This window comes from Burkholderia sp. E168m15, from assembly GCF_016586105.1.
Classification (GTDB): Bacteria; Pseudomonadota; Gammaproteobacteria; order Burkholderiales; family Burkholderiaceae; genus Burkholderia; species Burkholderia orbicola.
The window spans coordinates 57672-108160 of sequence record NZ_BCPO01000023.1; the positions used below are offsets into that span (position 1 = coordinate 57672).

Annotated in this window: 44 protein-coding genes and 1 pseudogene (1 of these 45 only partly in view); 25 read left to right on the plus strand and 20 right to left on the minus strand. The window is 67.9% G+C overall.

Annotated features, from left to right (window positions below; all coding sequences use genetic code 11):
* From glyA to JMF86_RS03685, 3 genes are all read left to right on the plus strand, one after another.
* A protein-coding gene (gene glyA / locus JMF86_RS03675; protein ID WP_011544684.1) for a serine hydroxymethyltransferase crosses the window boundary here: on the plus strand, positions 1-635 show its 3' portion. Its footprint begins 613 nt before the window's first position; the window shows 635 of its 1248 coding nt (coding positions 614-1248); the start codon falls outside the window, past its left edge; its stop codon occupies positions 633-635.
* A 6-nt stretch (positions 636-641) separates the two neighbouring features.
* Positions 642-1121: a transcriptional regulator NrdR gene (nrdR, locus tag JMF86_RS03680; RefSeq protein ID WP_011694173.1), complete on the plus strand. Its 480-nt coding sequence runs from the start codon at positions 642-644 to the stop codon at positions 1119-1121.
* A gap of 181 nt (positions 1122-1302) precedes the next feature.
* Positions 1303-1590 carry a prepilin-type N-terminal cleavage/methylation domain-containing protein gene (locus JMF86_RS03685; protein WP_231691672.1) on the plus strand — a complete coding sequence of 96 codons (288 nt, stop codon included), beginning with the start codon at positions 1303-1305 and terminating at the stop codon, positions 1588-1590.
* 54 nt (positions 1591-1644) lie between these two features.
* Here JMF86_RS03685 and JMF86_RS03690 read toward each other — a convergent pair whose 3' ends face one another.
* From JMF86_RS03690 to JMF86_RS03700, 3 genes are all read right to left on the minus strand, one after another.
* Positions 1645-2088 (minus strand): DUF3318 domain-containing protein, encoded by a 444-nt coding sequence (locus JMF86_RS03690; RefSeq protein ID WP_027813026.1) that lies wholly within the window; start codon positions 2086-2088, stop codon positions 1645-1647.
* A gap of 43 nt (positions 2089-2131) precedes the next feature.
* On the minus strand, positions 2132-2521 hold the full coding sequence (locus tag JMF86_RS03695) for a phage holin family protein (RefSeq protein WP_043887579.1): 390 nt from the start codon (positions 2519-2521) through the stop codon (positions 2132-2134).
* Between the two features lie 118 nt (positions 2522-2639).
* Positions 2640-2942, minus strand: coding sequence for a YqjD family protein (locus JMF86_RS03700; protein ID WP_006494044.1), 303 nt, complete (start codon positions 2940-2942; stop codon positions 2640-2642).
* A gap of 318 nt (positions 2943-3260) precedes the next feature.
* Here JMF86_RS03700 and JMF86_RS03705 point away from each other — a divergent pair, with 318 nt between their 5' ends.
* The gene (locus tag JMF86_RS03705; RefSeq protein WP_006476788.1) at positions 3261-3899 is read left to right on the plus strand and encodes a peroxiredoxin; all 639 of its coding nucleotides are present in this window, start codon (positions 3261-3263) and stop codon (positions 3897-3899) included.
* 120 nt (positions 3900-4019) lie between these two features.
* Here JMF86_RS03705 and JMF86_RS03710 read toward each other — a convergent pair whose 3' ends face one another.
* Positions 4020-5207, minus strand: a complete 1188-nt coding sequence (locus JMF86_RS03710; RefSeq protein WP_011544689.1) for an acyl-CoA dehydrogenase — start codon at positions 5205-5207, stop codon at positions 4020-4022.
* 274 nt (positions 5208-5481) lie between these two features.
* On the opposite strand from JMF86_RS03710, the gene JMF86_RS03715 reads away from it, so the two are divergent.
* Together JMF86_RS03715 and JMF86_RS03720 are read left to right on the plus strand one after the other, a co-directional pair.
* Positions 5482-6273 (plus strand): IclR family transcriptional regulator, encoded by a 792-nt coding sequence (locus tag JMF86_RS03715; RefSeq protein WP_175683930.1) that lies wholly within the window; start codon positions 5482-5484, stop codon positions 6271-6273.
* 152 nt (positions 6274-6425) lie between these two features.
* Positions 6426-6836, plus strand: a complete 411-nt coding sequence (locus tag JMF86_RS03720; RefSeq protein WP_011694174.1) for a GFA family protein — start codon at positions 6426-6428, stop codon at positions 6834-6836.
* Positions 6837-7016: 180 nt separating this feature from the next.
* Here JMF86_RS03720 and JMF86_RS03725 read toward each other — a convergent pair whose 3' ends face one another.
* Positions 7017-7820 (minus strand): EAL domain-containing protein, encoded by an 804-nt coding sequence (locus JMF86_RS03725; protein WP_006484944.1) that lies wholly within the window; start codon positions 7818-7820, stop codon positions 7017-7019.
* 357 nt (positions 7821-8177) lie between these two features.
* Here JMF86_RS03725 and JMF86_RS03730 point away from each other — a divergent pair, with 357 nt between their 5' ends.
* Genes JMF86_RS03730 through fahA form a run of 5 tightly spaced genes read left to right on the plus strand, consistent with a single transcriptional unit; the run spans position 8178 to position 14105 of the window.
* On the plus strand, positions 8178-9839 hold the full coding sequence (locus JMF86_RS03730; RefSeq protein ID WP_175808991.1) for an FAD-dependent oxidoreductase: 1662 nt from the start codon (positions 8178-8180) through the stop codon (positions 9837-9839).
* Between the two features lie 28 nt (positions 9840-9867).
* Positions 9868-10098 (plus strand): DUF2783 domain-containing protein, encoded by a 231-nt coding sequence (locus tag JMF86_RS03735; protein WP_034206533.1) that lies wholly within the window; start codon positions 9868-9870, stop codon positions 10096-10098.
* Complete coding sequence (locus tag JMF86_RS03740; RefSeq protein ID WP_175808992.1) at positions 10095-11453, plus strand: MFS transporter; 1359 nt, start codon at positions 10095-10097, stop codon at positions 11451-11453. The genes JMF86_RS03735 and JMF86_RS03740 overlap by 4 nt, the downstream gene beginning before the upstream one ends.
* A gap of 16 nt (positions 11454-11469) precedes the next feature.
* Positions 11470-12804 (plus strand): homogentisate 1,2-dioxygenase, encoded by a 1335-nt coding sequence (gene hmgA / locus JMF86_RS03745; protein WP_006476781.1) that lies wholly within the window; start codon positions 11470-11472, stop codon positions 12802-12804.
* Positions 12801-14105, plus strand: a complete 1305-nt coding sequence (gene fahA / locus JMF86_RS03750; RefSeq protein ID WP_201316748.1) for a fumarylacetoacetase — start codon at positions 12801-12803, stop codon at positions 14103-14105. Before hmgA ends, fahA begins: the two co-directional genes overlap by 4 nt.
* Positions 14106-14289: 184 nt before the next feature.
* On the opposite strand, the gene JMF86_RS03755 is transcribed toward fahA, so the two are convergent.
* The 5 genes from JMF86_RS03755 to JMF86_RS03775 all read right to left on the minus strand — a co-directional run bounded on the left by JMF86_RS03755 (position 14290) and on the right by JMF86_RS03775 (position 19863).
* A complete protein-coding gene (locus JMF86_RS03755; RefSeq protein WP_201316749.1) occupies positions 14290-15438 on the minus strand; it encodes an MFS transporter in 1149 nt (382 codons plus the stop codon).
* A gap of 104 nt (positions 15439-15542) precedes the next feature.
* Positions 15543-16712, minus strand: a complete 1170-nt coding sequence (locus JMF86_RS03760) for an MFS transporter (RefSeq protein WP_027807439.1) — start codon at positions 16710-16712, stop codon at positions 15543-15545.
* Between the two features lie 222 nt (positions 16713-16934).
* Positions 16935-17678 carry a 5,6-dimethylbenzimidazole synthase gene (gene bluB / locus JMF86_RS03765; RefSeq protein ID WP_201316750.1) on the minus strand — a complete coding sequence of 248 codons (744 nt, stop codon included), beginning with the start codon at positions 17676-17678 and terminating at the stop codon, positions 16935-16937.
* Between the two features lie 172 nt (positions 17679-17850).
* Entirely contained in the window at positions 17851-18849 is a 999-nt protein-coding gene (locus JMF86_RS03770; protein WP_201316751.1) for a 2-hydroxyacid dehydrogenase, read from the minus strand.
* A gap of 30 nt (positions 18850-18879) precedes the next feature.
* On the minus strand, positions 18880-19863 hold the full coding sequence (locus tag JMF86_RS03775; protein ID WP_201316752.1) for a LysR family transcriptional regulator: 984 nt from the start codon (positions 19861-19863) through the stop codon (positions 18880-18882).
* 775 nt (positions 19864-20638) lie between these two features.
* Here JMF86_RS03775 and JMF86_RS03780 point away from each other — a divergent pair.
* Positions 20639-21850: an alanine--glyoxylate aminotransferase family protein gene (locus JMF86_RS03780; protein ID WP_006476772.1), complete on the plus strand. Its 1212-nt coding sequence runs from the start codon at positions 20639-20641 to the stop codon at positions 21848-21850.
* Positions 21851-21877: 27 nt separating this feature from the next.
* Here the strand turns inward: JMF86_RS03780 and JMF86_RS03785 are convergent, their stop codons facing one another.
* Positions 21878-22813, minus strand: coding sequence for a helix-turn-helix domain-containing protein (locus tag JMF86_RS03785; RefSeq protein WP_011544701.1), 936 nt, complete (start codon positions 22811-22813; stop codon positions 21878-21880).
* A 134-nt stretch (positions 22814-22947) separates the two neighbouring features.
* On the opposite strand from JMF86_RS03785, the gene JMF86_RS03790 reads away from it, so the two are divergent.
* Positions 22948-23838, plus strand: coding sequence for a DMT family transporter (locus JMF86_RS03790; protein ID WP_011544702.1), 891 nt, complete (start codon positions 22948-22950; stop codon positions 23836-23838).
* Between the two features lie 116 nt (positions 23839-23954).
* On the opposite strand, the gene JMF86_RS03795 is transcribed toward JMF86_RS03790, so the two are convergent.
* Positions 23955-25169, minus strand: coding sequence for an MFS transporter (locus JMF86_RS03795; RefSeq protein WP_011544703.1), 1215 nt, complete (start codon positions 25167-25169; stop codon positions 23955-23957).
* 335 nt (positions 25170-25504) lie between these two features.
* Between JMF86_RS03795 and xdhA the strand changes: the two genes are divergently transcribed.
* The 4 genes from xdhA (at position 25505) to JMF86_RS03815 (ending at position 30744) form a co-directional block, all read left to right on the plus strand.
* The gene (gene xdhA / locus JMF86_RS03800; RefSeq protein ID WP_125380802.1) at positions 25505-27091 is read left to right on the plus strand and encodes a xanthine dehydrogenase small subunit; all 1587 of its coding nucleotides are present in this window, start codon (positions 25505-25507) and stop codon (positions 27089-27091) included.
* 18 nt (positions 27092-27109) lie between these two features.
* Positions 27110-29473: a xanthine dehydrogenase molybdopterin binding subunit gene (xdhB, locus tag JMF86_RS03805; protein ID WP_201316753.1), complete on the plus strand. Its 2364-nt coding sequence runs from the start codon at positions 27110-27112 to the stop codon at positions 29471-29473.
* A gap of 87 nt (positions 29474-29560) precedes the next feature.
* Complete coding sequence (xdhC, locus tag JMF86_RS03810; protein WP_125380801.1) at positions 29561-30229, plus strand: xanthine dehydrogenase accessory protein XdhC; 669 nt, start codon at positions 29561-29563, stop codon at positions 30227-30229.
* A 113-nt stretch (positions 30230-30342) separates the two neighbouring features.
* Positions 30343-30744, plus strand: a complete 402-nt coding sequence (locus JMF86_RS03815) for a nuclear transport factor 2 family protein (protein ID WP_125380800.1) — start codon at positions 30343-30345, stop codon at positions 30742-30744.
* A gap of 61 nt (positions 30745-30805) precedes the next feature.
* Here the strand turns inward: JMF86_RS03815 and JMF86_RS03820 are convergent, their stop codons facing one another.
* The 3 genes from JMF86_RS03820 to JMF86_RS03830 all read right to left on the minus strand — a co-directional run bounded on the left by JMF86_RS03820 (position 30806) and on the right by JMF86_RS03830 (position 34007).
* Positions 30806-31750, minus strand: a complete 945-nt coding sequence (locus tag JMF86_RS03820; RefSeq protein WP_027807430.1) for a LysR family transcriptional regulator — start codon at positions 31748-31750, stop codon at positions 30806-30808.
* A gap of 81 nt (positions 31751-31831) precedes the next feature.
* Entirely contained in the window at positions 31832-32470 is a 639-nt protein-coding gene (locus JMF86_RS03825; protein ID WP_034174235.1) for a DsbA family protein, read from the minus strand.
* Positions 32471-32564: 94 nt separating this feature from the next.
* The gene (locus JMF86_RS03830) at positions 32565-34007 is read right to left on the minus strand and encodes a TAXI family TRAP transporter solute-binding subunit (protein ID WP_125380799.1); all 1443 of its coding nucleotides are present in this window, start codon (positions 34005-34007) and stop codon (positions 32565-32567) included.
* 433 nt (positions 34008-34440) lie between these two features.
* Between JMF86_RS03830 and JMF86_RS03835 the strand changes: the two genes are divergently transcribed.
* The 5 genes from JMF86_RS03835 to JMF86_RS03855 all read left to right on the plus strand — a co-directional run bounded on the left by JMF86_RS03835 (position 34441) and on the right by JMF86_RS03855 (position 40772).
* Positions 34441-34806 carry a BON domain-containing protein gene (locus JMF86_RS03835; RefSeq protein ID WP_175808994.1) on the plus strand — a complete coding sequence of 122 codons (366 nt, stop codon included), beginning with the start codon at positions 34441-34443 and terminating at the stop codon, positions 34804-34806.
* Positions 34807-34944: 138 nt separating this feature from the next.
* A complete protein-coding gene (locus JMF86_RS03840; RefSeq protein WP_027812200.1) occupies positions 34945-37035 on the plus strand; it encodes a D-(-)-3-hydroxybutyrate oligomer hydrolase in 2091 nt (696 codons plus the stop codon).
* 616 nt (positions 37036-37651) lie between these two features.
* Positions 37652-39487, plus strand: a complete 1836-nt coding sequence (locus JMF86_RS03845) for a S10 family peptidase (RefSeq protein ID WP_201316754.1) — start codon at positions 37652-37654, stop codon at positions 39485-39487.
* A gap of 257 nt (positions 39488-39744) precedes the next feature.
* Positions 39745-40335 (plus strand): nucleotidyltransferase domain-containing protein, encoded by a 591-nt coding sequence (locus JMF86_RS03850; protein ID WP_006476758.1) that lies wholly within the window; start codon positions 39745-39747, stop codon positions 40333-40335.
* Complete coding sequence (locus JMF86_RS03855; protein ID WP_012328012.1) at positions 40335-40772, plus strand: hypothetical protein; 438 nt, start codon at positions 40335-40337, stop codon at positions 40770-40772. The genes JMF86_RS03850 and JMF86_RS03855 overlap by 1 nt, the downstream gene beginning before the upstream one ends.
* Positions 40773-40860: 88 nt before the next feature.
* Here JMF86_RS03855 and JMF86_RS03860 read toward each other — a convergent pair whose 3' ends face one another.
* From JMF86_RS03860 to JMF86_RS03880, 5 genes are all read right to left on the minus strand, one after another.
* Complete coding sequence (locus tag JMF86_RS03860) at positions 40861-41649, minus strand: sulfite exporter TauE/SafE family protein (RefSeq protein WP_012328013.1); 789 nt, start codon at positions 41647-41649, stop codon at positions 40861-40863.
* Between the two features lie 325 nt (positions 41650-41974).
* Positions 41975-43414 carry a DHA2 family efflux MFS transporter permease subunit gene (locus tag JMF86_RS03865; protein ID WP_201316755.1) on the minus strand — a complete coding sequence of 480 codons (1440 nt, stop codon included), beginning with the start codon at positions 43412-43414 and terminating at the stop codon, positions 41975-41977.
* Positions 43415-43529: 115 nt separating this feature from the next.
* Complete coding sequence (locus JMF86_RS03870) at positions 43530-44261, minus strand: DsbA family oxidoreductase (protein ID WP_006476754.1); 732 nt, start codon at positions 44259-44261, stop codon at positions 43530-43532.
* A 181-nt stretch (positions 44262-44442) separates the two neighbouring features.
* Positions 44443-45237 carry a transcriptional regulator gene (locus JMF86_RS03875; RefSeq protein ID WP_201316756.1) on the minus strand — a complete coding sequence of 265 codons (795 nt, stop codon included), beginning with the start codon at positions 45235-45237 and terminating at the stop codon, positions 44443-44445.
* The gene (locus tag JMF86_RS03880; RefSeq protein ID WP_201316757.1) at positions 45234-46196 is read right to left on the minus strand and encodes an ornithine cyclodeaminase family protein; all 963 of its coding nucleotides are present in this window, start codon (positions 46194-46196) and stop codon (positions 45234-45236) included. Before JMF86_RS03880 ends, JMF86_RS03875 begins: the two co-directional genes overlap by 4 nt.
* Positions 46197-46574: 378 nt before the next feature.
* Here JMF86_RS03880 and JMF86_RS03885 point away from each other — a divergent pair, with 378 nt between their 5' ends.
* The 3 genes and pseudogenes from JMF86_RS03885 to JMF86_RS03895 form a co-directional block, all read left to right on the plus strand.
* Positions 46575-47354, plus strand: a complete 780-nt coding sequence (locus JMF86_RS03885; protein ID WP_006476751.1) for an ABC transporter substrate-binding protein — start codon at positions 46575-46577, stop codon at positions 47352-47354.
* 66 nt (positions 47355-47420) lie between these two features.
* The gene (locus JMF86_RS03890) at positions 47421-48665 is read left to right on the plus strand and encodes an FAD-binding oxidoreductase (RefSeq protein WP_201316758.1); all 1245 of its coding nucleotides are present in this window, start codon (positions 47421-47423) and stop codon (positions 48663-48665) included.
* A gap of 511 nt (positions 48666-49176) precedes the next feature.
* Positions 49177-50489: pseudogene (locus tag JMF86_RS03895) on the plus strand (hypothetical protein); the annotation flags it as partial.

Below are 50489 nucleotides of genomic sequence, written 5' to 3' on the forward strand. Positions count from 1 at the left end.
ACGCTGGCCTGATCGCGGCGGGCGTGTACCCGAACCCGGTGCCGCACGCGGATTTCGTGACGACGACGACGCACAAGAGCCTGCGCGGCCCGCGCGGCGGCGTGATCCTGATGAAGGCCGAGTACGAGAAGCCGATCAACTCGGCGATCTTCCCGGGCATCCAGGGCGGCCCGCTGATGCACGTGATCGCGGCGAAGGCGGTGGCGTTCAAGGAAGCGCTGTCGCCGGAGTTCAAGGAATATCAGCAGAAGGTGGTCGAGAACGCACGCGTGCTGGCCGAAACGCTGGTCAAGCGCGGGCTGCGGATCGTGTCGGGCCGCACCGAAAGCCACGTGATGCTGGTCGACCTGCGCGCGAAGAACATCACGGGCAAGGCAGCGGAAGCGGCACTCGGCGCGGCGCACATCACGGTGAACAAGAACGCGATCCCGAACGATCCGGAAAAGCCGTTCGTGACGAGCGGCGTGCGCCTGGGTTCGCCGGCGATGACGACGCGTGGCTTCGGGCCGGCGGAAGCCGAGCAGGTGGGTAACCTGATCGCCGACGTGCTGGAGAACCCGGAGGACGCAGCGACGATCGAGCGCGTGCGTGCGCAGGTCGCCGAGCTGACCAAGCGTTTCCCGGTCTATCGCTGATCGCCGATGCGCTGCCCGTTCTGCCGGCATGACGACACGCAGGTCGTCGACTCGCGCGTGTCCGAAGATGGCGCCGCGATTCGCCGGCGCCGTCGCTGCTCGGCTTGCGACAAGCGCTTCACGACGTACGAGCGGGTCGAACTGAACCTGCCGGCCGTCGTGAAGAAGGACGGCAGCCGCACGGAATTCGACCGTCGCAAGATCGTCGCCAGCATGCAACTCGCGCTGCGCAAACGGCCGGTTGCGGCCGACGCGATCGACGCGGCGGTCGCCCGCATCGAGTATCAACTGCTCGCGACTGGCGAGCGTGAAGTGCGTAGCGAGAAGCTGGGCGAACTCGTGATGAACGAGTTGCGCGGCCTCGATACGATCGCCTATGTCCGCTTCGCATCGGTGTATCGCCGGTTCGAGGACGTTTCCGAATTTGCCGACGTGATCGAAGAGTTCCGTCGCGCCTCTCCCGCCAAGACCCCCCGTAAGCGCTGACGCGCTGCGTCCGTTTATCGTCTGCTCCATGGGTTCGATTCGCGCCGATTGTGTCGGTCGCGATCGCATGTCGCCTCGGCCGTTCGGCAAATGGCGCACGTTTGCACGCGCCGCTACAGTCGTCGCATCACCGTGGCGGAGGGCGATTGCGATGGAACGGGGCGCTCGACCCTTGAAGAATATGGTGCAACGATCGTGCGGATTCACGCTCGTCGAGTTGATGGTCGCCATGTCGCTCGCGGTGGTCGACATGGCGCCGCCCCCGGCGTTGTCGGACGCGCTCGCGTACGCGCCGCCGGATGGCGACGGTTCACCCGTGAGCTATGAACTGGCGGCGACGCCGCTCGACACCGGGCCGATGCACGACGATGCATGCGGCACGTTCACGCTGCGTTCGGACGGGACGAAAGGCAATACAGGAAGCGATGGCGTCGACGAACCGGGCGCTGTCTGCTGGGGTGTGCGCTGAGTGCGCAAGGAAGGCGCGCAGTGGCGCAGGGCCGTGCGCGCGGGATGCCGACGATCAGTCGTTCTGTGCGTCGAGCCCGCGTTCGTCGCGGGACTGTTTCCAGATCCGGTAGACCTCCCATGCGGCGAAGCCGAGCGTGCCCCACTTCAACGCGGGGCCCGCGCTCGCACGCAGCAGCGAGCGAACGGGTTTCGCCAGCACGAGCGACGCGAGCGAACTCAGCATCGGATACTGGTTGACGAGCTGGCCGAGGCTTGCGTTCAGGTTCTTGGCCGACTGGCCGAACCTGCTGGTCGACAGCCCGGGGATGAACACCTTGAGCCAGCTGAAGCGCGTGACGGCGTGGCGCATTTCGGCGGCAGCCTCCGCAAATTCGAGCCGCTCGACTTCGGATCGCAGGATCAGCAATTCCTTGCGGAGCGCGCGGTGCTGCGACGCACTCCAGTTCGATCGCGACGAATGGGAGCGGGAGGGATTGCCCGTGATGTTCTGGCTCATGGCGCGTCGACGAAGTAGGTGGGAGGGATGAGCGCGAAGGCGTTCACGGCTTGCCGCGGAACAGGTCGCGGTCTTTCTCGAGCTCGGCGAGCGTCGCCTCGAACACGGTCGGCGCGTCGCGCAGGCCCGAGCGCGCCTTCAGCGCGCATACGATGCCGCCAATGGCATACAGCGCGGTGATCGCGGCGAGCGCCTGCCAGCGGTAGGTATCCCAGAACGCGATCGCGATCAGCACGGTCAGGCTGATGAGCGCCATCGTCGCGAGCATCATCGCGGCGAGTCCGAGGAACAGCACGCCCATCAGGCGCTCCTTCTCCTCGGCGAGCTCGATGCCCACCAGTTCGAGGCGCGTCTGCAGAAGGCCGATGGCGGAGCCGACGAGGCGGCGCAACGGTCCTTGACCGGACGGCTGCGAGGGGGTGTCTGTCGTCATGGATGAGGTGCTTGCGCGTGCAGTAAGCAGCTAGGACAAAGCCGGCCGGCGCGGGCCGGCCGGCTTCGACGCCCGCAGGCCGCAACCCGGCCCGCGGGACGAAACGGCGCAGAGCGCGTTACTTGCGGTTGATCAGCAGGCCGATCAGCACGCCGACGCCGGCGGCCACGCCGATCGACGTCCACGGATGCTCGTGCACGTAGTCGTCGGTCGCGCGTGCAGCCTTCTTGCCTTTCTCGACCACCACGACCTGGACGTCGGCTGCCTTTTCCTTGGCCTGCTTCAGGCGCGACATGGCTTTCTCGCGCAGCTCGGCCGCACGGTCGCCCGTGCTGCTCGCCGCTTGCTTGAGCAGGTCTTCGGCGTCCGAGAGAACGGTTTTGATATCCGACATCAGTTTCTCCTTGTTGATTTCCGACATTGCAACTCCCTTCGTGCTGTCATGCTGCAGGTTCACATCGTAGCGAAACCCCTGCCTGCTGGCGAGCCGGGAAGACACACGGCGGCAGCGCAAGACTGCATGGTAAACGACTTGTAATCATGAACAGAGCGGCAAACGGGTTGAAAAGTTTCCCCCGCGAGCTTCCGTTCTGCCATGACGCCGGGTAAAAATGACAAAAAAGTATGAATATCAAACGGAATAATCGTTCGCACGGCCCATTGCTTCCCGTAAGCTGATGGACTGCCCCGCGCTGTCCAGCGCGCGGTTTCAACCAGCATCGTTCGAGGAGGGAACATCATGAGTCTGCGTCTTGGCGACATCGCACCGGATTTCGAGCAGGAATCGAGCCTGGGCACCATCAAGTTTCACGAGTGGCTCGGCAACAGCTGGGGCGTCCTGTTCTCCCATCCGGCCGACTACACGCCGGTGTGCACGACCGAACTCGGGCTGACCTCGAAACTGAAGGGCGAATTCGAGAAACGCAACGTGAAGGTGATCGCGCTGTCGGTCGACGGCGTCGAATCGCACAAGGGCTGGATCAACGACATCAACGAAACGCAGTCGACGGTCGTGGGCTTTCCGATCATCGCCGACGCGGACCGCAAGGTGTCGCAGCTGTACGACATGATTCACCCGAACGCGAACGAAACGCTGACGGTGCGTTCGCTGTTCGTGATCGACCCGAACAAGAAGGTGCGGCTCACGATCACCTATCCGGCCAGCACGGGGCGCAACTTCGACGAAGTGCTGCGCGTGATCGACTCGCTGCAACTGACCGATAATTACAAGGTCGCGACGCCCGGCAACTGGAAGGACGGCGACGACGTCGTGATCGTGCCGTCGCTGCAGGATCCGGAAGAGCTGAAGAAACGCTTCCCGAAGGGCTTCAACGCGGTGCGTCCGTATCTGCGGCTGACGCCGCAGCCGAACAAGTAAGCATCGGCGGCCAGGAGCCGCGGCTCCGATGAAAAAAAGCCCGCTCGGCAGTCATGCCGAGCGGGCTTTTGCTTGGGCGGCGTGCGCGGCATCGCTGCCGCGTGCGTCATGGCCGGATCATCAGAAGAATGCCTGGATGCCCGTCTGCGCGCGGCCGAGGATCAGCGCGTGGATGTCGTGCGTGCCTTCGTACGTGTTGACCACTTCGAGGTTCACGAGGTGGCGCGCGACGCCGAATTCGTCGGAGATGCCGTTGCCGCCGAGCATGTCGCGCGCGAGGCGGGCGATGTCGAGCGCCTTGCCGCACGAATTGCGCTTCATGATCGACGTGATCTCGACGGCGGCCGTGCCTTCGTCCTTCATCCGGCCGAGGCGCAGCACGCCTTGCAGGCCGAGCGTGATTTCGGTCTGCATGTCGGCGAGCTTCTTCTGGATCAACTGGTTCGCGGCGAGCGGCCGGCCGAACTGCTGGCGGTCGAGCACGTACTGACGCGCGGTGTGCCAGCAGGACTCGGCGGCGCCGAGCGCGCCCCACGCGATCCCGTAGCGTGCCGAGTTCAGGCAGGTGAACGGGCCGCGCAGGCCGCTCACGTTCGGCATCAGGTTCTCTTCGGGCACGAACACCTCGTCGAGGACGATTTCGCCGGTGATCGATGCGCGCAGCCCGACCTTGCCGTGGATCGCCGGCGCCGACAGGCCTTTCCAGCCCTTCTCGAGGATGAAGCCGCGGATCGCGTCCTTGCCGTTCTCTTCCAGCTTGGCCCATACGACGAATACGTCGGCGATCGGCGAGTTGGTGATCCACATCTTCGCGCCGGACAGCGCGTAGCCGCCCGGCACCTTCTTCGCGCGCGTGACCATGCTGCCCGGATCGGAGCCGTGGTTCGGCTCGGTCAGGCCGAAGCAGCCGATCCATTCGCCGGTCGCGAGCTTCGGCAGGTATTTCTGCTTCTGCGCGTCGGAGCCGAATTCGAAGATCGGCACCATCACGAGCGACGACTGCACGGACATCATCGAACGGTAGCCGGAGTCGACGCGCTCGACTTCGCGCGCGATCAGCCCGTAGCTCACGTAGTTGAGGCCGGGGCCGCCGTATTCCTCGGGAATCGTCGGGCCGAGCAGGCCGACCTCGCCCATCTCGCGAAAGATGACCGCGTCGGTGCGTTCGTGGCGGAACGCTTCGGTGACGCGCGGCGCGAGCTTGTCCTGGGCATACGCCTGCGCGGCATCGCGGACCATTCGCTCTTCTTCGGTCAGTTGCTGGTCGAGCAGCAGCGGATCGTCCCAATGAAAAGTTGCAGCACTCATCGTCTCATCTCCTGTCGGCCCGAGTTGGCGCTTCAGCGCTTAGTCGGGCCCCATGCTTCGCGGTCGGCCCGAGTTGGCGCTTCAGCGCTTACTCCGGCCCCATGCGTTACGGTCAGTGGGAGCGGGCGCTTCGGCGCCGGCCCCGAGTCCGTGCTTTTCAGTCGGACAGAGGCCGCGCTGCAGCGCTTGCTCCGGGCTGATGCCTGAAGTTCGCTTGACTTGCGTTCCGCTGTGCGGAACAATGTTTTGCAAATCGACCTCAGTGTAGCACCGGATGACACTTTCAACCATCGACGACACCACGATCGACGAGCGCAAGTTCGTCGTCGCGCTCGCGCGCGGGCTCGACCTGCTGCGCGCTTTCCGGCCCGGCGAGACGATGCTGGGCAATCGCGATTTCGCGGAACGCACGGGGCTGCCGAAGGCAACGGTGAACCGGCTCGCCTATACGTTGACCGTGCTCGGCTATCTGCGCTACGACGAGACGCTCGGAAAGTATGCGCTGGACGCCGGCGTGCTGTCGCTCGGCTACGCGCTGCTGTCGGGCTCGGGCACGATCGATCTCGCGCGGCCGCACATGCAGGCGCTCGCGCGCGAGATCGGCGCGGCCGTGTCGCTCGGCTGCCGCGACGGGCTCGACATGATCTATCTGGAGACGATCCGCAGCGAGACCGCGCTGACGCTCGGGCTCGCGCCCGGTTCGCGGCTGTCGATGCTGACGAGCTCGATGGGGCGCGCGTACCTGGCCGTGCAGCCGGAGGACGTGCGCCGCGCGCTCTATGCCGAACTGCACCGCGCGGCCGGCGGCGCGGCCGACGCCGATGCGCTCGTCGCCGCCGCGCAGCAGGCGGTGGCCGAATTCTCGGCGGGCGGTTGCTGCTATTCGTTCCGCGCGTGGCACGCGGACGTGAACGCGGCGGCCGTGCCGTTTCGCGAGCCGCGCGAGGGGCGCTGGCTGATCCTGAGCTGCAGCGGCCCGGCGTCGTCGATGGACGAGGCCGTGTTTCGCACGCAGGTCGGGCCGCAACTGAAGGCGCTCGCGCAGCGGCTCGGGCAGACGGTCTGAGAGCGACGAGCGCGCGGGTGCTGTGGTCGTGCGGCAACCAGCTCGTGCGCAACAGGTGGGGAAGCAGAGGCGGCGCGGCACCGTTGCGTATTGCGTGACGGGCGAACCGCGCTCATCATCGTTCGCCTGCTTCCCCGACGACGAGGTCTGCGATGGCGCACCCCGAACCGATGGAAGGCGGATGCGCGTGCGGCGCGATCCGCTACCGTATCGCCGGCGTTCCGACCGACGCCGGTTTCTGCCACTGCCGGCTCTGCCAGCGCACGACCGGCGCGGCGGTCGTCGCATCGGCATCGGTGCCGATCGACGCATTCGAATATCTGCGGGGCGAACCGACCGTCTACGCGTCGAGCGCCTGGGGCGAACGGCGCTTCTGCGGCCGTTGCGGCGCGCAGCTCGAATACCGGCGCTCTGACGCGCCGCAGACGGTCGAGATCAATTACGCGACGCTCGACGAACCGTCGAGGCTGCGTCCGGCGTGGCACGTCTGGTACGGCGATCGTTTCCCGGGCATCGAGATCGACGACGATCTACCGAAGTACGACGACGGTGGCAGGGAATAGGCGGCCCGTCGCGGGCAATGCGCCGGCGCCGGGCGGGTGCGCAAGCGCATTCGACCTTTCTGCATGAACGAACGAGGAACCGGCCGGCGTCGAGCGACGCTGAAACCTGATTCCCGAAGTAACCCGACACCGGATGCCGCCCCCGGCGCGGCACGCTCCCCGCGTGGCTGCTCCCTCCGCTCAGGCCGTCACGACCTTCGCGAACACCGGCCCCTGCATGAACCGCACGTCGTGCTGGCGCAGCAGCTCGCACTGCGTCTCGTCGACCACGCCGTCGAAGATCAGCGGAATCCGCACGCGCTGCGCGTAGGCGACGAGCGCCTTGACCATCCCGTCGCGCAACGCGATGCCCGCATCCATCTTGATGTAGTCGGGGCGCGCCATGTCCGATTCGACCGCGAGGATGCGGCCCGGGTCGGGCAGCTTGTCGGCGACCTTGAAGCCGTGATGCTGATAGCTGCGCGTCAGGTAGCCGAGGAACGTCTTGTGGGCGACCGCGACCGCCGGCAGTTCGATCACGATCCGCTCGGGCGGCAGCCCGAAGCGCTGCAGTACCGACGAGAAATGCTTGCCGTGGTCGTACTTCACGCTCTTGAGCAGCCGCTCGTGCACGCGCAGGAACAGCAGCCCGTGACGCTGCGCCCCGAAGAAATTGATCGCGTGCAGCGCGCGCGACAGGCGGTCGATCGCGACCAGCGTCTGGTCGTCGACGGCCGCGTCGACCGGGTCGTGCTGCGCGCCGGTGACGAGCGTGACGGCCTGGAAGCCGAGCTCGTCGCCGTAGCGCTCGATCGCGTCGGCGAACGACGTCGATTGCGGCGCGCCGGGCATCGTCACGTCGTAGATCGGCTCGTACGCGCTGGCGAGCGTGCGCTCGGGCAGATTCGCGCACGCGGTGCCGCCTTCGGCAAGCGCGAGGTGTTCCCGCAGATACGGCAGTTGCCCGGCACGGCTGACCAGCTCGGGGATGGTAGGCGGAATCATCGGCGTGAGAAGGAAAAATGGCGGCCGAAAGGGCCGCCTCGTTGACTTGATATTAGCAGCGCGCGCCGCGCTCGGCTCGGCGTTTCATTCATATGGTTATCCCGTCCCCGAGCGAACGACTAGGGTTTACGTTGATTTCACTATTCGTAATTGGTTTTACTATTCGTAAATCCAAGGAGGGGTCGCCGATCAAGAAAAGCGGCATGCGGGCGCCGCGAAACGGCGCCGTTCACGAATCAACAGGAAGCAAGGAGCGAGACGTGGCGGTTGTTGACAGGACAAGCGGGCAGGCGCGCCGCGAGGAGACGGATGGAGCGACGGGCGCGGCGGTGCGCGCACGGCGGGGTTGACGCGCGGATGGCGACCATGAGCATCGATTACCAGACGCTGAAGTTCGAGTACCGCGCCCGCGCGCACGACGCGGCCGTCCACCCGGTGATCGTCGTCGGCGCGGGCCCGGTGGGCCTGGCCGCCGCGATCGACCTCGCGCAGCAGGGCGTGCCGGTCGTGCTGCTCGACGACGACGACACGCTGTCGACCGGCTCGCGCGCGATCTGCTTCGCCAAGCGCACGCTCGAGATCTTCGACCGGCTCGGCTGCGGCGAGCGCTTCGTCGACAAGGGCGTGAGCTGGCACGTCGGCAAGGTGTTCCTGCAGGACGAGCAGCTTTACGCATTCGACCTGCTGCCCGAGGAGGGGCATGCGCGCCCCGCGTTCATCAACCTGCAGCAGTACTACGTCGAAGGCTATCTGGCCGACCGCGCGTTCGAGCTGCCGAACATCGACATCCGCTGGAAGCACAAGGTGACGGGCGTCGACCAGTCGGCCGAACACGCGGTGCTGACGATCGAGACGCCGGACGGCGTCGCGACGCTGCGCGCGCAATACGTGATCGCGGCCGACGGCTCGCGCAGCCCGATGCGCACGGCGATGGGCCTGGAAAGCCGTGGCCGCACGTTCAAGGACCGCTTCCTGATCGCCGACGTGAAGATGAAGGCGGAGTTTCCGACCGAGCGCTGGTTCTGGTTCGACCCGCCGTTTCACCGCAACCAGTCGGTGCTGCTGCACCGCCAGCCGGACAACGTGTGGCGCATCGACTTCCAGCTCGGCTGGGATGCCGATCCGGTCGCCGAGAAGCAGCCGGAGCGTGTGATCCCGCGTGTGCGCGCGCTGCTCGGCGCGGACGTCGAGTTCGAGCTCGAGTGGGTGAGCGTCTATACGTTCCGCTGCCAGCGGATGGACACGTTCCGCCACGGCCGCGTGCTGTTCGCGGGCGATTCCGCGCACGGCGTGTCGCCGTTCGGCGCGCGCGGTGCGAACAGCGGCGTGCAGGACGCGGACAACCTCGCGTGGAAGCTGAAGCTGGTGCTCGACGGCCGTGCGCACGACCGCCTGCTCGACACTTATGCGAGCGAGCGCGAGTTCGCAGCCGACGAGAACATCCGCAACTCGACGCGCTCGACCGATTTCATCACGCCGAAAAGCGCGGTGTCGCGCGTGTTCCGCGACGCGACGCTGAAGCTCGCGCGCGACTGCGAGTTCGCACGCAAGCTGGTGAACAGCGGGCGCCTGTCGGTGCCGGCCGTGCTGGCCGATTCGCCGCTCAACACGCCGGACCGCGGCGGCGACACGTTTGCGTGCGCGATGCGGCCGGGCGCGGCGGCGGCCGATGCACCGGTGCGCGCGCAAGGCGCGTCGGGCTGGCTGCTGCAGCATCTGCGCGGCGGCTTCACCGGTGTGCTGTTCGGATTGCCGGGCGACGCGGCCGCGCTCGCGCAGGCCGTCGACGGCCTCGCGCCGGCGGTGCGGCCGGTGCTCGTCGTGCCGGCCGGGCACGCGCAGCCGGCGGCCGGTGTCGACGTGGTGGAGGACGTCGACGGGCTCGCCGCGCAGCGCTACGACGCGCAGCCCGGCACGTTCTACCTGTTGCGTCCCGACCAGCACGTCTGCGCCCGCACGCGCACGCTCGACCGTCAGGCGATTGCCGACGCACTGGCGCGCGCGAGCTGCGCACGCTGAATACGATAAAGACACCGGAGACACCGTCATGCCCCCACTCGATACCCGCCCGCGCCTGGCCGACCCCGATGCGTTCTACGAAGCGCTGATCGACATGCATCGCGACCTGTCGGACGCCGACAGCCAGCTCGTCAACGCGAAGCTGATCCTGTTGCTCGCGAACCAGGTCGGTGACGCCGACGTGCTGCGCGAAGCGATGGCGCTCGCGCGCCAGGGCGTGACGCCGCCCGTGCATCCGGCCGCCGAGGTGGCGCAATGAGCGCGGCGGCCGATACGCGCGTGCTCGAAGTCGAGCGCGTGATCGACGAGACCCATCGCCCGGGTTTTCACTGGATGCTGCTCGCGCTGTGCGGGCTGTGCCTCGTGATCGACGGTTTCGATGCGCAGGCGATGGGCTACGTCGCGCCGAGCGTGATCGCCGAATGGGGTGTGCCGAAGCAGGCGCTCGGGCCCGTGTTCAGCGCGAGCCTGTTCGGCATGTTGCTCGGCGCGCTCGGGCTGTCGGTGCTGGCCGACCGGATCGGGCGGCGCCCGGTGCTGATCGGCTCGACGCTGTTCTTCGCGGTGACGATGCTCGCGACGCCGTTCGCGGGCTCGATTCCCGTGCTGATGGCGCTGCGCTTCGTCACGGGGCTCGGCCTCGGCTGCATCATGCCGAACGCGATGGCGCTGGTCGGCGAGTTCAGCCCGGCCGCGCATCGCGTGAAGCGGATGATGATCGTGTCGTGCGGCTTCACGCTCGGCGCGGCGCTCGGCGGCTTCATCAGCGCGGCGCTGATTCCGGCGCTCGGCTGGCGTTCGGTGTTCTTCGTCGGCGGTGCGGTGCCGCTCGTGCTGACGATCGCGATGGTCGCGCGGCTGCCCGAATCGCTGCAGTTCCTGGTGCTGAAAGGGCGCGTCGCGCAGGCGCGTGACTGGCTCGCGCGGTTCGCGCCGCAGGCCGGCATCGATGCGAACACGCGGCTCGTCGTGCGCGAGCGCGCGGCGAGCGGCGCGCCGGTGGCCGAACTGTTCCGCCATGGCCGCCTGCCGGTCACGCTGCTGCTGTGGGCGATCAGTTTCATGAACCTGATCGATCTGTACTTCCTGTCGAACTGGCTGCCGACCGTGATGCGCGAGGCCGGCTATTCGCCGGGCACGGCGGTGATCGTCGGCACGGTGCTGCAGACGGGCGGCGTGATCGGCACGCTGTCGCTCGGCTGGTTCATCGAACGTTACGGCTTCGTGCGCGTGCTGTTCGCCTGCTTTGCGTGCGCGGCCGTGTCGGTGGGGCTGATCGGCTCGGTCGCGCATGCGCTGCCGTGGCTGCTGGTCGTCGTGTTCGCGGGCGGGTTCTGCGTGGTCGGCGGGCAGCCGGCCGTGAACGCGCTCGCGGGCCAGTATTACCCGACGTCGCTGCGCTCGACGGGCATCGGCTGGAGCCTCGGCATCGGCCGGATCGGCTCGGTGCTCGGGCCGCTCGTCGGCGGACAACTGATTGCGCTCAACTGGTCCAACGGCGCGCTGTTCCACGCGGCCGCGGTGCCCGTGCTGTGCTCGGCGCTGTTCGTGCTCGGCCTTGCGGGCGTCACGCGGCGCAGCGCTGCGCAGGCGCCGAACGCCGCCCTGAATTGATGGAGAAAGGAAAACGATGACGCTTGACCTGTCGAAACCGGCAACCGCCGGCTACCTGAGCGGCTTCGCGAACGAATTCGCGACCGAGGCGCTGCCCGGTGCGCTGCCGCACGGCCGCAACTCGCCGCAGCGCGCGCCGTACGGGCTGTACGCGGAGCAGCTGTCGGGCACGGCGTTCACCGCGCCGCGCGGCCACAACCGCCGCTCGTGGCTGTACCGGATTCGCCCGGCCGCCGTGCACCGGCCGTTCGAGCCGTATGCGGGCGCGCAGCGGCTCGTGTCGGAATTCGGCGATTCGGCCGACGTGCCGCCGACGCCGCCGAACCAGCTGCGCTGGGACCCGCTGCCGATGCCGGTCGAGCCGACCGATTTCGTCGACGGCCTTGTGACGATGGCCGGCAACGGGTCGGCCGCCGCGATGAACGGCTGCGCGATTCATCTGTATGCGGCGAACCGCTCGATGCAGGACCGCTTTTTCTACAGCGCGGACGGCGAGCTGCTGATCGTGCCGCAGCAGGGGCGGCTGTTTATCGCGACGGAATTCGGCCGGCTCGATGTCGAGCCGTTCGAGATCGCGGTGATCCCGCGCGGCGTGCGTTTCACCGTCGCGCTGCCGGACGGCGACGCGCGCGGCTATATCTGCGAGAACTTCGGTGCGCTGCTGCGCCTGCCGGATCTCGGCCCGATAGGCTCGAACGGGCTCGCGAACCCGCGCGATTTCCTGACGCCGCAGGCCGCGTACGAGGATCGCGAAGGCGCGTTCGAGCTGATCGCGAAGCTGAACGGCCGGCTCTGGCGCGCGGACATCGGCCATTCGCCGCTCGACGTCGTCGCGTGGCACGGCAACTACGCACCGTATAAGTACGATCTGCGGCTGTTCAACACGATCGGCTCGATCAGCTTCGACCATCCCGATCCGTCGATTTTCCTCGTGCTGCAGGCGCAGAGCGACACGCCGGGCGTCGACACGATCGACTTCGTGATCTTCCCGCCGCGCTGGCTCGCGGCCGAGGATACGTTCCGCCCGCCGTGGTTCCACCGCAACGTCGCGAGCGAGTTCATGGGGCTCGTGCACGGCGCGTACGACGCGAAGGCCGAAGGCTTCGTGCCGGGCGGCGCGAGCCTGCACAACTGCATGTCGGGCCACGGGCCCGATGCGGACACGTTCGAGAAGGCGTCCGCGAGCGACACGACGAAGCCGCACAAGGTCGACGCGACGATGGCGTTCATGTTCGAAACCCGCACGCTGATCCGGCCGACGCGCTACGCGCTCGACACCGCGCAGCTGCAGGCCGACTACTTCGAATGCTGGCAAGGCATCAAGAAACACTTCAATCCGGAGCAAAAGTGAGCGATATCCAAGACTGGCGCGCGACGCTCGATCCGGCTCGCAAGAGCTGGATCGACACGGCGAACGATCCCGCGTGCGATTTCCCGATCCAGAACCTGCCGTTCGGGATCTTCAGCGATGCGAAGCAGGGCGTGCGCCGTGCCGGCGTCGCACTGGGCGACCAGATCGTCGATCTCGCCGCGCTCGCGCGTGCGCGCCTCGTGACGCTGCCGGCCGGCGCCGACGTGTTCGCCGCACCGACGCTCAACGCGTTCGTCGCGCTCGGTCGCGACGCGTGGCGCAGTGTGCGCGTGCAGCTGTCGGCGCTGTTCTCGCGCGATAACGCGACGCTGCGTGACGACGCGGCGCTGCGCGCGCAGGTGCTCGTCGCGCAGCGCGACGCGATGCTGCATCTGCCGGTCGAGATTCCCGGCTACACCGATTTCTATTCGTCGAAGGAGCACGCGACCAACGTCGGCTCGATGTTCCGTGATCCGAAGAATGCACTGCTGCCGAACTGGTCGGAGATGCCGATCGGCTACAACGGCCGCGCGTCGTCAGTGGTCGTGAGCGGCACGCCGGTGCGGCGCCCGAACGGGCAACTGAAGCTGCCTGACCAGGAACGTCCGGTGTTCGGCGCGTGCCGCAAGCTCGACATCGAACTGGAGACGGGCTTCATCGTCGGCAAGGGCAACGCGCTCGGTGAGCCGATCGCGTGCGAGGACGCGGAAGCGCATATCTTCGGGATGGTGCTGCTGAACGACTGGAGCGCGCGCGACATCCAGCAGTGGGAATACGTGCCGCTCGGGCCGTTCAACTCGAAGGGTTTCGCGACGACGATCTCGCCGTGGATCGTCACGCTCGACGCGCTCGAACCGTTCCGCGTCGCGCAGCCGGAGCAGTCGCCGCAGCCGCTCGCGTATCTGCGACATGCGGGCAAGCATGCGTTCGATATCGCGCTGGAAGTGACGCTGCGCGCCGAGGGTGCGGTCGAGGCCACGTCGATCTGCCGCACCAACTTCAAGCACATGTACTGGACGATGGCGCAGCAGCTCGCGCATCACACGGTGGCCGGCTGCAACACGCGCGTGGGCGACCTGATGGGTTCGGGCACGATCAGCGGGCCGACCAAGGATTCGTTCGGCAGCCTGCTCGAACTGACGTGGAACGGCAAGGAGCCGGTCGCGCTGAACGGCGGCGGCAGCCGCACGTTCATCGAGGACGGCGACGAGCTGACGCTCGCGGGCTGGTGCCAGGGCGAGGGGTATCGCGTCGGCTTCGGTACGTGTGCGGGCAAGATTTTGCCGGCGCGCAGCGTGTGACGGATCGCAGCGCGAAATGTGACGTATAGGTCCCGCGTAGTCCGGAAGGACGGGACGGCCCCGCATTGCGCGGGCCGCTGTCGTTACCGCGGGAAGGGCGCGAGCGGGCCGATACGTACGGGGACGTGATGCTGCGCGCCAACGCCAACGCCAACGCCAACGCCAACCCGTATCAGACCGCGCGTTACACCGCGGCGCGGCGTTCCCACAGCGCGGCCGCGACGAACGCGGCGACACAGGCGACCAGCACGCCGATGAGCGCGTTGCTGCCCAGTTGCTCCATTAACGCGCCCGCAACCAGCGGCCCGCCAAAGCTCGCAGCGCTCCACGACGCCGACACGAGCGAACTCGCGGTGACGAGCGCCGCGCCGCGGAACCGTTCGCCGCACGCGACGAGCGACAACGTATAGATGCTGCCGGCCGCCGCGCCGAGCACGAACAGCAGCGGCCAGCACAGCCACGGATTCGCGATCACGAACGGCAGCAGCGGCAGGCCGGCCAGCACGATCCAGCCGGCGCCGAGGTGCACGCGTTCGCGGCCGAGCTTGTCCGCGAGCCAGCCGATCGGGAACTGCATCGCGGTGTCGCCGAACAGCATGATGGACGCGAGCAGCACGGCGGTCGCGCTCGCGACGCCGTGATCCATCGCGTAGAGCGGCAGCAGCGACAGCGCGAGCGTGTCGAACAGCGCGAAGAAGCCGGTGCCGATGATCAGCGCCGGCATGCGCGGCAGGACCGCGAGCCAGCTGTCGTGCGCTGCGTGATGCGCGTCGTCGCCGGCGAGCGGCGCACGGCGGATCGTCGCGAGCGTCGGCAGCGCGAGCAGGAACAGCGCGCCGCACAGCGCGAAGCGGATGCTGGTCGCGCCGGCGATCTGGCTGACGAGCACGGGGCCGGCCATCTGGAACAGCGTGAAATTGGTCGCGTAGATCGCGACGACGCGACCGCGTGTCGAATCGTCGGCGAGCTGGTTGACCCATGCTTCGCCGATCGTGAACAGCAGCATCAGCGCGGCGCCGCACAGCACGCGAAGCACGCCCCACAGGATCAGGTTCGACGTGAACTGCATCAGCGCGGTGGCCGCCGCGAGCAGCACGACCGACACGACGATCGCGCGGCGCGCGCCGATGTGCCGTGCGAGCGCGGTGACGAACGGGACGATCGCGAGGCCGCCGAGCGCCTGCGCGGCGGTCAGCATGCCGACGACGTTGGTGCCGTGCCCGGCTTCGGTCAGTGCGAGCGCGGTGAGCGGCAGCGTGGCGCCGGTCCCGAGGCCGACGACCGCGACGCTCAGGATCAGCGCGAGGAAATCGCGATTGAGAATGGCTTTCATCGGCCGCGATGCTACACCGCGACTGTTGAAAGGTCCATGAAGGTCGTCACGTTTGAATGGAGTTGCGTACGCAACGATTGCGGCAGGGTTGCAGCAGGGTCGCGTCAGACGTACTCGGTCGGCACGACCACCGGGCGGCGTTCGAGCGACGCCGACCACAGCGTGAGCGCGAGCGCGGCGATCGCCATCGCGACGCCGACCCACGGCAGGCTCACGAGCGACACGCCCGAGCCGATCGCCATCCCGCCGAGCCACGCGCCGGTTGCATTGCCGAGGTTGAACGCGCCCTGGTTCAGCGTCGACGCGAGGTTCGGCGCGTCGCTCGCGCGATCGACGATCATGATCTGCAGCGGTGGCACGATCGCGAACGCGAGGATGCCCCACACGAAGATCGTCGCGAGCGCGGCGAACGGCAGATGCATCGTGCCCGCGAACAGCGCGAGGACGATACCGATGAGCGCGAGCGTCGCGATCAGCGACGGCATCCGGCGCCAGTCGGCGAGCTTGCCGCCGAGCGTGCCGCCGACGGTCAGGCCGAGGCCGAACAGCAGCAGCACGTAGGTGACCTGGCGCGGCGAGAAGCCCGTCACGTCCTCGAGGATCGGCGTGATGTACGTGAACACGCTGAACAGGCTCGCGGATGCGAGCACGCTGATGCCGAGCACCATCAGCACCTGCGGGTGCTTCAGCACGCTGAATTCGCGCGTGATGCTGGTGTCGGGCATCGCGAGGTTCTTCGGCAGGCACACCGCGAGCGCGGCGGCCGCGGCGATGCCGATGCCGGTGACGGCCCAGAACGTCGCGCGCCAGCCGAACGCCTGGCCGAGCGCGGTGCCGAGCGGCACGCCGAGCACGTTCGCGAGCGTGAGGCCGGTGAACATCAGCGCGATCGCCTGTGCGCGGCGGTTCGGTGCGACGAGGTTGCTCGCGACCACCGAGCCGATCCCGAAGAACGCACCGTGGCAGAACGCGGTGACGACGCGCGCGGCCATCAGCACCGCGTAGCCGGGCGCGATCGCGCAGAACAGGTTGCCGGCGATGAACAGCCCGATCAGGCTCATCAGCGCACGCTTGCGCGGCATCTTCGCGGTGACGATCGCGAGGATCGGCGCGCCGATCGTCACGCCGAGCGCGTAGCCCGACACGAGCATCCCGGCGGCCGGGATCGACACGCCGAGGTCGCGCGCGACATTGGGCAGCAGCCCCATGATCACGAATTCGGTGGTACCGATTCCAAATGCGGCGACGGCAAGGGCGAAAAGAGGCAGGGGCATCGCGGTAGGCTCGGGAAAGGATGCCGCTCGAGCCAGGCGCGGGAGGCGCGGGGCGGGCGGTCGGTGAGGCGAACGTCAGCCGCGATTCTACTTCAGTGAAAACCCCTATGCTTGGGGCCCAAACGGGTGTTGCCGGCGTGCGACGGGGTGGTGAGCGGCAAGCTCACAGTGTGGGATTCGCGGGAGCTCCAGGGCCGGGATGATGGCGGCTGCCGGAGGGGATCACGCGATGCGTTTGGACGACCCGTCGCGCATCGCGTCCGGCGTGTGCTTCGTTTCGCTGGCCACCTCCGCTGGCGCCGCAGCCGATCCGGCCCCACCGATCGCCGCCGGATCGTCCCAGCCGTTCTCGAACAGGCAGGCTTCGATCGGCATCCGCGCAGCCCAGCGCTCTGCTTCGAGCATCGGCTTCGCATAGAACGCATCGACGTGGCCGACGCACAGCACGGCGATCGGCTTCGCGCCGTCGGGCATCCGCAGCAGCGTGCGCAGCGCATCGACGTCGAACAGCGACACCCAGCCCATCCCGAGCCCTTCCGCGCGGGCGGCCAGCCACATGTTCTGGATCGCGCACGCGGCGGAGGCCAGATCCATCTCCGGCAGCGTGCGGCGGCCGAACACGTGGCGTTCGCGGCCGTCGGCGAGCGCGACGACCAGCAACTCGCCGCATTCGCGCACGCCTTCGACCTTCAGCCGCATGAATTCGTCCTGGCGCTCGCCGAGCGCGTCGGCGGTCGCGCGGCGTTCGGCCTCGACCAGCGCGTGGATCGAGGTGCGCAGGGCAGGATCGGTGATGCGGATGAAGCGCCACGGCTGCATGAAACCGACGCTCGGCGCGTGGTGCGCCGCGCGCAGTAGCCGCGCGAGCACGGCCGGATCGACGGGCGCCGGCGTGAAGTGGCGCATGTCGCGCCGTTCGAAGATGGCACGGTAGACGGCGGCGATGTCTGAATCGTCGAAACGCATGAGCGGCAAAGGCAGGGAAGGACGTCGGCGCAACGATAGCAGACGGCACGCGCGAAACGTTACTTCAGCCGAAACAATGCGCTGAATTATTGACGAGGGCGAGTGCGGTGCGCGGCAGCGCGCACGAGCAAACGATTGCGGATGCGCTGCACGCCATTAAACGTGCGGTTTCTCAGCGGTTTGCGATCACGATGTTCGCGGGCGTGCCCGCATGCCACGCCTCGATGTTCAGCAGCGTCGTGTGCGCGATCTCGGCCAGCGCCTCGCGCGTGAAGAACGCCTGGTGCGATGTGACGATCACGTTCGGGAACGTCAGCAGGCGCGCGAGCACGTCGTCCTGCAGCGGCAGGTCGGAGTGATCCTCGAAGAAGAGCCCGCTTTCCTCCTCGTACACGTCGAGCCCGAGATGGCCGAGCTGGCCGCTCTTGAGCGCGTCGACCAGCGCCTGCGCATCGACGAGGCCGCCACGCCCGGTGTTGATCAGCATCGCGCCGTGCTTCATCCGCGCGAGCGTCCGCTCGTTGATCAGGTGGTGTGTCGACGGCAGCAGCGGGCAATGCAGGCTGACGATGTCGGCATGACGCAGCAGCTCGTCGAGCTCGACGTAGCGCGCGCCGAACGCGATCAGCTCGTCGTTGTACGGCGGCACCGAGTGCGCGAGCACGTGCATCCCGAAGCCCATCATGATCTTCGCGAACACGCTGCCGATGATGCCGGTGCCGATCACGCCGACGGTCTTGCCGTGCAGGTCGAAGCCCAGCAGGCCGTTCAGCGAGAAGTCGCCTTCGCGGGTGCGGGCGACGGCGCGCGGCAGGCGGCGATTGAGCGCGAGGATCAGCGCGACCGCGTGCTCGGCGACCGCATGCGGCGAATACGCGGGCACGCGCACGACCGTGATGCCGAGTCGTTCGGTGGCGGCGAGGTCGACATGGTTGAAGCCCGCCGAGCGCAGTGCGATCAGCCGCGTGCCGCCGTCGGCGAGCCGTTCGAGCACGGCCGCGTCGACGGTGTCATTGACGAACGGGCAGACGACGTCATAGCCGTGCGCGAGGATCGCGGTTTCCGCGTCGAGGTGCGACGGCTGGAAGTGCAGCCGATAGCCGAACTGCCGGTTGGCGGCGGTGAACGAATCGTCGTCGTACTGCCGGCTGCTGAACAGGATCACGCGCACGCTGCACCTCCGATGGCTGACGCGCGCAGTTTACTGCAGCCCCGTGACGATGTCGGAGCATTCGGGGCCGCGTACCGGCCGCAGGAAGCCGTAATCCGCCTGCTCGCGGGCGGCCGGCGCGTTGAAGTGCTCGAGCGCGTGCTCGACGAAGCTGCGGGTGCGGGCCGGCACGTACTGGCGGTTCGGATAGACGAGCGACAACTGCGCGTCGGGATCGTCGATCCGGTAGCCGCCCATCAGCCGCACGAGCGTGCCGTGGTTGAGCGCGTCGGCGACGCACGGCTCGGGCAGCACCGCGATGCCGGCGCCGGCCACGGCCGCCGCCTGGACGAGCGCGAGCTGGTTGACCGTGCAGGCCGGGCGCACCGTGACCGAATGGGCGACGCCGTCGTGGCCGACCAGTTGCCACGTCGGCGTGTGCTGGTGCGGCGCGAGCGTGACCCAGTCGTGGCCCGGCAGGTCGTCGGGCACGCGCGGCTCGCCGCGGCGGTCGAGATAGGCCGGCGCCGCGCACGCGACGAACGGGTTCGGCGCGAGCGCATGGCCGATCAGCGTCGGGTTGCCGTCGAGCCGGGTGCCGGTGACGATGCCGACGTCGTAGCCGGAATCGAGCACGTCGAGCGGCCCTTCGGCGACGGTCAGCTGCACGCGTAGCTCGGGGTAGCGGTGCCGGAAGCTGCTGACGAGCGGCGTCAGCGCCAGCGGCGACAGCAGCCCCGACGCGACGACGCGCAGCGTGCCGGCCGGTTCGCGCACGGCATGCGCGACGGACGATTCGAGGTGGTCGAATTCCTCGAGCAGCGCGCGGCAACCATCGAGGTAGCGCACGCCTGCCTCGGTGAGCGACAGATTGCGCGTGGTGCGATGGATCAGCCGTGTGTTCAGGTGGCCCTCGAGCATCGCGATCGAACGCGTGACGAGCGCATTGGACACGCCGAGATGGTGCGCCGCGCGCCGGAAGCTTTGCTGCTCGGCGACGCAGACGAATACACGCATGGTCTGAATCTGGTTCATGGCTTGCGTATTTCTGGCCCGGTTGATTGATTATGGTTGTGATTTTTCGCCGCGCAACGTCGAAAGCGCATCGCGCGGCTCCAGCTTGCCCTCGTATCGAAAAATCGATTTTTCGATTCCGTAGACAATTGTTCAATACAGAACCGATATCCGTCAACCTGAGAAAATGGGCGGCTTGCGTAAAATCGAAATCGCGGGTACCGGTTTAACGCTGCAACGCAGCAAGAACGCACCGGACAAAACCGAATCGGTATTGGAGTATGTGTCGATTTGGAGAATATTTATCAAATTAATCAATGTGTTGCGGGTGGTTCGAGCGAGCGGGTACACGGCAGTGCAGGAGTCGTTCCCCAATACGATCAGGAATGGTGGATGTTTTTTCCACGTTCGGATTTTGTGTATCGAATTCGCTCCGTGATTTGTATCAGGTGGCCGGTGTATTGCGTTCGATCCGCCAATTGGGCTGAACCGCCGGTTTCGAAGAATCGTCTTGATATTGGCGAAGAAAATCGCGCGTACGGAACCCGAATGGAACCGTTTCGCAACCGGGGGCAATCCTTTTTCCAATCCGGACGATCATCGCGCGTGCGGCGAACGGCCGGTCTGGCCCGGTTCGATGACCGGGCCACCGTCGCGCTGTCCGGACGCGCGTGCCTCTTGCGCGAGGCGGCGGAACACGGAATGATCGATCAGTTCGCCGCGTGCAACGGGCGCCGCGCCACGGGCCCCGTGCTGCGGGCGTTCGAGCACTTCCTTTCCTCATCCTTTTCCAGCCATGTCCATCGATTACTCGCCGATTCCCTGTCCCGTCGTCGTGCCGCTCGACGCGATCCTGCCCGAAGAACCGCTGCTGATGATGGGGGCCGGCCCGGTTCCGATCCCGGCCGCGGTGGCCAAGGCGAACACGATCGTGATCAACCACCTCGGCGCGACGATGGCGAAGATCATCGAGCAGGTGAAGGAGATGGCGCGTTACGTGTTCCAGACCCGCACGAAGTGGGTGCTCGGCGTCGCGGGCCCGGGCTCGGCCGCGATGGAAATGGCGATCTCGAACCTCGCATGGCGCGGCACGCGCGTGCTGTCGATCCGCAACGGCTTCTTCAGCGCGCGGATGGCCGAGATGGCCACGCGTGTCGGCGCCGACGTCGCGACGCTCGAAGTGGCCGATCGCGCGGTGGCGAGCCTCGACGAGATTGCCGACGCGATCGCGCGTGAGCGGCCCGAGATCGTCACGATCGTGCAGGGCGAGACGTCGAACACCGTGTGGAACCGCGACCTGCGCGACATCGCGGCGCTCGCGAAGGCGGCCGGCGCGCTGGTCGTCGTCGACGCGGTGTGCACGCTGTCGACGATGCCGCTCGAGATGGACGCGTGGGGCATCGACGCGGTGATCACCGGCGGCCAGAAGGGGCTGTCGTCGATCCCGGGCGTGTCGCTGATCGCGTTCTCCGATGCCGCGTGGGAGCGTATGAAGACGCGCCCCGAGCCGAACGCGCACTGGTGTCTCGACATGGCGCTCGCGGAGAATTTCTGGCACAACGCCGGCTATCACTACACGGCGCCCGTGTCGGGTGTGCTCGCGCTGCACGAGGCGCTGCGGCTCGTCTGCGCGGAAACGCTCGAAAGCCGCTTCGCGCGCCACCTGCGCTGCTCGCTGGCGCTGCAGGCAGGCGTCGAATCGATGGGGCTCAAGCTCTATGCGCCGAAGGACTGCCGGCTCAATTCGGTGGTCGGGATTGAAACGCCGGAGGGGCTGACGCCCGGGATGGTCTGCGGCCATATCTCGAAGCAGTACCAGGTCGAGATCTCGGGTTCGTTCGGGTTGCCGATCGTGCGGATCGGGCAGATGGGCGAGCAGTGCCGCGAACACAACCTGTTCCGCACGCTGCATGCGTTCGGCCGCACGATGGTCGACCTGAAGGTGCCGGTCGACCTGCCGGCCGGCGTCGCGGCGCTCGAACAGGAACTGTCGCGGCGCGGCGCGTAAGCGCGGAACAGCGGAAAGGGGCCGCGCTCAGCGGCCTTGCATCGCGCGCCGATACGTATTCGGCGTCGTGCCGTGCGCGTCGCGAAAGCGATGGCTGAAGTGGCCGGCGTTCGCGTAGCCGCAGTCGGCCGCGATCTGCGCGAGCGGCAGCGCCGTCGTGCGCAGCAGCTCGCGGGCCCGGGCGAGCCGTTGCTCGGCCACCCACGCGTGCGGCGCGCGGCCGAACGACAGCCGGAACATCCGCGAGAAATGGTATTCGGACAGCGCGGCGACCTCGGCAAGTTCGCCGAGCGTCAGCGGCTGCGTGAGATACGTGTCGATGTAGTCGCGCACGCGGCGGCGCACGGCCGGCGCCAGCCCGCCGCGGAACGATGTGTCGGTGCGCGTCGTGCTCTGGCCGCGCAGCAGCAGGCTCAGCACTTCGTGCGCGGTCTCGTTCACGCGCAGCCGCTCGTCGGCATCGTCCCAGCCATCCAGCGCGAGCGAGCGCAGCAGCGCCGCGACGCGTGCATCCTCGAAATAGGTGCGATCGGCGAGCTTCAGCTCGCGCGGCTCGCGATCGAGCTCGCGGATCGCACGCTGCGTGAAGTGCTCGGGCAGGAAATAGAGGTGGATGAAATGCATTTCGCCGCGCACCCACCAGCGTGATTCATGGTCGCCCGGCAACGCGCACAGCAGGCTCGGCGCGCCGTAGCGCGGCACGCGCTGGCGCTCGGTCCGATAGCCGCCGTCGAGGTAGCACGACAGCGTGTGATGGCCGGGCTGCTCGTAGACCGTCTCGCTTTCATCGGTGACCCGCGTCCATTCGGCGATCGCGAGGTGATCGCCGAGCCATGCGAAGCGCTCGAGCGTCGCGTTCGCGTCGGCGAGCGTGCGACAGACCGACTGCAGGCCGAACGGCAGATCGCCGCCGGCCAGGGCGGCGGCGCGGTCGACGGGCGGGGCGCAGAGGGAGAGACTCATGATGCGCCGAGTATAAGCGGGCGCGCGCCGCCGCGTGCGGCGCGCCGAAAAAGACCGCAATTCCGGACAATCGACCCACGCTGGGCGACGGCATAGTCGGGATCCCGATTCACCCGATTTTCCGGAATGCCGCCATGAACCTGTCGCTTTATTTCGTCACCGTGCTGATCTGGGGCACCACCTGGATCGCGATCAAGTGGCAGCTCGGCTCGGTGCCGCCGCCCGTGTCGATCGCGTGGCGCTTCTGGCTCGCGGCCGCCGTGCTGTTCGCGCTGCTGCGCGTGATGCGCCGCCCGGTGCGCCCGCCGCGCGCGGCGTGGCGCTTTCTCGTCGCGCAGGGCTTCGCGCTGTTCTGCCTGAACTTCCTGTGCTTCTACTACGCGGAGCAGGTCGTGCCGAGCGGCCTCGTCGCGGTGATCTTCTCGACCGCGCCGCTGCTGAACTCGATCAACGGCCGGCTGTTCATGGGCCGCCCGCTGCGACCGTCGGCGATCGCCGGCGCGCTGCTCGGCCTGACGGGCATCGCATGCCTGTTCTGGCAGCAGATGGCCGGCCATCTCGACGACCATGCGACGTGGACGGGGCTCGCGATCGCGTTCGCCGGCACGATGTGCTTCTCGGCGGGCAACCTGCTGTCGAGCCGGATGCAGTCGATGGGGCTGCATCCGCTCGTGACCAACGGCTGGGCGATGCTGATCGGCGCGGCGATCCTGACCGTCGGCAGCGCGGCGGCCGGGATGCCGTTCACGCTCGATACGAGCCCGCGCTATCTCGGCGCGCTGGTGTATCTCGCCGTGCCGGGCTCGGTGATCGGCTTCACCGCTTACCTGACGCTCGTCGGCCGGATCGGGCCGGAGCGCGCGGCGTACTGCACGGTGCTGTTCCCGATCGTCGCGCTGGCCGTGTCGACGGTGTTCGAGGGCTACCAGTGGTCGCCGCTGGCGGTGCTCGGGCTGCTGCTCGTGGTGGCCGGCAATCTCGTCGCGTTCGACCTCACGCGGAAGCTGTTTCTGCGGACGGCGTGATCGATCCTCGCTGTCGTCATATCGATCGACGGATGAAAAAACGCCCGCATCGCGCGGGCGTTTTATTTTGGCGGCGGGGCGAAGGTCGCGGCCGGCCGCCGTGCACGGCGCAGGCATCACGCCGCCGCGCCGCTCCCCGCCACGCGCGCCTGCCGCTGATACAGCACCATCGATAGCGCGACGCCCGCCGCGGCGGCCACCGCCGCGAACAGGAACACCTGCGGATAGCCGAACGCACCCGCGACATAGCCGGCCAGCGGGCCGGTGATACCGAGCGACAGGTCGAGGAACACCGAGTACGCGGACAGCGCCGCGCCGCGGCTCGCGGGCGGCACGAGCGCGACGGCCTCGACGCCGAGCGCCGGGAAAATCAGCGCGAAGCCGAAGCCCGTGAGCGCCGCGCCGACGAGCGCGACGTGCGGCACCGGCGCGAGCCACAGCAGCAGCAGGCCCGCGGATTCGAACGCGAACGACACGATCGCGACGCGGAAGCCGCCGTAGGTCTTGATCGTGTTCGCGAACAGCAGGCGCGCGCCGATGAACAGCGTGCCGAATACCGTCAGCGACAGCGCGGCGTTCGGCCAGTGGCGCGCCGCGTAGTACAGCGTGACGAAGGTCGCGATCGAGCCGAAGCCGGCCGAACCGAGCGCGAGACCGAGGCCGTGCGGCAGCACGCGCGTGAACACGCTCGCATACGACATCCGCTCGCCGTGCACCAGCGGCACCGGCGCGATCAGGCGGGCGAGGTAGAAGCCGAGCGCGGCCAGCGCGATCACGATCACGCCGATCAGCGCCGGATTCAGCGTATGCGCGATCGCGACGCCGACCGGCGCGCCGAGCGCGAGCGCGCCGTAGGTCGCGATGCCGTTCCACGAGATCACCTTCGCGTTGTGCGCGACGCCGACCCGGCCGATGCCCCACAGGATCGCGCCGGTGCCGCACAGGCTTTCGCCGACGCCGAGCACGAGCCGGCTCGCGACCAGCAGCACGAGGCTCGCGACCGGCCAGTGCGCGAGCAGCAGCGCGACGAGCAGCAGCACGCCCGACACGCCGCAGCCGACCAGCCCGCGCAGCACGGTCTGCTTCGGCCCGAGCGTATCGGCGAGGCGCCCGGCGAGCGGCCGCGAGGCGAGCGTCGCGAAGTACTGGACGCTGATCGCGCCGCCCGCGACGATCGCCGAAAAGCCGAGGTCGTCGTGGACGAAGCCCGGCAGCACCGCGAGCGGCAGGCCGATGGTCAGGTAGCAGATGAACGTGAAGCAGACGACGGACACGATTTGCAGCGTGACCGCGAACCCGCTGCGCGGCGGTGTGGCGGAATCGGAGGACATGGGGTCGGAACGAATGACGAAACGAACGGAAAACGGCGGAAAAGGGAATCGGGATTTTCCCATGGAACCGGTTTTCCCGCAGGTACCATTTAGTTAATCGCGCCCCGTTCAGGCGGGCCACGGACGATCGCGGGCGACCGGGATGCACCCGAGTGCACCGTGCGGCAAGGGTGTCGGCCGGCCGGGCGCGCATATCGCGGCAGTTATATGAGCCGCATGCGTGATGGGCTATGGGTTGCGGAATTTGACGGTGATAGCGTGCAAACTGTCAGAAAAACGTCGGTCGAGCGCTCCACGCAGGCCGCCTTGCCCCCCATTTGAAGAAACACCGAGACATGAGTGAGCCGATCCGCTTTTACCATCGTCACGCGATCCGCGAAGTCAGCGGCGCGGACGTGACCCGCACCGTGCTGCAATACCTGCGCGAGGACGCGCATTGCACCGGCACCAAGGAAGGCTGCGCGGAAGGCGACTGCGGCGCGTGCACGGTCGTCGTCGGCGAGCTGACCGATGCCGGCGCGGTCGAGTTCAAGGCCGTCAACGCATGCATCCAGTTCCTGCCGACGCTCGACGGCAAGGCGCTCCTGACGGTCGAGGACCTGCGCCAGCCGGACGGCACGCTGCATCCGGTGCAGCAGGCGATGGTCGATTGCCACGGTTCGCAATGCGGGTTCTGCACGCCCGGCTTCGTGATGTCGATGTGGGCGCTGTACGAGAAGCACGGCCACGAAGGCTGCGGCAGTGCGTGCGCGAAGGCGAAGGACGTGCCGACGCGCACCGAGATCGCCGATGCGCTGACCGGCAACCTGTGCCGCTGCACCGGCTATCGCCCGATCGTCGATGCGGCGGTGCGGATGTTCGATGCGACTGGCGAAGGCGCGACCGGCGAAGGCGCTCGGGCACCGTCGGCGCCGGTCGACACGGCCGCGCTCGCCCGCACGCTTGCATCGCTCAAGCGCGACGACACGTTCGACTACACGACGGTCAACGGCGCACGCTTCGCGGCGCCGCGCACGCTCGACGCGCTGGCCGCGCTGAAGGCGGAGCGCCCCGACGCGCGCATCCTCGCCGGCAGCACCGACATCGGCCTGTGGGTCACCAAACAGATGCGCCGCCTCGACGACCTGATCTACGTCGGCCAGATCGCCGAACTGCAGCAGATCGTGCACGGCGACGACTGGATCGAGATCGGCGCGGGCGTGACGGTCGAGAAGGCCTATGCAGCGCTGGCCGGCACGTATCCGGAACTGACCGAGATGTGGAAGCGCTTCGCGTCGCTGCCGATCCGCAACGCGGGCACGCTCGGCGGCAACGTCGCGAACGGCTCGCCGATCGGCGATTCGATGCCGGGCCTGATCGCGCTCGGCGCGCGCGTCGTGCTGCGCGGCGGCGACACGGTGCGCGAGCTGCCGCTCGAGGCGCTCTATACGGGCTACCAGCAGAAGGACATGGCGCCGCACGAATTCGTCGTCGGCCTGAAGGTGCCGACCCGCACCGGCGCGCGCGACAAGCTGCAGTTCCGCACGTACAAGCTGTCGAAGCGCTTCGACTCGGACATCTCGGCCGTGTGCGCGGCGTTCGCGTTCATCGCGGACGGCGACACGATCCGCGAGCCGCGCATCGCGTTCGGCGGGATGGCCGCGACGCCGAAGCGCGCGGCCAATACCGAAGCCGTGCTCGACGGCGCGCAGTGGCACGAAGCCACCGCGCAGGCCGCGATGCAGGCGCTCGAGCGCGACTACCAGCCGTTGTCCGACATGCGCGCGACGAGCACGTATCGGCTCGATACCGCGAAGAACCTGATGTATCGATTCTGGCTGGAGACGCGTCCGCACGACCCGCTGCCGCCGCAAGCCTTGAACGTGCGCGAAGTGGCCGCCGAAGTCGCCGCTGAAGCGGCCAACGACGCGGCGCGCGTCTGACGAGGGAGAACACCGAACATGAACCAGCAAGCAGAACCGTTCCTGAGCACCCTCGATCCGCAGGCCGACGCCGCGCAGGTGCACGTGTCGCGCGCCCACGAATCCGCCCACCTGCACGTGAGCGGGCGCGCCACCTACACCGACGACATTCCGCTCGTCGCCGGCACGCTGCACGCGGCGCTCGGGTTGTCGGCGAAGCCGCACGCGAAGATCGTGTCGATGAACTTCGACGCGGTGCGCGCAACGCCGGGCGTGGTCGCCGTGTTCACGGCCGACGACATCCCGGGCGTCAACGATTGCGGCCCGATCATCCACGACGATCCGGTGCTCGCGAAGGGCGTCGTGCAGTTCGTCGGCCAGCCGATGTTCATCGTCGTCGCGACGTCGCACGAAACCGCGCGGCTCGCCGCGCGCCGCGCGCAGGTCGACTACGAGGAGCTGCCGGCGATCCTGACCGCGCAGGAAGCGCGCAAGGCCGAAACCTACGTGATCCCGCCGCTGAAGCTCGCACGCGGCGATGCCGCCGCGCGGCTCGCCGCCGCACCGCACCGCGATTCGGGCGAGATGCTGCTCGGCGGGCAGGAGCAGTTCTACCTCGAAGGGCAGATCGCGTACGCGGTGCCGAAGGACGACGACGGGATGCACGTGTACTGCTCGACGCAGCACCCGAGCGAGATGCAGCACCTCGTCGCGCACGTGCTCGGCGTCGCGTCGCACAACGTGCTGGTCGAATGCCGCCGGATGGGCGGCGGCTTCGGCGGCAAGGAATCGCAGTCGGGGCTGTTCGCATGCTGCGCGGCGCTCGCCGCGTGGAAGCTGCTGTGCCCGGTGAAGCTGCGCCCGGACCGCGACGACGACATGATGATCACCGGCAAGCGGCACGACTTCCATTACCGCTTCGACGTCGGCTACGACGACGACGGCCGCATCGACGGCGTCGCGCTCGACATGACGTCGCGCTGCGGCTTCTCGGCCGACCTGTCGGGCCCGGTGATGACGCGCGCGGTGTGCCACTTCGACAACGCGTACTGGCTCGGCGACGTCGATATCGCCGGCTACTGCGGCAAGACCAACACGCAGTCGAACACCGCGTTCCGCGGCTTCGGCGGCCCGCAGGGCGCGTTCGCGATCGAATACATCCTCGACGACATCGCGCGTTCGCTCGGCCGCGATCCACTCGACGTCCGCTACGCGAACCTGTACGGCAAGACCGAACGCAACGTGACGCCGTACGGGCAGACGGTCGAGGACAACGTGCTGCAGGAGCTGCTCGGCGAACTCGAGACGACGAGCGACTACCGTGCGCGGCGCGCGGGCGTGCGCGCCTTCAACGCACGCAACACGGTGCTGAAGAAGGGCATCGCGCTCACGCCGGTGAAGTTCGGCATCGCGTTCAACGTCACGCACTTCAACCAGGCCGGCGCGCTGGTGCACATCTACACCGACGGCTCGGTGCTCGTGAACCACGGCGGCACGGAGATGGGGCAGGGGCTCAACACGAAGGTCGCGCAGGTGGTCGCGCACGAGCTCGGCATCCGCTTCGGCCGGATCCGCGTGACGGCGACCGATACGAGCAAGGTCGCGAACACGTCCGCGACGGCGGCGTCGACGGGCTCGGACCTGAACGGCAAGGCCGCGCAGGATGCGGCGCGCCAGTTGCGCGAGCGACTCGCGGTGTTCGCGGCGAAGCAGTTCGGCGACGGCAAGGTCGATGCGGCCGACGTGAAGTTCGGCAACGACGTCGTGTGGGTCGGCGGCCATGGCGTGCCGTTCGGCGAAGTGATCGCGAAGGCGTACCTCGCGCGTGTGCAGCTGTGGTCCGACGGCTTCTATGCGACGCCGAAGCTGCACTGGGATCAATCGAAGCTGCAGGGCCGGCCGTTCTACTACTACTCGTACGGCGCAGCCGTGTCGGAAGTCGTGATCGACACGCTGACCGGCGAAATGCGCACGCTGCGCGTCGATGCGCTGCACGACGTGGGCGCGTCGCTGAACCCGGCGCTCGACATCGGCCAGGTCGAAGGCGCGTTCATCCAGGGGATGGGCTGGCTGACGACCGAGGAGCTGTGGTGGAACCCGGGCGGCAAGCTGATGACGCACGCGCCGTCCACGTACAAGATCCCGACGGTGAACGACACGCCGCCCGAGTTCAACGTGCGGCTGTTCCAGAACCGCAACGTCGAGGACAGCATCCACCGCTCGAAGGCGGTCGGCGAGCCGCCGCTGCTGCTGCCGTTCTCGGTGTTCTTCGCGGTGCGCGACGCCGTGGCCGCGGTCGGCGACTACCAGGTGAACCCGCCGCTCGATGCGCCGGCCACCGGCGAGTCGATCCTGCGCGCGATCGGCGCGGTGCGTGCGGCGAGCGCCGCGCGGGCAGGCTGAGATGAACCGCCTCTCCACGCTCGCTTCGTGCGCCGGCCCCGACGGGGCGGTCAGCCTCGTCGTCATGCCGGCCCGGCGGAGGCCGGCATGAACGGCCCCGCTCGTTCGCCGCGTGCCGCGTCGCAGGCACCCGCTGCCGGATGCGACGGCGCGTGCGGCAGCGCGCCGTCGTCGATGCAGCCGTTCGCGCCGGGCACCGGCCAGCGCAACCGCGCGACCGGCGCGCCGGCGCCGATGCACATCGTGCTGTTCGGTGCGGGGCACGTCGGCCACGCGCTCGTCACGCTGCTCGGCGCGCTGCCGTGCGTCGTGCAGTGGGTCGACACGCGCGACGAGCTGTTTCCGGACGAATGTCCGCCGAACGTGCAGCCGGAGCCGACCGACACGCCGGATGCCGTCGTCGACGCGGCGCCGCCCGGCGCGTACTTCCTCGTGATGACGCACAACCACGCGCTCGACTTCTCGCTCGCCGCGCAGATCATGCGGCGGCGCGACTACGCGTACTTCGGGATGATCGGCTCGCGCACCAAGCGCGTGAAGTTCGAGCGCAGGCTCGCTGCGCGCGGCGTCGATCCGGCGCGGCTCGTGGAGATGGTGTGTCCGATCGGCGTCGCGGGCATCGTCGACAAGGCGCCGGGCGCGATCGCAGTGGCCGTCTGCGCGGAACTGCTGCAGGCCCGCTCGGGCATGCCGGTGGCCGATGCGAAGGCGGCTGCGGCCGGCCGCGCACGCGACGACGTGTCCTGCGCGCGATAAAGCCACGGTAAAACGGCGACGCCGCGCGGCCGGCGCACGGCCGCGCGTTTTTGCATACACTGCACGACCATGCGCGGCAGCGGGTCGCGCTTCACCTCACCGTGCACGCACCCATGTCCGATCACTCCGTCTATCTCGACGCGCTCGATGCGAGCCTCGTCGCCATCGAGCGCTGGCTATCCGGCGTCGATACCGCGCCCGCGGCGCTCGATGCACTGCTCGCCACGTTTTCCGCGGACTTCACGATGATCCTGACCGACGGCCGGGTGGTCGACCATGACGGCATGCGCGCGCTGTTCGCGAAGCTGGCCGGCGCGAAGCCGGGGCTGCGCATCACGCTGTCGGAGATCCGCGTGCTCGCGGCCGACGCATCGCATGCGGTGCTCACCTATCTCGAAGCGCAGCACGCGGCAGCGGGCGAGCTGCCCGCGCGCCGTGCGACCGCCGTGTTCACGCGTGATGCGGCGGGCGTCGTGCGCTGGACCCATCTGCAGGAAACCTTCTGCACGGCCTGAGCGGCTGCGCTGCCTGACCCGTCGCGCTGCCTGCCCCGTCATACTGCGCTTCGGCCGCGCGTCAGCGCTTGCGCGTGCGGGCGACCGTCAGCTCGTCGGACACGCTCTGCATCAGCGCGCATAGCCACGCGATGTCGGTCGGCCGATCGGGTTGCGGGTGCGTGAGCAGGTAGCTTTTGATGCGCGGGAACGGCACGGGCGGCGTGACGACGACGAGCGGCAGCAGTTGCGCATAGTGTGTCGCGAAGCGGCGCGTCGTCGTGAAGATCAGGTCCGACTGCAGCAGCACCTGCGGCACGATGCCGAAGTACGGCAGCGTCGTCACGATACGCCGCGTGAGGCGCGCGCGTGCCAGGCCGATTTCGATCGCGTTGCGCTTGTCGCCGGTGTACGGCGTCGGTGCGACGTGCGCGGCCGATGCATACGCTTCGCGCGTGAGCGGCGCGCGGGCAAGCGGATGCGCGTCGCGCATCAGGCACACGATCGTGTCGGAGAACAGGTCCTGGCGCGCGAACTGCGGGTCGGGCTTCGGCCAGTTGCCGATCACGAGATCGAGCGCGCCCGATTCGAGCGCGCCCGCGTGGTCGAGCGCGGGATTGAGCGAATCGATTTCCAGATGGGCATGCGGGGCCGCGTCGCGAAAGCGCTCGATCAGCGTCGGCATGAAGAAATCGTTCAGGTAGTCGGGCGCGGCGACGCGGAACGTGCGCCGCGCGGACGACGGATCGAAGTCGCCGTGCGGCGTCGCGATGAAATCGACCTCGCGCAGCGCACGCGACGCGGCTTCGAGCAGCGACGCGCCGTATTCGGTCGGCACCATGCCCGATTTGCCGCGCACGAGGATCGGATCGTTCAGCGTCTCGCGCAGCTTGCGCAGCGCGGTGCTGATCGCGGGCTGCGTCTGGTTCAGCCGCAACGCGGCCTGCGTGACGCTGCGCTCGAGCAGCAGCGTGCGCAGCACGCGCACGAGCCAGATGTCGAGCGAGGCGGTACGGTCGTCTTCCATGGATGGAGGGTGATTCGGGGGACGCGTAACCTTACCGCAGCCGCACGTTGCCGTGCGTGATACCGGCCATCACGCACGCCATCACGCGCGGCCCTTCGGCAGCGTGCTGATCCGCTTGACCTCGCGCGATTCGAGCCAGTTCGGCGTGCGCGCGCAGTACAGCACCATCGGCAGCGCGTCCTCGCCCCAGAACAGTTGCTGGTTCATCCAGAACGTCGGCACGCCGAACACACCGAGCGCGATCGCGTCGGTCGTGTTGCGGGTCAGTTGCGCAGCGGTTTCCTCGAATTCGATCAGCTCGTCGCCGTGACCCACGCCGACGCGTTCGCACAGCGCGGCGAAGCCTTCCGGCGTCGACGGATCGTTGCCTTCGCGCCAGATGAACCGGAACATTTCCAGCACCGTCACGATATCGGCGCGCAGCGCGATCGCGAGGCGCAGCACCTTGTCGGAATCGAACGGGTGCGCGGGCGGCATCTTGAAACGGATGCCGAGCTGCTCCGCGCGAAACAGCGCGTGACGGTACGTGAACACGCGCTTGGCCGGCACGTCGGCGGTCGGGCGCTGGCCCCAGTGGCGCTGCAGGTCGGTCAGCGACACGGGCACGGGGACGAACGGCACGTCCGGCCATTTGTCGTGCTGCTCCAGCAGCAGATACGAGAACGGCGACACGAAGTCGAAGAACCAGGCGGGTTGGGTGGTATCGAGGCCGGTTGTCATGTCGTTCTCCAGAAGGTGGGGCGTGCGGCGCCTGGCGGCGGCCTCCATGTTACGCGGCGGCGCGCGCATGCAGCAATGATCGCGGATCGTTCGCTCACGCGGAACCGGGAGTCGCCCGGGGGGCGTCGCCAGCCGGCGGCGGCGCGGCTTGCGCGCGTGCCGGCGGGCTGCCGGCGCCGGGCGGGCCCGCCGGCGCATCCTGGTCGTGCGCGGTGAGCCGTTCGCGCACGAAGCCGATGTGCTCGCGCAGTACGTAGAACTGACCGGCGTACGCGAGCGGCATCTTCATCCGGTTCACGGCTTCCTCGATGTCGTCGAGCTGGTCGAGCAACTGCACGCGCTCCTCGGCCGTATGGTCGCCGAGTGCGCTGCGTTCGAGCGCGATCAGCGCGCCGTACCAGCGGTAGATGCGCGAGCGCACGCGCCAGCCATACAGCGACGGCACGAGCCGCAGCCCGGGAATCAGCACGACGACCAGCGGTACCAGCACGACCAGCAGCCGGTCGACCAGGCTCGCGACCCAGAACGGCAGCCGCCGGTACAGGAAGGTCTTGCCCGACTTGTAATAGCGCGACGCGTCGTCGGACAGCGGGAAGCCGCGCGTGACCGGCGACGGGAATTCGCCCGCGTGCTGCAGGATCGTCGCGTGGCCGTGCACTTCGCGCGCGGCCTCGATCAGCAGGTCGGACAGCGCGGGGTGCAGCGAGTCGCGCGCGACGAGTTCGATCGTCGGCGCGACCGTGTGGATATCGGCGGGCGGCAGATTGAGGCCGAGATCGTAGACGCCCATCGGCAGCGTGATCGCGGTCAGGTACGGAAAGCGCCGCGCGTACGCCTCGGCCTGCGTGAACGAATACACGTGCACGCCCGGCGCGCGGAACAGCTTCGCCATCACCGGAATCTGCGTCGAATCGCCGGACAGGAAGGCCGCGTCGATCTTGCCGTCGAGCAGCGCGGTCGCCGCGTCCTCGCCGGCGGTCGGCAGGAGCGCGGTCGGGCCGCCCGGCACGATGCCGTTCATCTTCAGCAGCGCGAGGCTCAGTTCGCGCGCGCCGCTGCCTTCCGCACCGAGCGCGAGCCGCTTGCCCTTGAAGTCGGACAGGCGCGCGACGACCGGGCCGCGGTACATGATCGCGAGCGGCACGTAGCCGATGCTGCCGAGCGACACGAGATGCTCGTCGCGCTCCTTCGGGCCGATGCCGCTCTGCACGAACCCGACGTCGACCGGCGCGTTCGGATTCGACAGCCGCGCGAGGTTCTGCGCGGAACCTTCGGACGATTGAACGTCGAGCGTGACGCCGTTTTTAGCGAGAATCGTCTTGTACTTCTGCGCGGCGTTCCAGTACGTGCTGCCGGGCGGCCCGGACGAGATCACGAGCGTGGACGGCGGCGCCGGCTGGATCAGCTTGACCGCGAGCCAGACGGCCGCGCCGGCGAGCAGCACGGTCGGGCCGATCGACAGCGCGAGGTCGCGCCACGAGACGGCGACGAAGCGGGCGAGGATGCGGCGCGGCGGGCGAGGGCGGGCAGGCTTCATGGGGTTGGCGGATGACGCTGGCGTGACGCATCGGTGACGGTCGTCGCGGGACGACGTGGAGTCTCGCGGCGATGGTACCCGGTTTCCCCGCGCCTGCGCGAGTCGGGGAGAGTATTGCACCGCGGCACCGGGACGGCGGCGGGCACCCCCGCGTCAAAAGCTTTGCGCTTCGGCGGGCGCTGGATTACATTGTGCGACGCAGCCGCGCCCGATTCGCGCGCGACCCGGCACGTCATCAGACCGGGCGCGTCCGGCCGGCGGTTGCCCGGCCCGGCCGGCCCGCTTTCGCGTGCGCCGGCCGCCGGCCCGTGACGCCTCTCTCGTATCGCCGTGGAAAACACCGGCTGTCCCGCCCGTTCGCGCGCGGGCCGGCTGTTTTTGGGGGTATTCGGCCGTACTGTGCACGGCCGTTCCGGAGTGATAAGGAGATAGCATGAAGTCGATCGTGTTGAGAGCGTTGGGTGTCGCCGTCGTGGCGGCCTGTCTGTCGGGCAGCGTGTATGCGCAGTCGAGCGACGCAGCGGCCACGGAAGCGCCGGCGGCGGCGAGCAGCGCGCCGAAGGCCGCCGCGAAAACCGCGAAGAAGGCGAACCGCAAGCTCGGCTACGCGGTGCGCAAGGCCATTACGAAGGCAGGCGGCATCGACGTGGCGAACATCGTCGTGCGTTCGAAGGGCGGCGCGATCTCGCTGGAGGGCACGGTGCCCGACCAGGCACAGATCGACAAGGCGGAAGAGGCGGCGAAGAGCGTGAAGGGCGTGACGTCGGTCACGAACAAGCTGACGGTTCAGCAGCAGTAACGCCGGGCGGCGGCGCGCGAGCGCCGCGTGCGCCCGTTTTCAGGCGGGCCCCGGCATGCCGGGGCCCGTTTGCGCTTCAGAGGCCGAACGCCGCGCGCGACGCGGCGGCGGACCGATAACGATATCGAGGGGGCGGCGATGACGAAACTCGGGTGGGGCAGGCGGGTGGTGTGGGGGGCGGCGCTGGCCGCGGTCGCGATGCTCGGCGCGTGCAACGGCGACGAGTCGGCCGAGCGCAACCGGTTGCCCGGCTTCGTGTCCGGCAGCGTGCGCACGACGGCCTACGACGGCGCGAGCGACGACCTGCTGACGGCCGGCCTCGGCAAGACCGGCCTCGCGGCGGCGACTGCGCCCGGGTTCGCGAACCCGTCGCGGCCGACCAGCGCCGAATTGCGCCGTCTCGCCATCTGGTCGAACTATCGCGCGCTCGTCGACATGAGCGCGAATGGCGGCTATGGCCGCTTCTGGGGGCCGAACGTCGACCTCGACGGCAACGACACGCTCGGCGAAGGCAAGATCCCCGGCACCGAATATCTCGCGTACGCCGACGACGGCAGCGGCAGCAAGAACGTCACGCTGCTCGTGCAGGTGCCCGCGAGCTTCAACCCCGCGCAACCGTGCATCGTCACCGCGACGTCGTCCGGCTCGCGCGGCGTGTACGGCGCGATTTCCGCGGCCGGCGAGTGGGCGCTCAAGCGCGGCTGCGCGGTGGCCTACAACGACAAGGGCGGCGGCAACGGCGCGCACGAGCTCGGTTCCGACACCGTCACGCTGATCGACGGCACGCTCGCCAACGCGGTGCTGGCCGGCACCGCGAGCCTGTTCACCGCGAACGTGACGAGCGGCGATCTCGCCGCATTCAACAGCCGCTTCCCGAACCGTTATGCGTTCAAGCATGCGCACTCTCAACAGAATCCCGAGCAGGACTGGGGGCGCGTGACGCTGCAGTCGGTCGAATTCGCGTACTGGGCGCTCAACGAGCAGTTCGGACCGGTGATCGACGGCGCCCGTCACGGCGTGCGCTATCGCGCGGGCGACATCACGACGATCGCCGCGTCGGTCAGCAACGGCGGCGGCGCGTCGCTCGCTGCCGCCGAACAGGACAATCGGGGCTGGATTACCGCGGTGGTGGTCGGCGAGCCGCAGATCAACGTGCGGATGGCGCCGAATGCGGTGGTCCGCGCGGGCGGCCAGCCGGTGCCGTCGTTCGGCCGGCCGCTGGCCGATTACGCGACGCTCGCGAATCTGCTGGAACCGTGCGCGGCCGCGTCGGCGTCGCTCGCCGGCGCGCCGTACCTGAGCGCGCTGCCGGCCACGACCACGCAGTCGATCCGCACGCAGCGCTGCGCGACGCTCGCCGCGGCCGGGCTGGTGGCGGGCGCCGACACGCAGAGCCAGGCGGCCGACGCGCTCGCGCAACTTCACGCGGCCGGCTATCTGGCCGATTCCGACCTGCTGCAGGCACCGATGTGGGATTCGCAGGCAATTCCAGCGATCGCGGTCACCTATGCGAACGCGTACACGCGCTCGCGCGTCACCGACAACCTGTGCAACTTCAGCTTCGCGACGACGAACCCAGCGACGGGCGTGGTCGCGGCGCCCGCTGCATCGCCGATGCCGAGCGTGTTCGGCGTCGGCAACGGCGTGCCGCCGACTGCCGGCATCAATCTGGTGTTCAACGACGGCGCGGGCACCGACCACCGGCTTGCGACGCCCGATGCAAGCTTCGCGGGCGCGCTGTGCCTGCGCCAGCTGTGGACCAACGGGATGCTCGGGATGCCCGCGAACGTCGACGCGGTGCGCGTGAACGCGAACCTGCACGGCAAGCCGGCGATCATCGTGCAGGGCCGCAGCGATGCGCTCGTACCGGTGAACCATGCGTCGCGCGCGTACGTCGCCCAGAACGGCATCAGCGAAGCCGGGCGCAGCCAACTGGTGTTCTACGAAGTGACGAACGGCCAGCACTTCGACGCGTTCCTGTCGGTGCCGGGCTTCGACACGCGCTTCGTGCCGGTTCACTACTACAACGTGCAGGCGCTGAACCTGATGTGGCGGCATCTGAAGAACGGCGCGCCGCTGCCGCCGTCGCAGGTGATCCGCACGGTGCCGCGCGGCGGCACGCCGGGCGCCGCGCCCGCGCTGACGAGCGCCAACCTGCCGCCGATCTCGACCGCGCCGGGCGCGAACGCGATTTCCGTCGGCGTCGGCACGATCGACGTGCCGCTCTGACGGCGCCCGCCACGCGTTCTCCAGCAAGCCGGACCGTCGTCCGGCTTTTTTATTGACGTCGGCTGGAATCGGTCCCGTACGGCCTTTTATCCGAATGGCGAGCGCTGTAACAAATTATTACTTTACGGCGATAAATCCGGAACCTAATATGCGCCGGTATTTTCACTTAATTTAATAAATTCCAGGCACGAGAATATTCCTTTCCGTTTAGTTAATTGATCCTTTCGATTTTATTCAATCGGCTCGAATCCCGGATGATCGCCGTTTCGCGATTAATCGGTATCTCGCCGAGGGGGATCGTTCGTCTATTCGAAGTGAAGACGCTTTTTCGGGCGGGCTTTGCACGGCGTTCTTTTGTCCGTCTTTTTTGTTGCGCCTGCAAATTCACGGAATGAATCCGTATTGCAGCGAATCATTGAATTGTCGTTGGCAATGGAATTGATTCCATTGTGCGGTTGCAAAAAACATGGGTGGGGTAAATCGTGCCGATCGGTATTCGCCGATCCGGTAAAAAACTCGGAGTGCGTCGCATAACGAATGCATTCCCGGTGCGGAGCGCCGGCGCAAATGATCCTTTGCGGCCGGCGGTATTTATCGTTCTGTTCGAGAGGCAATAATGACGACACGGAAGTCCTTGAAAGACGGTTTCGCGCTATTCGGAACGACCTTGAGCGTACCGCTCGCCGCCGCAGCGGCCGCGGCGCTGCTCGTCACGGGGTGCGGCGGCGACGACGGGCCGAGCCCGAGCGCATCGGCCGCCACCGCGGCCGCGACGACCAGCGGCAGCACGTCGGCCGCCACCGACGCAACGACCGCCGCCGCGGCCGACCAGCCGTACGTCGACACCGACGTGTACGGCACCGGGCCGAACGACGCGGTCACGGATTCGACGGAAGGCGCCGCGGTCGTGCACCGCCAGGTCACGATCGGCGGCAAGACGATCAAGTACACGGCCACCACCGGCCACCTGACGACGATCGATCCGGTCACGTCGGCGCCGAACGCGAAGATGTTCTACGTCGCGTACACGCAGGACAATCCGGACCCGTCGAAGCCGCGTCCGGTCACGTTCTTCTACAACGGCGGCCCCGGTTCGTCGTCGGTCTACCTGCTGCTCGGCTCGTACGGGCCGAAGCGCCTGCAGTCGTCGTTCCCGAACTTCACGCCGCCGGCGCCGTACAAGCTGCTCGACAACCCGGACAGCCTGCTCGACCGCACCGACCTCGTGTTCATCAACCCGGTCGGCACTGGTTATTCGACCGCGATCGCACCGGCGAAGAACAAGGACTTCTGGGGCACCGACCAGGACGCGCGCTCGATCGACCGCTTCATTCAGCGCTACCTGACCAAGTACTCGCGCTGGAATTCGCCGAAGTTCCTGTACGGCGAGTCGTACGGCACCGCGCGCAGCGCGGTCGTGTCGTGGGTGCTGCACGAGGACGGCATCGACCTGAACGGGATCACGCTGCAGTCGTCGATCCTCGACTATGCGAACGCGCTGTCCGCGCCGGGCACGTTCCCGACGCTCGCGGCCGACGCGTTCTACTGGAAGAAGACGACGCTCAACCCGACGCCGACCGATCTCGACGCGTACATGGTCCAGGCCCGCAACTACGCGGACAACACGCTCGCGCCGCTCGCGCAGAAGCCGAACCCGCAGGACGGCGGCTTCGTGAACGTGCGGCTGAACCTGAAGCTCGCGACCGCGCAGCAGATGGGCGCGTACATCGGCACGGACCCGACGTCGCTGATCCAGACCTTCGGCAACCCGGCCGCGCTCGGCAACGTGCCGTCGTCGGATGACAACCCGCCGTACACGTTCTTCCTGACGCTGGTGCCGGGCACGCAGATCGGCCAGTACGATGGTCGCGCGAACTTCACGGGCAAGGGCATCGCGCCGTACATCCTGCCGAACTCGGGCAGCAACGATCCGTCGATCACGAACGTCGGCGGCGCGTACACGGTGCTGTGGAACAGCTACATCAACACCGACCTCAAGTACACGTCGACGTCGTCGTTCGTGGACCTGAACGACCAGGTCTTCAACAACTGGGACTTCAGTCACATCGACCCGACCGGCGCGAACAAGGGCGGCGGCAATACGCTGTACACGGCCGGCGACCTGGCGTCGACGATGAGCGTGAACCCGGACCTGAAGGTGCTGTCGGCGAACGGCTATTTCGACGCCGTCACGCCGTTCCACCAGACGGAGCTGACGCTCGCGCAGATGCCGCTCGATCCGACGCTCAAGGCGCAGAACCTGACGATCAAGAACTACCCGTCGGGCCACATGATCTACCTGAACGACGCGTCGCGGACCGCGCTGAAGGGCGATCTCGCCAGCTTCTACGACGGTATCCTCGCGAACCGCACCGCGCTGCAACGCGTGCTGAAACTGCAGGCGCGCACGCAGCAGATGAAGCAGCAGAAACTGCGGCAGCAGGGGCAGTAAGCGTGGCGGGCGGCGGGCGATGCCCGCCGCGACGCGACGAACAAGTGCACTCGCGCAATGCGGGCCGGTGCTTCAGGTCGCGTGCGTTGGTGACGTCGCTGTTGTTCCGGATGCCCCGAGAGTCGTGGACTCCCGGGGCATTGGCTTTTGTGTCGGAGCAGCGTGCGTCGCCTCGGAAGTCGCGGATGACGGCGCACTTAATCCTCAAAATGGGGATTTATATCCTTCTATTGAGGATTAAGTGAAAAATCCTCATAATGAGGACAGTCATCCCCGACTCAAGGATTTTTGTGGGCGTCGCCGACTTTCTCCTCACACCCGGCATGCAACGTGTGCTGGGTGCCACGCTGCTAGAACCCGACCGCTGCTTTACGCTGCAGGAATTGCTGCGTCTGGCAAGCAGTGGACACGGCAGCGCTCAAAAGCAGATAGACCGGCTGATCGAGGCCGGCGTACTCAAGGAAGACGCGCGCCGAGGCCGGCAGCGGAGCATCCGCGCCAATACGGACTTCGTCCTCTATCCGGAACTCGTCGAGATTGCGCGAAAGACGTTCGCTGTCGCAGAGCCGTTGAAGGAAGCCTTGTCGCCTTTTGCCGGGCATATTTCCACGGCCTTCGTGTTTGGCTCGGTGGCCAAGGGTACCGACAGCAGCCGAAGCGACATCGACCTGATCGTCATCGGCGACGCCCAGCTTCTCGAGTTGGCCGAAGCCTTGCACGCCGCCGAGCATGATCTGCAGCGTCCCATCAACTTCTCGTTGTACGAACCTGCCGAATGGGCCGCGCTGGTCGATAGCGATCCCGTCATCGCGCAGATCGCCCAGGGACCGACTTTGAGGATTTTGTGATGTCACGTCCGACCGAATACGAAAACCTTATCAAGACGAGAGCCTTCGATGCGGTTGCGCCGACATCCGGGGCAATCGCGGGCTTCCTGCGCAATGCGGAGGATTACAAGGCCACTGCCGACGAACTGGATCCCGCCCGGCATTTGCAGGTATTTACCTTGGCCTACGAAGGCTACTTCCAGGTCGTACAGGCTGTTCTGGAGTTCTACGAGGTGAGGACCAAAGATGCCGGCCGCAACCTGGCTATCCAGCGCGTCTCCACCTCGTTGGGTGTGAGCGCCCCGGAATTCGCTTTCATCACGAAGGCACACGAGCGACGCAACGGCACGTCGTACGTTTCGCCGTTTCCGCCGGTGTCGAAAGCCGAGGCCGCCACCATGCTGGGCATCCTGGCGAAATACTTGCCTGTTGCACGTGCCCTGACCGGTATGTCGTGAAACCCGCTTGGTCGTCCGTCAAGACAGGCGACAGGTGGTTTGGGGGCACGCACTGAGGCGGCGTATTTCGGCAGGCGTGAGAGGCCGCTTACGCCAGCACGAGCCGCACGCCGACCGCGACCAGGGTCGACGCGAGCAGATTGCGCAGCAGCCGCTCGGGCGCGCGCGCCGACAGCAGGCTGCCGATCACGATGCCGGGCAGCGAACCGAGCAGCAGCGACAGCAGCATCGACCAGTCGACCGAGCCGAGCAGCCAGTGGCCCATGCCCGCGACCAGCGTGAGCGGCACCGCATGCGCGATGTCGGAACCGACGATGCGGGTCGTGGCGAGCAGCGGATACAGCAGCAGAAGCACGGTGACGCCGATCGCGCCGGCGCCGACCGACGTCATCGACACGAGCACGCCGAGCACGGCGCCCGTCAGCACGGTCGACCACAGCGTGCGCGCGGGGCTCGGCGCGAGCGGGTTGCGGGCGGCGAACGCGGTCAGTTGAGGGCGGAAGATCAGCGCGAGCGACGTGAGCAGCAGTGCGACGCCCAGTACGAGCTGGATCATCCGCGCGGTGCCCGGCGTGTTCATCCCGTGCGTATGCAGCCACCACAGCGTGAGCGCCGCGGCCGGCACGCTGCCCGCGGCGAGCCGGCTCGTGATGCGCCAGTCGATCGAGCCTTTCAGGCCGTGGACGAGCGTACCGGTGGCCTTGGTCGCGGCTGCGTACAGCAGGTCGGTACCGACCGCCGTCGCGGGGTGGACGCCGAACAGCAGCACGAGAATCGGCGTCATCAACGAACCGCCGCCGACACCCGTGAGGCCAACGAGAACGCCGACGAACAGGCCGGACAGCGAGTACAGCAGATCGATATGGGGAAGCGACATCGGAGCAGGCGGTTATGCGGCGTTCGGCGGCGGCGCGCGGCCGCGGCGCGCGCATCAAAGTCCGCCATTGTCGCAAAAGTGACGCGTCAACGTACGACTGCGTTAAAAATCGGCCGGGGAGGCGCGCACGGCGGCGGCCGGCGGGACGTGAAACGGGCGTTTGAGCAGGGGCGCGGCCGACGGTGATGATCGGCCTGAAAGCGATGACGAATCGGGCTTAAACGGCGCACGTCCGACGCGCATAAAAAAGAGGCGCGACAACGCGTGCCCTGCTCCGATCGGTTCTCGGTTCTCGGCTTCCGGCTTCCGGTTCCCCCGCCGACGGTCAGTGCATCGCAGGGCCGGTGCCTTCGATCGCGCGGGGCGGCCGGATGCGCAGCGCCAAACCGGTCAGCGCGGCCACGGCGGCAAACGCCGCGCCGAACGCGAAGGCCGCGTGGTAGCCACCGTTCAGCGCGTCGAGCGGCGTGGCTTGCGCCGCCGCGAGCGCGTCGGTGCGGGCCCCGGCGAGGCTCGCGAGGATCGCCAGCCCGAGCGCGCCGCCCATCATGAACGACGTGTTGACGATGCCCGATGCGAGCCCGGAATCGGCTGGGTCGACGTCGTTCATCGCGGCGAGCAGCACCGGGTTGAACGCGACGCCCGCGCCGATGCCGAGCAGCGTCATGCCGGGCAGCACGTGCCACACGAAACCGCCGTCGACCGGTGCGCGCGAGAACAGCGCGAGGCCGCACGCCGCGAGCAGCAGGCCGGCGGCAATCGGGCCGCGGATGCCGAAACGCATCACGATGCGCGCCGACAGCCCGAGCGAGAACGCGGCCATGATCAAATTCGCCGGCAGGAACGCGAGGCCGACCTGCAGCGGCCCGTAGCCGAGCACGCGCTGCATGTACAGCGCGGACAGGAAGAACCACGCGAACATCGCGGCTGCCCACAGCACGGCGATCGCGTTCGCGAGCGCCACGTTGCGCGCGGCGAACAGCGTGAGCGGCATCAGCGGATGCGCGGCGCGCGACTCGATCGCGATGAACAGCCCGAGCAGCACGACGGCCGCGCCGATCAGCGCGATGGTCTGCGTCGACAGCCAGCCGGCCTCGTTGCCGCCGACGATCCCGTAGACGGCCAGCATCAGCGATGCGGTCACCGTGATCGCGCCGGTGACGTCGAGCCGCGCGGCGCCGGCCGGTGCACGCACGCGCGGCAGCAGCGCGACGCACATCGCATAGACGGCGACGCCGATCGGCAGGTTGACGAGGAAGATCCAGTGCCACGACAGCGAGCTCGTCAGCAGTCCGCCGAGCAGCACGCCGATGCTGCCGCCGCCCGCGCACACGAAGCCGTAGACGCCCATCGCACGCGCGCGTTCGCCGGGTTCCGTGAAGAGATTCATGATCAGCGACAGCGAGACGGCCGAAACGACCGCGCCGCCGAGCCCCTGCACCGCGCGCGCGGCGATCAGCATCGCCTGCGATTGCGCGAGGCCGCAGGCGAGCGACGCGAGCGTGAACACGACGAGGCCCGCGAGGAACATGCGCCGCTGGCCGTACAGGTCGCCGAGCCGGCCGCCGAGCAGCAGGCAGCCGCCGAACGTCAGCAGGTACGCGTTGACGACCCAGACGAGGGCCGTTTCGGTGAAGTGGAGGTCGGTACTGATCGACGGCAGCGCAACGTTCACGATCGTGCTGTCGAGCACGATCATCAGCACGCCGAGGCAGAGCACGATCAGCGCGTACCAGCGCTTCTCGCCGTGAATCCCGTGGGTCATGGGCTTGCAGCCTTCTGATCGTTATTTGAAGGATGCATTGTAGAGGTCACCGGCGCGGGCTTCCTGCCGGTTTGTGGCAGGAGCGTCGCGTAGTGGCGCGCGGCCCCGATGCGCGTTAGGAGCGCGCCGGCAGTTCGCAGCCGTCGGGGCCGCAGGCGGCCGCATCGCTGCCGTCGAGTGCGACGATGCCGTCGCGCCACGCCTGGTCGAGCGCCTGCGCGAACGCGTCGGCCGGCTGCGCGCCCGACACCGCGTAGCGGCCGCCGAACACGAACAGCGGCACGCCGCGCCCGCCGATCTGCGCGGCGCGCGCGATGTCGGCTTCGACTTCGTCGCGGTACGCATCGCTGTGCAGCACCGCTTCGACGGCCGCGCGCTCGAGCCCGGCTTCGACCGCGAATTCGGTCAGCGCGGCATGATCGAACAGCGAGCCGTGTTCGCAGAAGTACGCGCGATAGAGTCGCTCGGTCAGCGCGTGCGCGCGGCCCGTGGCTTCCGCGAGCTTCACGAGCCGGTGGCCGTCGAGCGTGTCGCCAACCAGCGTGCCGGGCAGGTCGTAGCGAAGCCCGACGCTCGCCGCTGCATCGGTCACCTGGCGCAGCATCTGGTCGACCTGCGCGGGCGACATCCGGTATTTGCCCGCCAGCATCGCCTCGACCGGCTCGACGGGCTGGCCGGGCATCAGCCGGTACGCGCGCAGCGCGACGTCGACGCGGTCGGCGTGCGCGAACGCGGCCAGCGCCTCGTCGAAGCGGCGCTTGCCGATCCAGCACCACGGGCAGATCAGGTCGGACCAGATTTCGACGGTCAGGGTCGGGCGGGCGGTCGGAGTGGGAGCGGTCGTCATGGGCGATACGGGGCGGCAAAAAAATGTAACTGCGACTATATCACTTTATGCTTCCAAGCTCCGTCGTCCGCAGGCCCGGGCGAATCCGGGGCACGCCCTCGCATCGCGAAGGCTCGACGCGGAATCGGCAGTCCGGTACCGGTGTCCGGAGCGTGCCGTCATCACGCCCGCCGCATCGCGCTCAGGCGTCGCCCTGCGTTTCCTTCAGGTGCTTCAGATGCTTGTAGACCGTCGCGCGCCCCATCCCGAGCACGTTCGCGACGTAGTTAGCCGCGCTCTTGCCGCGGAACGCGCCTTCCGCGTAGAGCGCCTCGACGAGTTCGCGCCGGTGCTCGCGCGTGAGCCCGTTCAGCCCGACCTGCTGCTCGCGCAGCCAGCCGTGCAGGAACGTGTTGATGCGCTCCTGCCAGTCGTCGCGGAACAGTTCGTCGGGTTGCGCGACGACGCCCGCGCCCTTGATGAACAGGTCGAGTGTCGCGCGCACCTCGTCGAACACCGCGATGTTGAAGTTGATGCACATCATCCCGGCTGGCCGGCCTTCGTCGTCGAACAGCACGTTGCTGACGCAGCGCATCCGCCGGCCGTCCCAGTTCAGCTTCTCGTACGGGCCGATCACGCGCTCGCGCGCCGAATGATCGATTTCCTCGAGCGCGGAATCGTCGCCGACCTCGCGCTTCGACAAGTTGTTCGCGAGATACAGCACGGTCTGGTCGTGCAGGTCGTGGATCACGACTTCCGCGTACGGGAAGAACAGTGCGGCGATACCGTCGGCGATCGGCGCATAGCGGGTGAGCAGCAGGTCTTTGACGGGAGATTTCTTCTTGCGCATCGGTGTCGCGATCTCGGGTGGGCGGGAGCCGGGCAGCGTGTCGGGCCGGCGCGCCGGCGCACCGTGGGGCGGCATGCCCGTGCGCCCGTGCGCGGCCGCCGCGGCGGTTGCGCCATTGTATCGGCCCCGCGTGCGCGTGCCGCTCATGCGTGCGTCAGATGCATGTACAGCGCGTGCGCGATCGCGATGTCCTCGAGCCCGAGGCCGATCGAGCGGAACAGCGCGTGACGCGTGCGCGACGGCGCCGCGCAGGTGCCGGCGACGAGCGCGGGCAGGTCGCCGACGATCCGGCCGGCATCCCAGCCGTGCTCGGCAGCCGCGATCTGCATCTCGCCGGCGCTCGCGGGCGTCGTGTGCCGGTAGTCGCAGTAGACGTCCATGTCCGGCAGCCACGCGGGCGGGATTTCGTGGGCACGTGCGACGTTCGTACTGATCGACGTGACGAGCGCGGGGCGCGTGAGCATCCCGTCGCCGAGCACGGGCGTGCCCGACGACGTGCACAGCATCACCACGTCCGCGTCGCGCACGCAGGCCTCGACGCTCGCCGCCGCGCGGGCGCGCGGGTCGAGCGCGGCGAGGCTCGCCTGCAGCGCCGCGTTGCCGGCCAGCGCGGGCGAGTACACGCGGATCGAGGCCCAGTCGCGCAGTGCCGCCGTGTGCTTCAGGTGTGCAAGGCCGACCGCGCCCGCGCCGACGATCGCGAGATGGCGCGCGTCGCGCGGCGCGAGGCAGTCGACCGCGAGCGCCGTCGTGCCGGCCGTGCGCTCGACGGTCAGCAGCCCGGCGTCGCACCACATCAGCGGCTGGCCGGTCTGCATCGACATCAATGCGGTCCATGCGGTGACGACAGGTTTGCCGCCTGTCACGACATACGGCGACAGCTTCGCGCCGAACACCTGCTCGTCGGCGAGTGCGCCGAGATACGTGATGAAGTCGCCGGCCTGGTCGGGAAACAGCGTGAGCGTCTGCGGCGGCTGCACCGCGCGCGCCGCGGCGAGCGATGCGAACATGCGGCGCAGCGTGCCGAGCACGTCGAGCGACGGCAGCGCCGCGCGCACCGCGGCTTCGTCCACGGTCAGCGGCAGGGTGGGGACGGTTTGCGTCATGGGGACATCTCCGGTTCGGGCTGGACGGAAAGTCTCGAAAGACGGCGTCCGGTGAGGTTGGTTGTGGAATAAAAGTCTAATATAGACAAACAAAACCGGTGAGATTTTTCTTTTCGAGACTTTAATTCTTTACGTAGCGTATGAAAAACACCGTGAAATCAATGATGTTATGAGTAGGTGGCGAAATTTTTGCGAGGAGCGGCGGCGTGACGTTCTCGTATCCCCTATAGTCTATAGTAGACTTTGAGTCTATATTTGGCGTGCAGAACTCGGCGCGTCGGCAAGCGGCGGCCGCCTGCCTCGAATGCCGACCGGCGCCCGACCGTGGGCGTCGTGCGACCGATCTTCATCGCCTCACTCCAGAACAGAAGGACCGTCATGAACTGGAAGCTTTCCCTCTGCGCCGCTGCGGCGCTCGCGTGCGTGGCCGTCACGGCCCATGCGGAACCGACCACGTTGCGCTTCGGGATCGAAGCCGCCTATCCGCCGTTCGAGAGCAAGACGCCGTCCGGTCAGCTGCAGGGTTTCGACGTCGACGTCGGCAACGCGGTGTGCGCGAAGCTGAACATGAAGTGCGTGTGGGTCGAGAATGCGTTCGACGGGCTGATCCCGGCGCTGCAGGCGCGCAAGTTCGACGCGATCAACTCGGCGATGAACATCACCGCGAAGCGCAAGCAGAGCATCGACTTCACGCCGCCGATCTACGTGGTGCCGATCGTGATGGTCGCGAAGCGCGGCTCGCCGCTGAAACCCGACGTCGCGAGCCTGCGCGGCAAGCACGTCGGCGTGCTGCAGGGTTCGTCGCAGGAGGATTTCCTGAAGGCGCACTGGGCCAATGCGGGCGTGGCCGTGGTGTCGTACCAGGATCAGGACCAGATCTACGCCGATCTCGTCGCGGGGCGTCTCGACGCGGCCGTGCAGGAAGCGCAGACCGCGCAGGACGGATTCCTCGACAAGCCGGCCGGCCGCGACTACCAGATCGTCGGCGAGCCGCTGAAGGATCCGGCGACGCTCGGCGAAGGCACCGGCTTCGGGCTACGCAAGAACGACAAGGCGCTGCAGGCGAAGATCGTCGGCGCGCTCGACGCGCTGAAGAAGGACGGCACGCTGAGCGCGCTGTCGCAGAAGTATTTCAAGCGCGACATCATCGCGAAGTAAGCGCCGTCGCGTGCCGGCCGCGGGGCCGGCGCACCGCGCATCCATCTCGACACAGGGCGGGGAAGCATGGATTTCGACGTCATCGTTCTGGGGGCCGGCATCGTCGGCGTGTCGTCGGCGCTGCATCTGCAGGATCGCGGGCTGCGCGTCGCGCTCGTCGACCGGCGCGCGCCCGGCGAGGAAACCAGCCACGGCAATGCCGGGTTGATCGAGCGCTCGTCGGTCGTGCCGTATGCGTTTCCGCGCCGGCTCGGCACGTTGCTGCGCTATGCGCGCAACCGCTCGGTCGATCTTTATTGGGACTACCGCGCGCTGCCCGCGTATGCGGGCTGGCTCGCGCGCTTCTGGCGCGAATCGTCGCCGCGGCGGCTCGCGGCCGCCGCGCGCGACCTGCTGCCGCTCGTCGCGGCGAGCGTCGTCGAGCACGATGCGCTGCTCGCGCGCACCGACGCGCAGCCGCTCGTGCACGACGGCGGCTGGATCGAGGCGTTCCGTTCGCCCGCGCTGTTCGATGCGGAAGCGCGCGCGCAGCAGCGGGTGGCCGCCGCGCACGGGCTGCGGATGACCGTGCTCGACGCGCATGCGCTGCGTGCGCGCGAGCCCGGTATCGGCGACGCGTTCTGCGGCGCGTTCCACTGGCAGGACCCGAAGACCGTGTCGAGCCCGGGCGGGCTGACCAAGGCCTATGCGCGGCTGTTCGAGCGCGACGGCGGCACGTTCGTGCGCGGCGACGCGACGACGCTCGTGCAGGTCGACGACGGCTGGCAGGTCCGGACCGAGCACGGGCCGATCTCGGCGCGCTCGGCCGTGGTCGCGCTGGGCCCGTGGTCCGATCAGGTGTTCGCGCCGCTCGGCTACCGGATTCCGCTGCGCGCGAAGCGCGGCTATCACATGCACTACCGGCCGACGCGCACGCCGCTGAACGTGCCCGTGTGCGATACCGAGGCAGGCTTCGTCGTCGCGCCGATGGAGGGCGGCCGCCTGCGGCTCACGACGGGCGTCGAGATCGCGCTGCCCGACGCGCCGCCGACCGGCGTGCAGCTCGCGCGCGCCGAACCGCTGGCGCGTGACGCGTTCGGCATCGGCGAGCGGCTCGACCCGGAGCCGTGGCTCGGGATGCGGCCGTGCACGCCCGACATGCGCCCGGTGATCGGGCCGGCGTCGCGGCACCGTCATCTGTGGTTCGCGTTCGGCCATTGCCATCACGGGCTCACGCTGGGGCCCGTGACCGGCCGCCTGCTCGCCGAAATGATGACGGGCGCGCCGACCTATATCGATCCTCATCCGTACCGGCCTGCCCGCTTCGGCTGACCCTGCGGCGCGCAGATGCGGTTTCAGCCGCCGGCACGCGCCGGCGGCAATGCGCTTGCTTCACAGTTTTTCATTCTGCTATCAGGACTATCGAAATCCACGCAATCGTAAATGATCTGCGTAATCGATAAGAAAGAAAATCGCGCGATAAAATAAAATCAGAAAATTCGCGATTTATCAATGCATTTTCATATTTCTGAAATGCGTAATGGGCAGTCCGCTATGGCGGTATGGGGTCTCATCGTGCTCGCGTGTTTCGACGTTACGCGGAATGTACCGGAACACGTTACTACGGGGCTCGCAAACGTTACGTTACATCCGCGTTCCGGCGGCCTTTTTCATCAGACGATTCGGGCTCCGCAATTCAGGAATTTCGCCAGAAATCGATTAAAAAGCGTTATTGCCGATCATTAGGCAGACGAATCAATCCCGTTTTTGGAATTGGCACGCTTCGTGCAGTCCGTCCCCATGCTTTATCAACGTAGTGCCAACCGAGATGGGGAAAATAACGATGGGACAGAATTTTAAATTGACGGGTGTGGCGCTGTCGGTCGCGACGGTGTTCGGGGTGCTGGCTTCGGGTTCCGCGATGGCGGGGGCGCTCGACTCGCTCCCGATCCCGCAGGTGATCGTCAATCCGCCGACGAACAGCGTGTCGGTCGGACTGGTCGCGACGGGCACGTCGCCGCTGGGCTCGGTCACCGTGACGGCGGGAGGGTCGGGCGCGATCCAGACATCGCTCGGCGAGCCGGGGCAAGTGCTGTCGGGCGCCGTGGGGGCGGTGACCGGCGCACTCGGTGGTAGCGGCGGCACGGTGCAGCCGCTCGGGGCGGTGCAGGGCGTGGTGAATCAGGTGACGGGTGCGCTCGGTGGGGGCAACCCGGCTGGTGCGTTGACGGGAGCGCTGAACACGGCGACGGGGACGCTGAGCAATGCGCTCGGCACGGCAACGGGCGCACCGGGCGGCATCGGTGGCGGCGCGAACCCGTTGGCGCCGATTCAGGGTGTGGTGAATCAGGTAACGGGTGCGCTGAGTGGCGGCAACCCGGCCGGCGCATTGACCGGTGCGCTGAATACGGCGACGGGGACGCTGAGCAACGCGCTCGGCACGGCAACGGGCGCACTGGGCGGTATTGGTGGTGGCTCGAACCCGCTGGCACCGGTGCAAGGCGTCGTGAATCAGGTAACGGGTGCGCCCGGTGGCGGTAACCCGGCAGGTGCGCTGAGCGGTGCCGTGGGTACGGTTACCGGCGCACTGGGCGGCATCGGCGGTGGCTCGAACCCGCTGGCGCCCGTACAAGGTGTCGTGAGTCAGGTAACAGGTGCGCTCGGTGGCGGCAATCCGGCAGGTGCGCTGAGCGGTGCCGTAGGTACGGTGACCGGCGCACTGGGCAATCTCGGCGGAGGTTCGAATCCGCTGGCAGCGGTTCAGGGTGTCGTGAACGGGCTCACGGGTACGATCGGCGGTGGCGATCCGGCCGGTGTACTCACCGGCGTCGTTGGTACGGTCACGGGGGCGCTGGGCAACCTCGGCAGCGGCTCGAACCCGCTGGCGCCGGTGCAAGGCGTAGTGAATGGCGTTACGGGCGCGCTTGGCGGCGGTAATCCGGCCGGTGCATTGACCGGCGCGCTCGGCACGGTGACGGGCGCACTGGGTGGCGTTGGCGGCGGTAATCCGGCCGGTGCATTGACCGGCGCGCTCGGCACGGTGACGGGCGCACTGGGTGGCGTTGGCGGCGGCAACCCCGCTGGCGCATTGACCGGCGCACTCGGCACGGTGACGGGTGCATTGGGCGGTGTTGGCGGCGGTAATCCGACCGGCGC

Bases quoted from the DNA above. Each gene is read 5' to 3' on its own strand.
- nrdR (WP_011694173.1), top strand. From the start codon at position 642: ATGCGCTGCCCGTTCTGCCGGCATGACGACACGCAGGTCGTCGACTCG.
- JMF86_RS03685 (WP_231691672.1), top strand. From the start codon at position 1,303: ATGGTGCAACGATCGTGCGGATTCACGCTCGTCGAGTTGATGGTCGCC.
- JMF86_RS03690 (WP_027813026.1), bottom strand. From the start codon at position 2,088: ATGAGCCAGAACATCACGGGCAATCCCTCCCGCTCCCATTCGTCGCGA.
- JMF86_RS03695 (WP_043887579.1), bottom strand. From the start codon at position 2,521: ATGACGACAGACACCCCCTCGCAGCCGTCCGGTCAAGGACCGTTGCGC.
- JMF86_RS03700 (WP_006494044.1), bottom strand. From the start codon at position 2,942: ATGTCGGAAATCAACAAGGAGAAACTGATGTCGGATATCAAAACCGTT.
- JMF86_RS03705 (WP_006476788.1), top strand. From the start codon at position 3,261: ATGAGTCTGCGTCTTGGCGACATCGCACCGGATTTCGAGCAGGAATCG.
- JMF86_RS03710 (WP_011544689.1), bottom strand. From the start codon at position 5,207: ATGAGTGCTGCAACTTTTCATTGGGACGATCCGCTGCTGCTCGACCAG.
- JMF86_RS03715 (WP_175683930.1), top strand. From the start codon at position 5,482: ATGACACTTTCAACCATCGACGACACCACGATCGACGAGCGCAAGTTC.
- JMF86_RS03720 (WP_011694174.1), top strand. From the start codon at position 6,426: ATGGCGCACCCCGAACCGATGGAAGGCGGATGCGCGTGCGGCGCGATC.
- JMF86_RS03725 (WP_006484944.1), bottom strand. From the start codon at position 7,820: ATGATTCCGCCTACCATCCCCGAGCTGGTCAGCCGTGCCGGGCAACTG.
- JMF86_RS03730 (WP_175808991.1), top strand. From the start codon at position 8,178: ATGGCGACCATGAGCATCGATTACCAGACGCTGAAGTTCGAGTACCGC.
- JMF86_RS03735 (WP_034206533.1), top strand. From the start codon at position 9,868: ATGCCCCCACTCGATACCCGCCCGCGCCTGGCCGACCCCGATGCGTTC.
- JMF86_RS03740 (WP_175808992.1), top strand. From the start codon at position 10,095: ATGAGCGCGGCGGCCGATACGCGCGTGCTCGAAGTCGAGCGCGTGATC.
- hmgA (WP_006476781.1), top strand. From the start codon at position 11,470: ATGACGCTTGACCTGTCGAAACCGGCAACCGCCGGCTACCTGAGCGGC.
- JMF86_RS03755 (WP_201316749.1), bottom strand. From the start codon at position 15,438: ATGAAAGCCATTCTCAATCGCGATTTCCTCGCGCTGATCCTGAGCGTC.
- JMF86_RS03760 (WP_027807439.1), bottom strand. From the start codon at position 16,712: ATGCCCCTGCCTCTTTTCGCCCTTGCCGTCGCCGCATTTGGAATCGGT.
- bluB (WP_201316750.1), bottom strand. From the start codon at position 17,678: ATGCGTTTCGACGATTCAGACATCGCCGCCGTCTACCGTGCCATCTTC.
- JMF86_RS03775 (WP_201316752.1), bottom strand. From the start codon at position 19,863: ATGAACCAGATTCAGACCATGCGTGTATTCGTCTGCGTCGCCGAGCAG.
- JMF86_RS03780 (WP_006476772.1), top strand. From the start codon at position 20,639: ATGTCCATCGATTACTCGCCGATTCCCTGTCCCGTCGTCGTGCCGCTC.
- JMF86_RS03785 (WP_011544701.1), bottom strand. From the start codon at position 22,813: ATGAGTCTCTCCCTCTGCGCCCCGCCCGTCGACCGCGCCGCCGCCCTG.
- JMF86_RS03790 (WP_011544702.1), top strand. From the start codon at position 22,948: ATGAACCTGTCGCTTTATTTCGTCACCGTGCTGATCTGGGGCACCACC.
- JMF86_RS03795 (WP_011544703.1), bottom strand. From the start codon at position 25,169: ATGTCCTCCGATTCCGCCACACCGCCGCGCAGCGGGTTCGCGGTCACG.
- xdhA (WP_125380802.1), top strand. From the start codon at position 25,505: ATGAGTGAGCCGATCCGCTTTTACCATCGTCACGCGATCCGCGAAGTC.
- xdhB (WP_201316753.1), top strand. From the start codon at position 27,110: ATGAACCAGCAAGCAGAACCGTTCCTGAGCACCCTCGATCCGCAGGCC.
- xdhC (WP_125380801.1), top strand. From the start codon at position 29,561: ATGAACGGCCCCGCTCGTTCGCCGCGTGCCGCGTCGCAGGCACCCGCT.
- JMF86_RS03815 (WP_125380800.1), top strand. From the start codon at position 30,343: ATGTCCGATCACTCCGTCTATCTCGACGCGCTCGATGCGAGCCTCGTC.
- JMF86_RS03820 (WP_027807430.1), bottom strand. From the start codon at position 31,750: ATGGAAGACGACCGTACCGCCTCGCTCGACATCTGGCTCGTGCGCGTG.
- JMF86_RS03825 (WP_034174235.1), bottom strand. From the start codon at position 32,470: ATGACAACCGGCCTCGATACCACCCAACCCGCCTGGTTCTTCGACTTC.
- JMF86_RS03830 (WP_125380799.1), bottom strand. From the start codon at position 34,007: ATGAAGCCTGCCCGCCCTCGCCCGCCGCGCCGCATCCTCGCCCGCTTC.
- JMF86_RS03835 (WP_175808994.1), top strand. From the start codon at position 34,441: ATGAAGTCGATCGTGTTGAGAGCGTTGGGTGTCGCCGTCGTGGCGGCC.
- JMF86_RS03840 (WP_027812200.1), top strand. From the start codon at position 34,945: ATGACGAAACTCGGGTGGGGCAGGCGGGTGGTGTGGGGGGCGGCGCTG.
- JMF86_RS03845 (WP_201316754.1), top strand. From the start codon at position 37,652: ATGACGACACGGAAGTCCTTGAAAGACGGTTTCGCGCTATTCGGAACG.
- JMF86_RS03850 (WP_006476758.1), top strand. From the start codon at position 39,745: ATGAGGACAGTCATCCCCGACTCAAGGATTTTTGTGGGCGTCGCCGAC.
- JMF86_RS03855 (WP_012328012.1), top strand. From the start codon at position 40,335: ATGTCACGTCCGACCGAATACGAAAACCTTATCAAGACGAGAGCCTTC.
- JMF86_RS03860 (WP_012328013.1), bottom strand. From the start codon at position 41,649: ATGTCGCTTCCCCATATCGATCTGCTGTACTCGCTGTCCGGCCTGTTC.
- JMF86_RS03865 (WP_201316755.1), bottom strand. From the start codon at position 43,414: ATGACCCACGGGATTCACGGCGAGAAGCGCTGGTACGCGCTGATCGTG.
- JMF86_RS03870 (WP_006476754.1), bottom strand. From the start codon at position 44,261: ATGACGACCGCTCCCACTCCGACCGCCCGCCCGACCCTGACCGTCGAA.
- JMF86_RS03875 (WP_201316756.1), bottom strand. From the start codon at position 45,237: ATGAGCGGCACGCGCACGCGGGGCCGATACAATGGCGCAACCGCCGCG.
- JMF86_RS03880 (WP_201316757.1), bottom strand. From the start codon at position 46,196: ATGACGCAAACCGTCCCCACCCTGCCGCTGACCGTGGACGAAGCCGCG.
- JMF86_RS03885 (WP_006476751.1), top strand. From the start codon at position 46,575: ATGAACTGGAAGCTTTCCCTCTGCGCCGCTGCGGCGCTCGCGTGCGTG.
- JMF86_RS03890 (WP_201316758.1), top strand. From the start codon at position 47,421: ATGGATTTCGACGTCATCGTTCTGGGGGCCGGCATCGTCGGCGTGTCG.